The following is a 57671-nucleotide window of genomic DNA, read 5'->3' on the forward strand; positions in this document are numbered from 1 at the left end:
GTATACTGGCCGTGGGGGGGGTGGGGGGGCGACTATGGCCCAACCGGGGCGGGGGTTTTTACCAAAAAAGGGTTGGGGGGGGGGCCCGGCGTGGGGGCGGCCCACCCCTTCAGTACTTGGACTCAGCTGCGGGCTAGTGCATCGGCCCCACAGGCTGTTTCTTCACACGCTTCAGCGTGCGAATGAACAGATCGGCGATCGTCATGAGTGCGCGATTACCGGTTGCGCGAACGAACAACCGTTGCCCCAGGGTAGGTACGAGTCCACTTGGATCCTCGCGGCCGAGTTCCGGATTTACCTTGGACACGATCGGGATGTTGGTCATAAGGGCACGCATCACGCCGTTGTCACGCTCCGCCCAGACGATGTCTGCGGTGCGGCCCTGGATGACTTTATTTGGGTAGTCGGGATCAGCAAGTAACTGCCGGGCAAGCATCGTTGCGTCGACGTGGCCCGCGGAAATCGCGGCCGCTGCCTGGTCGGGATCTGGTGTACTTGACAGGAAGAGCCGAACGTCAGGACCAAGGGCCTCGCGGAAGGCCTGCGGCTCGCCGTGGGTGAGCATGTTCCCAGAGGTGCTCGGGACATTCACGCCCATTGACTCGTAGTTCGCGTCGGTGAGCGAGAAGAAATCGACTCCGGCAGAGGCAATATGGGCTGCGACCTCAGCGAATCCCTTCTCATCCTGACCTCCCGGCGCATGGTCGTTGACGCTCATGCGTATACCCACCGGGAATTCGGGGCCGACGGCTTCCCGTACGGCAACGACTGTATCGCGTAGCGCACGTGCTCGGTTTTCGGTCGAGCCCCCGTATTCGTCAGTTCGCTTATTCGCCAGCGGAGAGAGAAAGGACGAATAAAAATAGCACATATGTGCGGCAATTTCGACGCCATCCCAGCCAGCGGCCTGTACGCGTTTAGCAGCGTCGACGACAGCGCGTTCGAGCTCCTTAATCTCCGCTTCTGTTGCCTCTTTCGGTGGCGGTGTTACGCGACCACCCGGCACATAGACACCGTCGGGGAAGCCAGTTTTCCCCAGCGTGACGCCGACCGGACTGGCCGCGATCGGCCACTGACCGTTTCGTGGCACACCCATTCGTCCGAAACTCGGGAATAGCTGGCCGAATATGGCGGCGCCTTCCTGATGAATCGATTTGCCGAGTTCGACCAGGTCGGGGAGAAATTCATCCTTATCCAACCGTATGTTTGGGTGGAAAGGTGCTTCGTTCCAAGCTCTCTCGGTGGCAGATGAGCCACCAACGAAAACGAGACTTACGCCACCCATCGCACGGCGCTTGAGAAAGGCAAATGATTGTGGGCTTGGGCGTCCGTCTTTCGTTGGTTGCAGAATTGCCATTGGCCCCAGAATGAAGCGATTCTTTAGCTCAAGCGTATTGATCCGGAGCGGTTCGCCGACGATCTCTGCCGAGGATTTCACTGTTGTCTTTGATGAGGGAATCTGCTTGTTCATTTCACTGCGTTCCTTGCATCGCACGGTCCCCGGGCTATGCCTGAACTCGCCCGCGGACGAATTCCTTGTCGGGTGCATCCGTGACCGGTAGTCCCGAGGCTTCGAGCGCTGCCCGGAACTGCTTCATGAAGCGGTCGGGAAGTTTCGCCGACGGCGGACGAAGTGCACCACCGTTGAATCCTGCGAGCCATTCCTGATACTTCCACTGCGTGCGGTTAATCATGTTCGTTCCAGGGGTGGAAGTTCCCGAAACTGCGGTGTTTGCCGCTCGTGCGGGGTTCACCTGCCAGTACAGCTCCATCGCCTTCTCCCACTGTCCATTTCGCGCGAGATCGAACGCGCGGGGATAGTAGTCGCTCATCCAGTTCGTATTGCTAGTCCCAGAGAATTGGAAATCGAGCTGCGACATGAGCGGAATGGTTTCCGCCTCGATGGGGCATGAAATCACCACTTCTTCGCGGAAGTGGTGATACATCTCCATTACGCCGGGGATGCCCGGGTAACCCTGCTCGGCCTTGATCGCTACAATGCTCGGCATGGCATCGAGGACTCGTCGAACGAACTCGATGCTCATCCCCGCAGGGTGGATTCGCTCGAAGCCCCAGGCGGGAAGCGGGAAGAGCATCGTGGCGAGATCTGTGGCATCGGTGAAGCGTTTCGTGTAGTCGAAGACTTCGTCGTAGCTGGTTGGCCAAAAGGATGCGGGATATGCGAGGAGCGCACGGTCGGCGCCTGCCTGTTCGGCAAGCTTCACTGCCCGAATGTTCTCTTCGAGCGTGCCGAAGATGGCGTGGAAGAACAGCGCGAAGTCTGGGCCCGCTGCTTCGCGCGCGATCGCCGTGATGCGTGCGTTTTCTTCCGGGGTGATATTCACTTCCGCGACGAGCAGCGTGCCGGCGAAGCCAAGTTCCTTGAGCTTTACGATGTCGTGTCGGATTGCATTCTCATTGATGGCGCTGAAGTCCGGGGTAAATGACGGATGCGTGACGGCAATCGTGCCGACGAATTTTTCTTTTGCCCAAGCACGCGCCTCGGCTTTGGTGTAATCGACCACGTTGTCTCCTTCTATTTTCTCGATGTAATGATGTTGACGGGAAGCTCGGTGCCGAGTCCCTTTGCATTGGCACTGTCGACGAGCATTTCTGCGACGACAATGTCCTGCAGACCGGACCCAGTGGACTTGTAGATCCGGATTCCGCTATTGGTATCGATGGGATGATCGCCGCAGAGGGCCTCGTGCAGCGTTGCGACACGATCAGTGAGGTCAAAGCCCGCTTCAGTAGCAGCGAGCATGTCGCCGCTACCGCCCACGACCTCGTCGTAGGTGTCGACGAGGATGACGGAGGCGCGGTCGAGTAACTCGACGGGGAGTTCTCGCTGCGCCGGCGTGGTTGAACCGATCGAGATGACGGTCGCGTTCGGCTCGATCCACTCCGCTTGCACGGTCGGCGACTCATCCCGGGAACGGGCGGCGCAGAGCACGAGGTCGGCACCGCGGACGGCGGCTTCAGCGCTGGCAACCGCGAGCACTGGTACACCAAGTCGCTCGGTGAACTCTTCTGCGAAGGACACCCGGTTTGCGGTAGTCGGGCTGAACACTCGAGCATCGTGAATGTTGAGCACGTGGGCGAATGCGTCCAGGTGTGAGCGGGCCTCGAAACCAGACCCGATCACCGCAACCGTAATCGGGTCAGCCGAACTCAATACTTCGGCGCCGACTGCGCTGGTGGCCGCGGTGCGAAGCGAGGTTACCGAGTTCCCATCCACGAGTGCTACGAGCTGCGCCGTTTGCTTGTCGAATAGAGAAATGAGATAACTCACCTGCAGGCCGTCGGCGAATGAGCCGACGATCGACTTCGCGCCGAATAGTCGACCTGATGGCGGAATCGACGGCATAATGCGCGTCCACTCCACTTCAGTTTCTGCGAATATTCGACCCGGTGTGCCCTTGTTGTCAAGAGTTGCCGAGTATGCGTTTCGCAGCGCGTCGACAGCTCGGGGCATGTCGCTCAACTTCCTCACGTCGTGATCGGTCAAGAACAGAGGGAAACGGGTCGGCGAGGGTGGATCCGCGGTCATGTCACTCCTTTGTGAGAACTTCGAGTCGAATCTATACGAAACGGGTCGTACTTAACATAGCGCGCGCATTCACCGCTGTCGACGGGGGTATCGTGCGAGAAGCGTTCGCATGTGAACTTCGCTCTTGAAATGCGTTGCATTCGATACCGTACGCACCGTATAGTTTTAGTTCAACGGTTGCCACAGTGACGTGGCGGCTCTCCACTCGCCGATTCCTTGCACTTACCGGAACAGTTGGAAGGTCTCGGGCTCGGCGGTGACGCAGTCGTCACTTGGAGTAAATCGAGTGGCGGTGTGCGCTCGTGAAAGGACAAGAATGAATACTGAGTACGACGCCGATGTGATTGTGATCGGTGGTGGGCCGGTTGGCACCACCGCCCTCGCGTTGCTGGGGAAGTATGGTCTCAGCGCGATCGGGCTCGAGCGAGAGCAGGAAGTCTGGCCTACAGCGCGAGCCGTTCACTTCGATGGGGAGACGTTCCGCACGCTCCAAGCGCTCGGCGTTGCTGATCAGTTTGTCGACGCGACGATTCCAATGGCCTCGATGCACATCGAAAACGAGGCGCGTGAGGTGCTCGTATACATCCCTACGGGGCAGTTCGGTTCGCAAGCGTGGCATGACGATATTAACTTCCACCAGCCTGATATCGAGCGTCTTCTTCGCAGGGTTGTTACCGACCAGGAGAACGTTGAACTGCGTTCTGGTGTCACGGTGACTGATGTCGTGAACGACGACGCCGGCGTACTGGTGCACGCTGTGCAAGACGATGGCACCGAAGTCGAGCTGCGCGCGCGGTGGGCAATTGCGGCTGACGGTGCCCGCTCGAGTACTCGCCAGACGCTCGGCATTGTTGGCGACAAATTCGGTGAGGATGCGCAGTGGGTCGTCGCCGATGGCCATCTGATCGACAGCCCGGGGTATGAGACTGACATGATCTTCCTTGGTCATCACACGAGGCCGGCGCTCTGGGTGCGACTCCCTGGTACCCGAGTGCGGATGGAATTCATGTTGATGCCGGGTGACGACCCCGAAGAGATCGTTACTCCAGAAGCGATTGAGCGGATTAGCCACGGCATTCTTCCGGTGGACAAATTCACGCCTGACCGACTCGCGATCTATAACTTTCGAGGAAGAATCGCCCAGCGTTGGCAGGCCGGCAATATTTTCCTTGCGGGCGATGCCGCTCACACGGCGCCGCCATTGTTCGGTCAAGGCCTCTGTGCGGGTATGCGTGACATCGCGAATATTGCGTGGAAAATGGATCTTGTCAAGCGCGGAGTCGCGGATGCGCGCCTGCTCGACACGTATGAGTCCGAGCGCAAGCCGCACGCGACATTCTGGGTTGAGCAAGCCGCAAATGCAGCGGTGTTCGTACAGACGACCGATGAAGCGACCGCAGCGAAACGCGACGCCTTTCTCCGCGAAAACCCCGCAGCATCCGCCCCGGTTTCGCCCTCGTTGGGAGCGGGCTTGCACGAAGGCGATCGCGACGACCGTGCCGGAAAGCTCAGCGTTCAACCGTTGCTCGAAAACGGCACCAGAACGGACGATCTTGTCGGACTGCGGTTCGTGATCGCGACGAGTCCCGAACTCTTCAACAGCTTGACCCCTACCTTGCGCGAAGCGATCGATGCTGATGGAGACATCGTGGTACTCCTCGAACCAGCGCAGACCGCACCAATCCTGGAGGGTGCCCACGCTGGCGCACTCGTCATTCGCCCAGATCGATACATTTTCGGTGCTGCGGACACGACCGCAGACCTCGAGCGACTCGTCCATCAAATCCCGCAACTAGCGAACGCCGCAGAGCAAATCGCGCACTAGCAAGATTGGCCCGAGTGGAGAATCAAATGAATAGAACTGACAGACAGCCGTCCGCGGCAATTGTTGGTGCGGGACCAGCCGGACTCGCGGCAGCCTTGGGCTTGCACAAGATCGGATGGAGAGTCCAACTGTACGAGCGATACCCGGAGATCAAGCCGGCCGGAAATATCCTCAATCTTTGGCCCACACCGCAAAAGGCGCTGCGAGCCCTGGGCGTCGACACGGACCGGATTGGCGCGCCCTCATTTACGCAGTTGCGGCGATTCGACGGTCGCGTCCGGGCCGAGTTCCGCATCCCTGAAGATGTCGCAAGGGAATACAGTGGTGGTTTCATCGGACTCATCCGCTGGGGGCTATATAAGCGGATGCTCGACGCGCTCCCGGACGGTGTACTTCGCCTCTCGCATCGGTTTACCGGGTTTCGAGACCTGGGTGACACAGTCCAGGTGAACTTTGCCGACCAACAATCGGAGGAAGTCGACCTACTCATTGGAGCTGACGGGATCGACTCGACAGTGCGAAAGCAGCTGTGGGGCGATTCACCGAAGCGGTACCACGGACTTCACCTGCTCGGCGGCTGGTTCCTCACCGACGAGCCCATTGGGACGAGAGGTGTTTTCGCGCATGACAGGCGAATTCAGGGTTCGTATACGCCAATACGTCACGAGGGACGGGACGGGTACGAGTGGTGGATCGTGGAAAAGTGGACGCCTAGAGCAAAATTCACCGAGCACGATATCCGTGCCTACGCGATGGCTAAACTCGAGAAGTTCGCAGAGCCGTTACCCTCGTTCGTGGCACGGACACCGAAACAGAATACGCATCGGTGGGAGCTCATTGATCGTCCGCCGATGAAGCAGTGGGGAAAAGGGCGGGTCACGCTTGTTGGCGATGCCTCGCATCCGACGTCACCGTATGCGGCGTATGGCGCGGGAATGTCCATTGAGGATGGATATTTCATCGCAGAAACGCTGGCTGCGGTCGACGCCACGGATACCGAGGCAGTGGCGGCTGCGCTGCAGCAGTTCGAAGACAAGCGCAAGCCTCACACGGGACCGGTGAGCCAGCAGGCCTATTTCACTGGAAAGATTTTCCACCACGTTCCGGCACTGCTGCAGCCACTTCGCGACTTCGTGTTCGACCACACGTCATTCTTACAACGGAATCAAGGAGACGCTGCACCGGCGCATATCCTCAAGCAGATGGAACTGATCACGGAGTTGCCGGTGCCGAGTGGCGGCAGCGTCGGCACCAGTTAGTTCAACCGGTAAGCGACCAGCGATAGCCGCCTAGTGTCATCGATATGACCTTCGCCACCCTCGATTACAACCTGCTTCGACCGCTGCGCGCACTCCTCGAAGAGCGAAGCGTGACGCGCGCGGCCGAGCGCTTGCATGTATCGCAACCGACGATGTCGACGGCGCTGTCACGGCTGCGGGCTCACTTTGAGGACCAGCTGCTGGTTCGGAATGGCAACCAATATGAACTGACGCCGCTTGGGGCACAGCTGGTGACAGCTGTGCCCCAAGCTATCGCGGAAGTGGATCGTGTATTGCAGTTGAAAGCGCAGTTCGATCCGAAAACGAGTGACCGCACGTTCGTGATTGCGGCAGTCGACCATGTGGTCTCCGATCTGGCACCCGCGCTGGCTCGGGCTTTAGCATCCGAAGCGCCGGAGGTGCGGATGGAATTCCCCACAGTAGATTTCCGACTGGTGAACGATGCGCCGGATTCTCTGAGGCACATCGATGGCGCAGTGCTCCCGCATGGCTATCTCGCGGACCAGCCGCATCTCGACCTTTTCGAGGACGAGTGGGTCTGCATTGTCGACGCTCACTCGAGTCTCGAGGAGGCGCCGACCTCGGATGAGTTGCTGGCACGGAAATGGGTGCACACACTTCCCGTCCGCGACGGGATGACTCCTGCACGACGTCAGTTGCAGACCCGCGGTATCGATGTCCAAGTGGTTGCCACGACGCCCTACTTTCACGTGGTGCCGGATTTGGTGGCTGGCACAGACCGCGTGGCTGTTCTCCCCGAACGAGTGGCTCGGAGGGCCCTGGTGCACGGGGAAATTCGGATAGTGCAGTCACCATTCGAACTCGACCCGATTCGCGACGCCTTTTGGTGGCACCCGTCTAGGGGTTTGGATGCGGGGCACCGCTGGCTGCGTGGGGTCCTGGAAGCGGCTCGGGTGAGTATTTGAAAATCCAATACTGGTAATAGCGTTATCGGTATTCCCGATTGTTCTCTGCGCGGCCAAAGTAGAAGCACGGACAAAGTAGTCCAACCAAAGAATGGAGAACACGACGATGTCAAATCTGCTTTCGCAATTCACCCACATCGAAATCTATGCGCTCGATCTCGAAGAATCGGTTCGCTACTACGAGGAACAGGTCGGCTTGCGCGTCATCGATCGCGATGACGACAAGGTGTATCTGCGAGCTTGGGGCGACCACTACCGCTACAGCCTCGTGCTCACGAAGGGCGACCACCCGGGACTCGTGTCGATGGCTTGGCGCACGACGAGCGACGCGGCTCTTGATGAGGCCGTCGAACGCATCGAAGCCACAGGCATCAAGGGCGAATGGCTCGAACCCGCGGCTCACCTCGGCCGCTCGTACCGATTCACGGGTCCCTACGGGCACACGATGCAGCTGTTCTGGGAAACGAAGCGATTCAAGGCCACCGACGAATACGCATCCGAGTACCCGGACCGCCCGGAAAAGCGAGTTGGCCACGGCCTCGCGCCACGTCACCTCGACCACGTCACCATCGCGGCTTCGGATGTCGAGGGATTCGCGAACTGGTACAGCGAAACGCTCGGATTCCGTCGGATGGGCTTCGCCGGCTTCGAGGTGAAGGGCGAGCCGGTGACCTTCTTCGGCGTTCTGACCACGAACGAGAAGTCACACGACCTCGGCATCCTGCTCGACGGCTCCGACACCCCCGGGCGCATCCACCACTACGCATGGTGGGTCGAGAGCCGAGACGAACTCACCCGAGCCGCCGACCTCCTCATCGAAAACGGCACCCCGATTGAATACGGTCCCGGCATGCACGGTGTCGGCGAGCAGGTCTTCCTCTACTTCCGCGAACCGAGTGGCCTGCGCATCGAAGTCAACACCGGCGGCTACCGTAACTACGTTCCCGACTGGGAGCCCGAGCGCTGGGCGGTTATGCAGGGTTGCGACGACTTCTACCGCAACGTCACGCTACCGCCTTCGATGCTGGATGCATTCCCGCTGGCGGACGGGCCGACTGCAACTGAACAGGGACTTGTCCCCGGCAGTGAAGACGAGTTGCTTGAGGCAGCCCTGCACAGCCACGATCCGCTCGCAGAATAGTTCGGCTCCGGGGCTCGGCGCGTTTCGCGTCGAGCCCCGTTCTCATCTCGTCAGCAATAGAGAAAGCAAATGACATGACACATATTGACGATTCCCCTGCACACTACGGGCTGGGGACATTTCAGGTTCCCGGTGCAGAGAAATTCGCGGGCGTGGTGCGCAACGAACGGGTCTATGCCCTTGACGTGCTCCTCGGTCGCAGCACGATGATTCGCGAGCTGCTCGAGAATTGGGATGCATCCCTGGACCTGATCGAGGCCGTCGTCGAAGATCGCGATCGGCTCGAGGACTTGGCGAGCTGGTCGCTCGAAGAACTCTCCGTATTGCCGCCCATACAGCCTCCGGGCCCCATCCTTGCCGCTGGCGCAAATTACCGGGAGCACATCCTGCAGATGAGTGTCGCGCACAAGCTTGGTCGGTCCGATGCCACGAGCGAAGAGCTCTGGGAAGAAACCGCAATTGAAACCGACGAGCGGAAGCGTACCGGAGACCCATATATCTGGACGGGTATCCCCTCGGCGGTGAGCGGTGCGTATGACGATGTGCAACTGCCTGATTTCGGTGAGGACATCGACTGGGAACTCGAACTCGGCGTGGTCATCGGGAAGCCGGGCCACCGCATTCCCCTTGGCGAAGCGATGGAATATGTCGCGGGCTATGTCATCGTGAATGACATTTCCTCGCGATCCCTCGTGCCCCGGCCCGACATGGCGATGATCGGTACCGACTGGTTCCGAGCCAAGAACCAGCCGACTTTCTTCCCGACCGGGCCGTTTCTCGTGCCCGCCCGAAACGTGCCCGACCCGACCGACCTGCGCATCCGCCTGAGTTTGAATGGCGAAGTGATGCAGGATGCCCGGACCGATGACCTGCTCTTCGGCATCCCAGAGCTCATTTCTTATGCGTCCTCGGTCGCGAAGCTTGAGCCGGGCGACCTGCTCATTACGGGTTCGCCGGAGGGTAACGGCTCGCACTGGAATCGTTTCCTCCGGGATGGCGATGTGATGGAAGCGTCCATCACCGGCCTCGGAAGCCAACGGAACGAAGTGCGTGGACCGTCCGGGGTACTGCCACCGTGGCAGCGTGATCGCGCATGACCCTGCGGCAAAGCCACTTTGTTGCCCCGGTGCCGCTGGTACTGGGGCAACATCGCGGTCTGATCGATGACCGTCACGTGATCACGACGAGAACGCGGGGGAGTGAGGAACAGTTTGCCGGCCTCATGTCCGGCGAGATCGACGTGGTGATTACGGCCATGGACAATCTCTTCGAATGGACCCGCCGCGGCGTAAACGTGCGCCTGGTCGGGCAAGCGGAACGAACGACCCCGCTCGGGCTGCATGTGCGGGCAGGCATCGATAGTGTCGCCGATCTCGAAGGCAAACGTTTCGGGGTGGATGCGCTCGCGAACGGCTTCTCGCTCGTCGCGCGACAGATGCTCGGCTCGGTCGACGAGACCGTGTCGTATGTCGAGGTCGGTGGAGTGCGCGAGCGGATGGAAGCGCTCCTGGCCGGACAGATCGATGCGACGTTGCTGGGCCCACCTTTCGACCGCTTGGGAGCGGACACCGGCACCCGCAAGCTGCTTTCGGTCGAATCGATGCTCCCGGAATTTCCCGGCCAGGGGATCGTTGTGCGGACCGAGCTGGTCGGGACCGAGGAATTGGACTCATACCTCGCTGCACTCGCACGGGGCGTGAGCATCGGTCGCGCATTACCGGATGCGGAAGGTATCGCGATCCTGCGCGACTACGGGTTCGGTGCGGCTTCGGAGGACATGTGGCGAGTGCGGCCGATGACGTTGCATGTTGCGCCACAAGGGCTTGCTCTGCTCACTCGCATTCGCGCGGACCTGGGATACAGCGTCGACGGCGTTGATCTGTCAGCGTTGTGTGCTGAGCCAACGGTGCTCTAGACGGCGCCCAAAGAGGTCGCGTAAGAAGGCGGGTCGCATTCGAATGAATGCGACCCGCCTTGCGGTGTACCTAGGGAAGCGCGCTCAGTCTCAGAAGCGATCTCGGAGCCGCCGGTCGCGACCGTAGATCGCGAGCACGACGATAATGATCACACCGTAGAGGATGCGGCTCTGGCCTTCGGTGAACCCTTGACCGATCATGATTGTCGAGAGCAGGGTCAGCAGCAGTGCGCCGATAAACGTGCGCGTGTAGTTCCCTCGGATGCTCCCGAACGTGGTGCCACCGATCAATACCGCAGCCAAGCCGGTGAAGAGGTACGGGTCACCGATCGTGGCCGAAGATCCCGCGGAGAATCCGGCGATGAGCGCCCCCGCAAGGGCACTGAGTGCGCCATTGACCGCAAAGGCTGCGGTCCATACCCGACCGGTCTTGACACGAGCAAGGGTTGCGGCTTGCGGGTTGCCAGCTGTGGCATAGAGGCGCCTGCCCGCAGTCGTGCGTGCCAGGAACACAGCGACGAGAATCGCGAGCACGATCCAGAGCACCACAACTGGCGGAATCGGCAGCCCGAGTGTGGTTGCATTGACCCGCGTGAAGTCTCCGAGCGTGGCCGGGGGAGCAGCAGTGAAGTTCCCGCCGGTGAGGAAAATTACCCCGCCGGTGAGAACAGCGCTCGAACCGAGCGTGATTACGAGCGGTTGGATGCGGTATCGGTGGCAAATTGCTCCCGTCAGGGCGCCAGCGACGGCCGCAATCAGCATCCCGGTGAAAATGGCGAGAATCAGCGGCCATTCTCGGGTGCCCGCAAGGACCGTCGCGCTGAAAGCTCCCACCGCAATGTAGCCCGGTACCGCGAGATCGAGACCGCCCAACAGCACGACAAAGGTCTGCCCCATCGCAGCGATACCGAGCAGCGAGGCGAGGACGAAGATCGAAGCAATGCCCACCGGCGACGCGAGGGCTGGCATGGTCACGAACGCCCAGAGGATGACGGCCAGTAGTGTCAGAAGCTGCAGAAGCGGAAACTTTTGCGAGAAACTGACGACTCGCTGCCAGGCCGAGGGCGCAGCGGGCTCGGTTGAAATCGGTGCGGTTGCGTAGTCGCTCATGCTGTTCTCCGTCGTTGAGTCAGGACCATGGCGCTCGTTACGACACCGATGACAAGCACGGCGCCATAGGCGAGTCGGATGAAGTTGGACTGCACACCCCATGATGTGAGGAGTTGCTGCAGGAGGAAGATCACGGTGGCGCCGAGGAAGCTCCCGAAGAGTCCGCCGCGGCCACCGCCGAGCTGAGTGCCACCGAGTACCACAGCCGCGATGCCGATAAGTGCATAGACGGTTGCTAGCGCGGGTTCGGCCGATCGGGTGAGGGCCGTGAGCGCGAATCCACCAGCGGCCGCGATGATGCCACCGAGCGTATAGGCCACGATGCGGACCTTGGTGACGCCGATCCCAGCGCCGAAGGCCGACACGTCATCGTCACCCACTGCGAGGAGGTTTCTTTGGAACGCGGTCTTGGTCAGCCCCCACCAGAGGAGTGCCACCGGCACGATCAGCAGGAGCGCACCGGGGATACCGGCCATGGAACCGCCAAGGGTGCCAATCCAATCACCAGAGACGCTGGCTGGTCTCGGCGCGACGACGAGCGATCCGCCGACCAAGACGAACAATGTACCCATTGTGGCGACGACCGGCTGGAGCCGAACGATCGTGATGAGCACTCCGTTTATGGCACCCACAGCCGCGCCGACCAGTAGACCGATCGGAAGCGCCGTCCACACCGAACCGAGTCCCGCTGGCACAAGTACAGCTACGAAGAAACAATTCACAAAGGTCATGAGCGGGCCGAGCGAGACATCGATGCCGCCCGAGAGTATCGACGGGGTGGAGGCAAAGGCAACGAGCGCGATCGGGGCAAAGATTGCCAGCGTTGCTGGCAAATGCTGCCATGAAAGAAACTGCGGCGCCGCGAGCAGGTTGAGGGCGAGCAATAACAGCGCGAGTGCTAACGCGGGTGTGTACGGGCGCCGTCGAATAAAGCTCAGGATCCGGTTCACGCCATAACCTCCTCGTGCTGACCGTAGTACGCACTCACGAGCTTCTGTCGATTCAGATCTTTACGTTCGATTACTCGTTCGAGATTCCGGTCGCGGAACACGAGGACGCGGTCCATGAGTTCAACGAGTTCGTCGACTTCAGAAGAGAGCATGACGATTGCCATGCCGCGTTCGCAGAGCTGCTCAAGAATTGCGTAAAGTTCGCGCTTTGTGCCGAGATCAACCCCCCGAGTTGGGTCGTTGAGCAGCAGCACGGTTGGTTCAGTGGCAATCCAGCGGGCCATCAATACTTTCTGCTGGTTGCCGCCAGATAGCGTGGATATCGGCGAGTCCTCGTTTGCCATCCGAATATTGAGTTCTTTCGCAAATGGTGTGAAGCGTTGTGTAGTGCGAGCGGGCGACCACAAACCTAAGCGCTGGTCGCGGCCGATGGTGGGAAGCGCGAAATTTTCCTTGATGGTCATCGCTGGGAAGAGAGACTCGCGCCGCCGTTCGCGAGGGAGGTACGCCACCCCAAGTTTGGCGGAATTCCGTGTCGTGAGTAAATCGAAGGTGCCGTCGGTTGCAACTTCGACTGTTCCTGCACCGCCAATAATTCCTGCCAAGCGCGAGATGAACTCATCCTGACCGTGTCCCTCGAGTCCAGCCAATCCGACGAGTTCGCCAGCGCGCAACTCGAAATCGAAGGGCACTTTTTGGTCGCCGAGTGAGAATTCGCGGGTGCGGAGTAGGACTTCCCCAAGCTGTTTGTCTGCGTCCTTGGAGTGCGCTGCTGAGGACTTACCGGCCATCAATTCCACAAGTCTTTGTGGCAGTGCTTCGTGCCGCGAGAGTGTATCGATTGTGCTTCCTGACCGCAGCACCGTTATCTCATCTGAAAGGATCATGATCTCATCCATGCGGTGCGAGATGAAGAGCGTGCTGGTGCCGTTTTTACTTAGTTCACGCACCATCTCGAAGAGGCGATCACGAGTTGCGATGTCGAGGGAGGCCGTGGATTCGTCAAGGATGAGCAACTTAGGATCGGTGACAAGCGCTCGCGCTATACAGATCGCTTGACGGTCTGAGAGCGACAGCGACGACACCGGAATGTCGAGCCGCACGTCGTGCCCCAACAACCGCTCGAGCACGTCTTTCGCGCGCTTGCGGCGATTCGAATGGCGTCCCTTGGTGGCGAATACGCCGTCGGTGCCAAGCCAAACATTTTCGTACACTGACTGGGCGTCCACGGTCAGCACCTCTTGAAACACAGCCGCGATGCCGGCTCGGCGAGCATCTCGAGGGTTGCGAAACTCGGCGTTGTCATTGTCGAGAGTCATTTCGCCCGAGTCTGGCCGATGCACGCCGCCAAGCATTTTGACGAGCGTGCTCTTTCCGGAGCCGTTTTCGCCGAGCAGGGTGTGTACGGTACCGGGACGAATCGTGAGATCCGCATGGACAACGGCGCGAGTAGCGCCGAATGATTTAGTTGCACCGCGTATTCGAAGGCGGTGTGAGGGAACTGCGGTCATGACTCTCCTCGTTGAGATTCGCACTTGCATTTGGGTAGCATCGTCCCGCATGATCGATACTAGCCGTATCGTATTGCATGCGGCTCATTGCAGCAACAGCTCGTCAATAGGGCGAGCAATAACTCAAGGAGGAGTTATGCATGTATTTCAGAAGTTGGCTCGAGGGCGAGTGCGACAGGGAATGGCGCTGGGTGTTAGTTTTGGCCTGGCTGTAGCACTTGCGGGTTGTTCGACCGCGGATAGTCCCGCCTCGACCGAAGGTGAAGCTAGTGCCGACCTCGGAACCTGCGGTCAGATTCCAGATCTGGGATTTGATGATCAGAGCGGCGTGCTCGCGGAACTCGGTGACCTGGCAGATTACTACAACGGGTTCCCGGTACCGGTCCTCGAGTCGGCATGGGCTGATTGGGTGCCCGATCACGATGGGCCGTTTACGGCTGGTGTGATCACGAATCCGCTCTCGAATCCATTCCAGACGAACCTGCATGACGGTCTCATCGAAGGGCTCGAGTCGGCAGGTATTGAGGTCATCGCCGACCTCGCGGCGCCCGATCAGGTGGACGTTGGTGCACAGTCCCAGCAGTTCCAGCAGGTGTTGAGTCAGTCGCCCGACATAATTTTCTTTGGGCCGCTGGCGGCGGAACCGGCAATTGAGCTTGTCAATCAGGCCGGTGAGGCTGGTATTCCAGTTGTCAGTCTGCACCAGTCGACCAATAGTCCCTATGCGGTGAGTGTGGTTTTTAATAACGTGCTTGAAGCAATGACGGCTGGTGCGGGTGTCGCGACCTCTATGGGCGGGGAGGGCACAGTGCTCCGCGTGCACGGTGTCCAGGGAATTGCGCAGGACAATGAAGCGGGTGTGGGCTATTCAGCAGTACTCGACAACTGCCCGGGTATTGAACAGGTTTCAGAAGTGAATGGCATGTATCAAACCGCACCGACTCAGCAGGCGGTCGTGCAGTTCCTTTCGACAAACCCGGCCGGTGTTGATGGCGTTCTTTCTTCGGGTGCGATGGGGCTTGGGATCATTCAAGGCTTTGAGCAGGGCGGGCACACCCTGAGTGCCATGGCAGATCCCGGTAGCTCGGTAGGCAGCCTTACCTTCGCGAAGGAAAATCCCGACCTGGCGTTCTTCGGGACTGCTCAGCCTGGATTTGCCATGGGCGAAACAATGGCGGACGTCGGGGAGCGGATTCTTGCCGGAGAAGGGCCGAAGATCAATCAATTTGCAATTACTTTGCCTTCGATCAACCAGGACACGATTGATTCCTTTTACGTCGATGGCTCAGAGGTGACGGATCCTTCCGGGGTTGAAGGGGATCCCAACGCGTACTTCCCGGACGAGCATCTCGACCAGCTCTTTAATAATCCTGGCGGCGAATAGCGAGCCGCGCCTATTGTGCAAGAAGCGATACTGGACGTATCGTATAGAATGAAAGTACGCAGACGACCCAAAGGAGGGAAACGTGGCAAAGATTGGCCGCATCGCAGTTCCGTCACCGGACGGCGAGCAAATTCGAATCGTTGTGGTGGAGCCGGAGGCAGGGCGAGTTATCGACCTTGCCCGCGCCTACGCGCTGCACTTGGAAGCGCGAGGAGGTTCCGCATCCCAGTCGAGAAACATCGCGAAAGCGATCTTCCCAGAGAGCCTTTCAAAAGCACTCGGTGCCGGGGACGCCTTCCTCGAGCACGCAGACTTTGCTCTCGATCGCGCTGACGACGCGTCGTTACCCATCGACAGCGTGCAGTGGCGTGCAGCAGTAGACCCACCGGTGATTCGGGATGGGTTGACGTTTGGAACGCATATCGAGAACTACTTCCGCAATGTCGTGCATTCCAAGCCAGTGCGTGCGGTGTATGAGCGACCTGGATTCTTCAAGGGATCCACGGCGACGATTCACGGGCACGAAGAGGTTATCCCCTTCCCGAACATATCCGAAAAGCTAGACTACGAGCTCGAGATCGGTTACATCATTGGAAAAAGTGGCCGCAACCTTAACCCGGATTCCGCGCTGGATCACCTCTTTGGAATCACGATCTTCAATGATTGGAGCCTCCGCGACGTGCAGGCACTCGAAGGTCCGATCGGCATGGGTGCGCAGCACAGCAAGGATTTCGCATACGGGATCGGTCCTTGGATCACAACGATGGACGAGATCGAATCGATCGAAGGGCTCACGGGGCAGGTACGTGTCAATGGGGAAGTGCGGTCTGACACCAAGGTCGAGAACTTCGTGTACACACCCGGAGAGCTGCTTGCATACGTATCGATCTTCGACGGTCTGCAGCCTGGCGACTTGATCGGCTCCGGCACGATGGGCTTCGGTGCAGGAGTCGAAATCAACCGCTTCCTCGAACCCGGTGACACCGTCGAGCTCGAACTCGAGGGCGTCGGAACCCTGCGGAACACCATTAGCAAGGAAAAGGAAGTGCCGCAGTGGTGGCCCGAACCTCGTCCGTATCCGTTCGAGGGTGAGGAATAGGTGATGGCGAGGAACCCAGTGCGTCGGGTGGTCACGGGCCACGACGATCAAGGCAGAGCAATCATCCTCTCTGATGGCGATGCGCCGAACCATTTCGAATCTCCTGCGATTTCGGGATTCGGGGCGACGGTGCCGTGGTTTACCAGGAAGGACGCGATCGACCACGTCAGTGACGAAGACCAAGCGACCGCCGACACCGACATTCCGCCGTTTCCCGGTCACGGAGAAACGATTCTGCGCGTCGTGGACTTTCCGCCTGATGCCAATTATCCGGTGGATGGCGGCGAAGCGCTCTTTGAGGAGATCGGCGGTCACGAAGAAGCTAAAGCTGGCAATAAACACAGCGATGGAAAACACTTCTGGTTCCATCGAACTGATTCGCTCGATTATGCGGTCGTGCTCGAGGGGGAGATCACTCTACTCGTCGATGATGGCGAAGCCACGCTGTCTCCCGGCGATGTCGTGATTCAGCGTGCGACGAGCCATGCGTGGTCGAACCGGACGGGCAAAAATGCGCGAATGCTGTTTGTGCTGATCGGTACGCCGCCGCAATCGGCGTCGGAGATCGCTGAGTTGCGGCGTGCGAATTCGGCAATGGAGTCGGCGTGATCATCAATCCGAAGGCAGCAGAAGGAGAGGTGATCTGGCGCCCTGCTGACTCGGTGGTGAGTGGGGCACAGATCACCCGCTTCGGCGAGTACCTCCACGAGCAGGGCATCCACGTCGACGAGTCATACGAGTCGATCTGGAATTGGTCAACGAATGAACCCAAGGAATTTTGGTCGCACTTCGCCGACTTTGCGGGCATTCAGTTTGGTGGATCGCCCGGTCCTGCGCACAACGATGTTCCTATGCCGGAGACCACCTGGTTCCCGGGGCGAACGGTGAATTTCGCCCAGCACTTGCTGGTTGAGAGGGACGGAACCGCGCTCGAGTTTGTCGCCGAGGACAACACCGTTACACCTTGGAGCTGGAAACGGCTCCGTGGGGAAGTAGCCTCGCTGGCGTCGCATCTGCGCGCGCTTGGCGTCGGGAAGGGCGATTGTGTCGTTGCGGTGCTACCGAATGTACCCGAGGCTGCTGTTGGCCTGCTAGCGGCGGCATCCATCGGTGCCATCTGGTCGGTATGTGCCCCCGAGTTTGGCCCGGGTGCAATCATCTCCAGGTTCGCGCAGATGACTCCAAAGGTGCTTCTCGCGACACCGGGCTACCTGCTTGGTGGCAAGGATCGCAACCGGACGAATGAGCTGGCAGAAGTCATCCAGTCGCTCCCTTCCGTGGAGCAGATCGTGTGGGTAACCAATCACACCACCGTCGCCGAACCGTCCACCGAACGTGCCTCGATCCGGTGGGACGAAGTGGTGGCGGAAGAGGGGGAGCTCGAGTTCGCTGAGACGGGATTCAGTGAACCACTCTGGGTGCTCTTTTCTTCAGGAACTACCGGCACACCAAAGGGAATCGTGCACAGTCACGGGGGAGCGTTGCTCGAAACCCAGAAGATGCTGCTCATCCACTCGGATCTGCGGCCTGGTGATCGCTACTTCAACGTTGCCTCGACAAGCTGGGTCCTATGGAACTCGCTCATTGCGGCCCTCGGTCTCGGTGCTGTGCCGGTAATCGTAGATGGCAACCCCACGTACCCAACCGTTGATCGAGTGTGGGAGGTCGCCGCGTTGACCGGTGCGGCGGCTGTCGGCGTGAGCGCAGGGTTCGTTCACGCGTGTGCGAAGACTGATCTCGTCCCAAAACGCGACCACGACCTCAGCAGTTTGCGATGCGTGCAGGTGACGGGTTCGCCGTTGTCGACCGACGGGTTCCGTTGGGTCTACGAGCATGTCGGTGACGTGTGGCTGACATCAATGAGTGGCGGTACAGACATTGCCTCCGTGTTCGTTGGTGGATCCCCGACGCTGCCGGTACGCGTCGGCTACATTCAGGCGCCGGCACTCGGAGTAAGCGTCGAAGCCTGGAGTGACGACGGGCAACCAACCGGAGGGCGAGGTGAGCTTGTGGTCACCGAGCCGATGCCCTCGATGCCGCTGTATTTCTGGGGTGATGAGGATCGCTCGCGATATCGGTCGAGCTACTTCGAACACTTCCCAGGTGTGTGGCGGCACGGTGACTTCATCGAATTTAATGAGGCAGGGATTCTGATTCACGGACGATCGGATTCGACTCTGAACCGGAATGGGCTTCGGCTCGGCTCGGCCGACATCTATGCGGTAGTCGAAGCAATTCCATCAGTTGCCGAAGCACTCGTGGTCGGCGCCGAGATTGGCACGGAAGGCTACTTCATGCCGCTGTTCGTGAAACTCTCGCGAGGTGCCGAACCCGAAGCCACGGCTGCCGAAGTTCGGGCGCAGATTCGCGCCCATCTCTCGCCGAGGTATCTCCCTGACGCGATCGTTGCCATGCGCGGAATCCCGCATACCCGCACGGGTAAGAAACTCGAGGTGCCGATCAAACGGCTCCTGCAGGGCGCAGCACTCGAGGAAGTCGCCGACCTCGACGCCGTGGACGATGCCTCGCTGCTCGCGGAATATGCGGAGTACGCCGCGGGTGCAGTCGCTGTCTAATTGAATCGCTGAATTAAGGGGGCTCCGGCAAATGCTGCACTTGCCGGAGCCCCCTTCGATGCGGGCAGTTGGGAGCCGTTAGGGTTCGAGCCCGAGTAAGGCGTTCTCGAAGTGTTCCTTGGCCCACTTTGGCGACAGTGGTCCAGACTCCAGCAGGAGCCGGAAGTACACGGGGCCGTAGAGCATTTCCGCGATAACTTCAGGGCTTGCGTCTTTGCGGATGCCACCTTCGCTGATTGCCCGTTCAATGAGCGTTCGTGTTGCCTCGACGCGCGGATACCAGAATCGCTCTTTGAATTCGGTCATGACCTGGGCGTCATACTGGCACTCTCCGATGAGTTGTGCAACGAGGCTGCCTTCGTGGGTGGCATATATCTCAGTCAGCGAAATGAGGTGCTCACGGAGCGCATCGATGGCGGGAATGTCTTTCCGCACGGGAGTTCGCGCGATGTGGTTGTCGAGAAAACTCTCGATAATGACCGCGGCCTTATTGGGCCACCAGCGGTAGATCGTCGTCTTGCTCACGCCCGCCTCACGCGCGATGCGCTCGATCGAAAGCCGTTGCACGCTCACGTGATCGGGCGATTGCACATCGAGGAGCTTCATTGTGGATTCTAGAATCGCTTTGCGACTCTCTTCGCTTCGTACAGCCATATCCACGATGCTACAAGCGATACGAAACGTTCACAATCGCGAGCTAATAGCTCGCCCGCGCCGGCCCCCCGGAAGCGTCCCCGCTGCGCTCCTCAATAAACTTCGTCGCAAGCGCCTCGGACCCGCGTGCGAGCATCGCCACGTCCGCGCCGACGAGGATGAAGTCGATGCCGTCGTCGAGGTATTGCGCGGCGAGCTTCGGGTCGAAAGCGTTCACACCGACCGGCTTGCCTGCCGCGCGACCGGCTGCCAGCGCCTTCGCGACGCCGGCCATCACATCCGGGTGTCCCTGCTGGCCCAGGAGCCCCATGGATGCCGCGAGGTCGGACGGCCCGACGAATAGCGCATCCACGCCTTCGACTGCGGCGATTTCGGCGACATTCTCGACGGCCTCGGCGGTCTCGATCTGCACCGTGACCGACACGTATTGCGAGGCGTCAGCGAGGTAGTTCTCCACGCGGTTCCAGCGCGCACCGCGAGCAAGCGCAGATCCGACACCGCGCACGCCACGCGGCGGGTAGTGCGCGGCAGCAACAGCCGCGCGAGCCTGCTCGGCGTTGTTTACCATCGGGATGAGCAGGTTCTGGACACCGAGGTCGAGGTACTGCTTGATGATCACTGTGTCGTTGTACGGCGCACGCACAACCGGGGTGATCGGGTAGGCGGCGATGACCTGCAGCTGCTGCTGAATCGACTCGAGCGACAGCGGCGCGTGCTCACCGTCGATGAGAAGCCAGTCCAGGCCCGAACCGGCGCCGATCTCGGCGTTCACGGTTGATCCGGTGCACAGCCACATCCCGACTTGGCCGCGGTCGGCGGCGGCAAGGCGCTGGGCGAAAGTGTCGGCGAGGTTTAGACGAATCGGCATGAAATGGTTCCCATCTTTCCGTAGTCGCACAGGACGGTGTCGCCCTTTTCCACCCACATCGGGCGGGTGAAGGAGCCGGCGAGGATGATCTCGCCAGCCTCGAGGCGCGAGCCGTGGTGGTGGAACTTATTCGCGAGCCAAGCCACGCCGGTGCCGGGGTGGTTGAGGACGGCGGCAGCAACGCCGGACTCTTCAATGGTCTCGTTCTTATAGAGCAGTGCCGAGACCCAGCGCAGGTCGATCTCGTCGGGACGCATCGGGATGCCACCGAGCACCATGCCGCCGTAGGCGGCGTTGTCCGAGATGGTGTCGACGATCGTGCGCCCCTCCATCTCGATGTGGGAATTGAGGATCTCAAGCGCAGGGGTGACGTATTCGGTGGCGCGCAGCACATCGAAGAGGGTGCAGTTCGGGCCTTCGAGCGGCGACTTCAACACGAAAGCGAGCTCCACTTCGATGCGAACATTCGTGAACTTCTCGTGCTCGATGATCGAGCCGTTCTCGTAGACGGTGTCGTCGAACATCACGCCGTAGTCGGGTTCCGAGATACCGGTGGCCTGCTGCATCGCCTTCGAAGTCAGACCAATCTTGCGACCGACCAGGCGCCGTCCCGCGGCGATCTCGCGGTCGCGCCACTTGCCCTGAATCGCGTAAGAGTCTTCGATTTCGGCATTCGGATAGCGAGCGGTGATGCGCGGGATGAGTTCGCGCGTCTTTTCAGCCTCGGCCAGTTCGGCAGCAATTGAGTCGATCTCATGTTGTTCAAGCATGGGTCCCATTATTGCCCACGGGTCTGCGCCATTCCTCGGTTGGCTTGCTTGTTAGCGCAGTATCGAAGACTGGCTCGGTGGTTTTGTGCAAACCGAGAAAGTGGAGATTAATCGGTCGCTGGCGCACACACCACTCAAATTGTGAGATTGTGGGAATTAGGCATTGAAATCCCACAAAAACCACAGCAGAATTGAGTGCAGACGAAGGAGTCCACATGAGCGCAGAGACGCGACGTCGCCACATCCTTGAAGAACTCACCACAGCCGGTCGAGTTCGCGTGGCAAAACTGGCGATCGACCTCGACGTGGCCGATGAAACGGTACGTCGCGACCTCGTCGCGCTCGAGCAAGACGGTGAACTCGTTCGAGTGCACGGGGGAGCGGTGACCGCGCTCGGACCGCGAACCTACGAAACCAGGCTCGAGGAGCGCATCCAACTCGAGCAAGACTCAAAACAGCGCATCGCCGAACGGGCCTACGATTTGCTGCCCGAAGACGGCGGTGCCGTGCTGCTCGACAGCGGTTCCACCGCCCTCGCGCTCGCAAACATCATTGCCGAGAAAGCAGCCACCGCGAAGTACAGCATCGTCACCAACTCGGTGGCGGCAGTGTCGACATTCGGCGAACGCCCCGACCTCTCGGTGTTCATGATCGGGGGTCCAGTGCGGTCAATCACGCAGTCCGTGGTGCCCGCAGATGCCTTCGCGCAGCTCGACCAGATCCGCGTTGACGTCGCCTTCCTGGGCACGAACGGATGCTCCACCGGGCACGGCTGCTCGACTCCCGGCCCTGACGAAGCGGCAGTAAAACGCGCCTTCATCGCGAGCGCACGGCAGCGCTATGTGCTCGTCGACTCGACCAAATTCGGCGCCGAATTCACCCACCGCTTCGCGGCACTGGAAGAACTTGACGGCATCATCACCGACGCCGCTCCGGATGAGCGGCTCTCGCACGCCCTGCACGACGCGGGCACGGAGGTGTTTTTCTCATGATCGTCACGGTTACCCCAAACCCGAGCATCGATCGCACGGTCATACTCGACCGACCACTCGAACGCGGCGGTGTACATCGGCTCTCCAAACCCGTGGATGTGGCGGGCGGCAAAGGCGTGAATGTCTCGCGGGTGCTCCACCGGGCCGGGCTCGAGACGCTCGTGATCATCGCGGCACCCGAACACGATCACGTGGTGCACTCGATCGCCGAGGAGGGCATGACAGTGGCCGCCACGCCGGCACCGTTCGTGCGCACGAACCTCACGCTGGTCGAAGCGGATGGCACCACGACCAAGCTCAACGAACCCGGACCAGAGCTCGCCCCCGACCAAATTGCCACACTCGAGCGACTGCTGCTGGAACGATCGCAGGTGCCCCATGGAAATCCAAGCAATCTCTGGGTCGTGCTCGCCGGTTCGCTCCCGGGCGGCATGACGATTGACTGGTATGTGCGGATGACCGCGAAGCTTCGACTGCGCGGGGTTCACGTCGCTGTCGATACCTCTGACGCCCCCATTCGCGCCTTCGCGGATGCCGAGATTCTGCCCGATCTCATGAAGCCCAATGGTGCCGAGCTGGCAATGTTGACCGGCAGCTCTACGGGGTCCGGAGCGCAGTTGGAGGCCGCTGCTGCCGCGGGCAACTACCAGCCGGTCTTGGGCGCGGCCATGTCGCTCCATCGACGCGGATGCGCCGCAGTCCTGGTGACCTTGGGCGCGGCCGGGGCGCTGCTCGCCACCGAGGACGCCGCCTGGGTGGCGACGCCGCCACCGATCACGCCACGCAGCACCGTCGGCGCGGGTGATTCCAGTCTCGCGGGCTATCTCCGCGGCGCGCTCGCGGGTGAAAGCCCGGCTGAGCGGCTGCGACTTGCCGTGGCCTCCGGCTCAGCCGCCGCATCCCTCCCGGGAACCGGCGTGCCACGGCCCGACCAACTCGACCTCGAACGCACGGAGGTTCAATCCCTCCGCTCACGCGTCGCCTAACCGACACCCTCGAAAGGAAACCCGATGTCGGAAAACCAGCCACCAATCATTGCTCCCGAACTCGTCGTCCTCGACACACCGCTCGGCGACACGAAGCACGAGGTCATCACCGCACTCGCTACCCGCCTCGGCGACGCCGGTCGAGCCGACTCCGAAGGGCTCGCGCGGGATGCGTGGGCTCGCGAAGAGCAAGGAGTCACCGGGATGGGTAATGGCATCGCGATCCCGCACTGCCGCTCTGCTGCGGTTCACGCCGCCACGCTCGGATTCGCGCGCTTGCCCCAAGGCGTGGATTTTGGTGCGCCGGATGGTCCAGCCGATCTCATCTTCATGATTGCGGCTCCCGAGGGCGGCGACGATGAGCATCTGCAGATCCTTTCGCGGCTCGCGGGGAGCCTCATGCGGGCGGAGTTCCTCGAGGCACTCCGCGGTGCGGACTCACCGGAGGACGTTGTTGCGATTGTGGATGGTGTTGTGTCCGCGAACGAATCGGATAAGGATGCGAAGTCAGCGGATGCCGAGGGCGGTGAAGCGGCCGGTTCTGGCGCAGTTGACTTGGACAGTACCTCCGCAGATTCTGACGCGGTCGACACGTCCGCCAAGACCGAAGCAGCCACCGCAACCAAGAAGACCCGCATCGTCGCCTTCACCGCGTGCCCCACCGGAATCGCGCACACCTTCATGGCAGCGGACGGCCTCGTGCAGGCGGCAGAACGGCGCGAGGACGTCGAGTTGCTGGTCGAACCGCAGGGGTCGGCAGGCTACGAACCGCTCGCGGATGCCGATGTGAAGGCTGCCGATGCGGTCATCATCGCGGCCGACATCGACATTCGTGGTCGCGAGCGGCTCGTTGGAAAACCAGGCATCGAAGCTCCCGTGAAGCGTGGGGTTTCGCAAGCGGATGCGCTCATCGACGAAGCGCTCGCTGCCCTCAACTCGCCGAACGGCCGACGCATCAAAGCCGGATCGGGCAGTTCGGAAGCCGCCGAAGGCAGCGGCGAGGGCAAGGTTGGCTGGGGCAAACGCATCCAGCAAGCACTCATGACCGGTGTCTCCTACATGATTCCCTTCGTAGCGGCCGGTGGGTTGCTCCTCGCACTCGCATTCCTCCTCGGCGGTTACGAGATCACGAATGCCGCGCCGGACATCCTGACCGACAACTCGCTCACCAACCTGCCCGAGGGCGGGCTCATGGTCTATCTTGCGGCAATCTTCGCGACGGTCGGTGGGATGGCGCTCGGATTTCTCGTGCCCGCGCTCTCGGCATATATCGCCTACGCGCTCGCGGGACGCCCGGGCATCGCACCCGGATTCGTGGGCGGGGCCATCGCGATCGCGCTCGAAGCAGGGTTCATCGGCGGCCTGGTCACGGGCCTCTTCGCGGGCGTGCTGGCGCTATGGATCTCAAGCTGGAAGACCCCGCGCTGGCTCGCCGGACTCATGCCGGTGGTGATCATCCCACTACTCACCACCGCAGTGACGGCACTGGTCATGTACCTCTTACTCGGCCGTCCGCTCGCGATGCTGATGGAAGGTCTCACCGAATGGCTCAATAGCCTGAGCGGCGGTTCGAGCATCCTGCTCGGCGTGATTCTCGGACTCATGATGTGCTTCGACCTCGGCGGTCCCGTAAACAAGGCGGCGTACCTCTTTGCGACCGCTGGCCTTTCGGCCGGTACGGATGCGGCGATGATGGTCATGAGCGCGGTGATGGTCGCGGGAATGGTGCCGCCGCTCGCACTCGCGCTGGCCAGTGCCGTGCGCCCCAAGCTGTTCACGCAGGAGGAGCGAAAGAACGGTCAGGCCGCCTGGCTGCTCGGTGCAGCGTTCATCTCCGAGGGTGCGATTCCGTTCGCGGCAGCCGATCCGCTGCGCGTGATTCCTTCGATGATGGCGGGTGGCGCGGTGGCCGGAGGCCTGTCGATGGCCTTCGAAACGACACTGCGCGCACCGCACGGTGGCATCTTCGTCTTCTTCGCCATCGACCCGATCTGGGGATTTGTGATCGCGCTGGTCGCCGGAATGGTGGTGTCCGCAATTGTCGTGCTGCTGCTCAAGCAATTCGGGCGGCGGCAAACGGCCCCCGCTCCCAGCACCCCCGTAGCAGTCCCCGCCACCGCGTAGTCGCCGCTGCGCACCAGCCGCCCTCGCCGCAGTCGCTACGTCGCTCCAGGAACGGCGGTACCAAGCAACGCGAATACGCCGAATACCACCCAAGAATCGGTTTGCCACTTTCCTGACAGTGGCAAACCGCTCTTTCGGTGGTATTCGGGAGTGGGCCGGCGGTATTCGGATGTTGGCTGGCTGGCTGGCTGGCTGGTGCTCGGGTACTGCGGTGCCGCGGAGGTTGCCGGACTAAACTCGGAGCAATGTGGATTCGTGAGGCACTCTTTGATGCGCCGCGTGGAGCCTGGATCGGAACCGCACTCAGTTGGGTGCGCACAGTGCTGCTCGCGTTGGCCGCTATTGGCCTTGGCAAGACGCTGGATGCGGTCATTTTCGGTGATTCCTGGGTCACCATTGCCATCCTGACGGTACTTTCGGCCGGAGTCGGTGCGATCTGTGGTGGACTCAGCGAATCGATTCCCGGAAAAATTCAGGGTGAGGAGGAACTCGCCTGGCGCCAGCGGGTGCTTCGCCGCGCGATCCTGGGGTCCGGTGAAACGGAGCCAGCAGCGCGAGGTGCAAGTGGCGCATTGCAGGGGGCTTCCGGCGCATCCCAGGGTGCTGCAGGCGGATCGCCCGGTGCTGCCAGCGCATCCCACGGTGCGGGAGGCGCATCGCCTGGCGCTTCCGGCGAAGGCGCGCTCGTCGACGCGGCCATGACCGGCGTCGAAAAAACCGCGAACTACCGGGCGGGCTTCCTCGGCCCAACCCTCGCATCCTTCACCGCACCGCTCATCGTGCTCGTGATCTGGGCAATATTTGTGGATGCGCTGAGCGCCCTGATTTTGCTCGTGTTCGTTGCGCTGGTGCCGGTGGTGATTGTGTTCGTGGGGAAATGGCTGCGCAAACCGAACCACGCGTATCGGCGCCGAGAGACCGAGGCCGCGAACCAGTACCTCGAGATGCTCGAAGGTATCGGCACCATGAAAGTGCTCGGTGCAGCCCCTGCGGCACGCGATCGATTCGCCGAATCGGCGCGCTCCGCAATGCGTGAACTTGGGTCGCTACTTGGTCGCAATCAGCTCATGATCATCGTCAATGACGGCGTATTCGGACTGCTCATGAGCGGCGTCGCGATCGTCCTGGTGCTCGCGGGGCTTGCATCAGGAAATCTCACCGCCGGCACCGCGCTCGCGGGAGTTCTGCTCACCGTATTGCTGAACGAACCCATCGACCGAGTTGGGCGGACGTTCTATGTGGGAATCGCCGGACGCACTCGCCGTGATCAACTCGAAGCGCTGCTCGCGGATGCGACGCACTCGGATGCGACGGACTTGGATGCGACGGACTCGGATGCGACGGACTCGGATGCGACGGACTCGGATGCGACGGACTTGAATGCGACGGTGCCAGCTTCGACCGAGCAGGGCACAGGCGGGACGCGCGCACAGTCCGCCGAAGGCTCGGAACGCACCGAGCACGAGCGCGGAGACCTCACCGCCACAGCTCCCGCCGGAACCGCCACCGATAGCATCCACCTCGACCTGCGCAATATCTCTGTCACGCTCGGCGAGAAGCAAATCCTCGACAACGTGACCCTGAGCATCCCCGCCGCGAGTCACGTGGCAATCGTTGGCCCGAGCGGAGCAGGCAAGACCACCCTGATGCGGGTGATCGCTGGAGTTATCAACAGCGATCGTGGCGCCGTCCTCGGCAACGGAACCCCCGTATCCGCGGAGGTGCTTCGAAGCGTGGTGAGCAGCGTCGCCCAAAATCCGGGCATCCTTTCCACGACGGTGGCCGACAATCTGCGGCTCGTCGCCCCCGGCGCATCCGATGCCGAACTGCTCGCAGCCCTCGACCGCGCACAACTGCGCGAGGAAGTGGAGGCGATGCCGGCAGGGCTGGAGTCGGAGGTTGGCGATCGGGGCGCGTTTCTCTCGGGCGGGCAGCGTCGTCGCCTCGCGATTGCGCGGGCCTTTTTGCGCGAACGGCCGGTGCTCCTCCTCGACGAACCGACGGCGGATCTCGATCGTCGCACCGAAGCACTCGTGCGCGCGAGCCTTGACGAGGCGATGGCGGGACGAACGGTCATCCAGATCGCGCATCGCCTGGACACCACGCTCGCTGCGGACCAGGTGGTGGTGCTGACCGACGGCCGAATTACCGCGGTCGGAACACCAGAGGAGCTCCGCGCGCAGCCTGGTTACTATGCCCGAGCCTTCCAGGAGGCGAGCGATGAATAGCAATATCCGATGGCTGCTTCGCTTCGCGCGTCCCGCAACGAAGCGACTCGGCGCCTCCGTTGGCGCTCGACTGGCCGGACACGCGCTCGGGATTGTGCAACTCGCGTTGCCCGCGTGGGCCATCGGGATGCTCGCAACGGAAGCTGCCGCCGGAGCGGGCTTCGTGACGCTGGTCGCCGTGCTATTTGTTATCGCCACGGCGGCGAAGGCGGGACTGCGATATGTCGAGCAGCTTTATGGTCACCTCGCGGCCTTCAGCCTGATGGGCGAGATGCGCGTGTGGCTGATTGACCGCTTGATTCCGCAGGCACCCGCGGTGACCGACGGCGCCGGAGCCGCAAGAATTCAAGCCACCGCGGTGCGTGATGTGGACCGGGTGGAAGTGTTTTTCGCGCACACGATCGCCCCGGCAATCTCAGCAGTCGTAATACCGGTTGCTGCCGTGATTACTGCGTGGGTCGCCGCCGGCTGGCTCCCCGCTCTCGTGCTCGCGCTCGTGCTGCTGGTTGGCATTGCGGTGGCCGTGAGCGGGGCACGAAGCGGCGTTGCTTCAGCGCGAGAAGTGGCTGCGGCGCGTTCTGATATGTCGCAGTTTGTCGCCGATTCGGTGCGGCTGCGGGAGGAGATAATTGCTGCCGAGTCGGTGGATGCACGGCTCGATCGGGCGCGCGAGGCCGACTTGAAGCTCAGCCGGGCCCTGCTGCAGATGGGGCGCCGGGCCGGTGCACGGAGTGCGATTACTTCGGCCCGGTTATGGATCGGGAGCTTACTTGTCTTGCTCGCCGGAATCCCCGCGCTCGCGGCCAACCTCGAGTCCCTACCGGGAGTCTTGCTCGCGACAACGCTCGTAGCTGGCACCGCCGCATCCTTGGATACGGTGGAACGGCTCGCCGGATCGCTGCCGGCGGGACTCGAAGCAACTCGCCGAATTCGTGCGCTTGGCGCGGGGGAGCCGGTTGTGACGGAGCCGGGCGCCGCATCCAGCCCGGCCAGCGAATCCAACTCGACTGGCGCATCCAGCCCGGCCGCAACCAGCCCAGCTGGCGCCGCCAACCCGACCGCCGCATCCAGAACCCGACCCGTACTTACCGCCAGCAACATCTCCTTCACCTACCCGGGCCGCAACGAACCCGCGATCGATCGCCTCACGCTCGAGGTGCCGCGCGGGGCAATGATTGGTGTGGCCGGTGCGAGCGGATCGGGGAAGTCCACGCTTTCGCGGCTACTCCAGCGACACTTTGATGTGGATGCGGGGGAGATTCGGCTTGCGGGTTCCACGCTGCCGGAACTCGGCTCCGAGACGGTGGCGAAGCGGGTGATCGTGGCGGATCAGACCCCGTTTCTCCTAGACAGCACGGTCGCCGAGAATCTTCGGCTCGGCGCTCCCGATGCCGATGACGAGGAACTCCAGATGATGCTCGATCTCGTGGCACTCGACATCGGTTTGAACGTACCGTTCGGGCGACGGGGCGGGAATCTCAGTGGCGGCCAGCGGCAGCGACTCGCACTCGGTCGCACGCTCCTTCGCGCACGCCGAGCCCCGGGTGGGCTTGCTGGTGCGGTGCTGGTGCTTGACGAATCGACCAGCCACCAGGATCCGTTCACACAGGATCGCTTGATGACGTCGCTGCGCACACTTGGCCTCACGATGGTTGTCATCGCGCATCGACTCGAAATCCTCCGTGCCGCGGACCGCATCCATGTCATGGAGCGCGGTCGAATCGTCGAATCGGGAACCTGGCACGAACTTTCCACGCGCGATGGGGCGTTTCGCGCGCTGCTGGAGGCCAGCGGCTAGCTCGCGGCTCATGACAGGATTGCCTCGCTCGCGTATCCTCAGCGCATGAACGACGAGGTAGTACGCTCTGGCCAGGTGTTATTTGAACGACGGGGGCCGCGCGGGCAGCTTGGCGTGATTACCCTCAATCGACCCCGGCAACTGAATGCCCTGAGCTACGCGATGATCCGCGAGATTACGAGCCAGCTTGCGGCTTGGCGGCAGGACGATACCGTCGCGCAGATTCTGCTCGTGGGTGCCGGCGATCGCGGCCTGTGTGCGGGTGGCGACATCCTCGAGATTCGAGAAGATGTGCTTGCCACCGGGGGCAAAGTTGCTGCGGAATTCTTCGCCAGCGAGTATCGCCTCGATGCGGCCACCGGCGACCTGGACAAGCCCTATATCGCCATCATGGACGGGTATACCTTTGGCGGTGGCGTCGGGATTTCTGCGCACAGCCGCGGTCGCCGCGTTGTGACGGAGCGAAGCCGTATCGCGATGCCCGAGACCGCCATCGGATTCAGCCCGGATGTTGGCGGCACCTACCTCCTCGCGAGAATGCCCGGTGAAACCGGCATTCACGCGGGGCTTACCGGCGCGCATCTCGATGCCGCAGACGCGATCGCGGCTGGTTTTGCCGACCACTACGTGCCCGCTGATTCGCTGGGTGAACTCGTCTCGCGCCTCGAGGTTGAAGAGGCGGATGCGGTGCTTGCCGACTTGGCACGGCCAGCTCCCGAGTCGGAGCTTCTCGCGCAGCGGGCCTGGATTGACCAGGCGTACGCGGCTTCAACTCCGCTCGAAATTCTTGCTCGACTGGATGAATTTGCCGAGGAATTCTCGGCCGCAGCGGATGCTGCAAAGGCGATTCGAGCATCCTCACCGACCGCGATCACCGCCGCACTCGAGGTGATTCGACGAAACCGAAACGCCGCGCATCTTCGCGAGGCAATTGACCTGGAATACCTGGTGGGGATGCGATTGGGCACCGGTCATGACTTCCTCGAGGGCGTACGCGCGCAGGTGGTGGACAAGGATCGAATGCCGAAGTGGCAGCCGGCAGCGCTTGCCGATGTTCTGCCGAGTGAGATTGAGCAACTCTTTGCGCTGGAAGGCGGGCACGTCATTGATTGGGGGCGGGGGCCGCTGGGGGTGTAGAAACTGCCTGAGGCGTGGGGAACTCCTCTGTCGAGCACCCTGTGACGTGGATGTCGGTGGCTGCGGATAGCGTGTTTCACAACCAAATGGATTTAAGGGCGACGTACCGTGGGCTGAGTCGTAGACTCGTAAAGTCCCGTAGCCCTAATGCAACAATAGGGTTATTGGACTCTGTTCAACGCGACCAAACGCTTGAAACAGTATGTGATTTGTGAGGGTGCTCGAAACTCCATGCGTGATTTTGTAGTTCGAAGTGAGCCGCTGCTTACTCCTGTCCAGGTGGCCGAACGTGTATTGATCGAGACCCTTTCGAAGACAGACGCTGAGGACGGCAACCTGCTCACATTTCGCGGTATGCCCGGTTCTGGCGTCGACCGGGTGCTGCAAACCGCGCTGGAATACGCGCGGGAAAATGGTTGGCTGGATTTCTTTGTCACCTTGGTGCCGTGGGAGCGTGAAGTTCCCTACTCCGCGCTGGAACGGGTGTGCCTGAAGATGTCCGGACTGCGATATCTCTTGGAAGAATTGAGTCCCGAACGAGACCCCGTGGATCTTGGGCGGCAGGTGCTGAAGTCGCTCGACGAGCACTTCGACCAAGACGAACGCAAGATCTTGATGATTTTCGACCACTTGGAGTACTGCGATCCACTGAGCTCGGTGGTGTTCCGCTATATCGTGATGCGTGCGACCGCACGCGGCGCGAATTTCGTGCTCGGCGACTCACTCGCATTCCCAGTCGATCTCGGTGACGAGCTGCGGCAGGCCGTCTACACCGAACCCAATGCGCACCTCTTTGTTCTCCCCGAGCTTTCGGCTTCGGACATTGTGGCCGTCATCGGCCAGCGCGCGGGAACGGGCATAGCCATTGGTGAAGGCGAGCGCGTGCGCAGGCTGACGGGTGGGCGATTTGAGGCGGTGAATGCGTACCTCAATAGCGTGAGTGAAGAGCATCTCGCTGATCTCGCGGCGATTCGCACTCTTCCTTCGCTTACTTCGGCGCGGATGCCGGGGGCACCACCGCTGCGACTGGCGGAACTGTCGGAGACCATGCGACTCGCGGCGGAAGTGTGCGCCTTGCAACCAGACGGGGTCTCGATGCAGACGCTCAAGTTGGTGTCGAATCGGCTTGGCGTGCCGTTTTCCGTGGACACTGCGGTGGACGGGAACATCGTCGTCATGAATTCCCTGACCGGAATGCTGCACCTTTATGACCCATTGAGCGCCCCGGATTTGCTTGAGCGTACGGACGAGGGACGCCTTCGGGTGATTCATTCCGCACTGGCCGACCTCACCTTCGGTAATGAATCACGCATCCAATCGGTTTTAGCAACTCCGACAATTGATCAACAGATCGTGACTCGGATTCTCGACACGAGCGCTGACCTCGAGGCGAATGGGAACGCGCAAGAGGCCTTGGAACTGCTCGATGTTGCGGTTGAACGAGCCCGGACCTGTCCTGAAAACGTCAACGGATATAAGCAGTTGTTGCGGAAGTTCGGTCACGTATTTTTGCGGCAGTTTTCGCCGGTGCAGTATCAGGAACGTATCGGCGACTTTGCGAAATTCGCCGAGAGCGATGCTGACTTCGGATTCATGTACCTCTGCTTGCGGACGGTGAAAGCGCACGGCCGACTGGAGGCGCGAGACCTTCGTCTGGAATACATGGCGCAACCGGCGGAGAGTGTCGATCACGAGTTCATGCAGGCAGAAATCTCGAGGCTCGAGCTGTTGTCGGCCGCGCAAACCGGACCAGAGACTATTCCTGCAGCGCTGCAAGATGTCCAGGCACGATTCGGTGCGCTCGTGGACCGCGAACCCGATGATCCGGAGCTGAAATGGATTAACGCTCGAGGCCGACTACTGTCGATCGGTTCGCTCGTCCTCGCATTCAGTGTGGTGTACGGGGTGGCCACCAATGCAGATGAAGAGGCGCGCAAGCTCGTGGGACACGCGCTTGAATTCCCTGATGAGTCATCCGATGCATTGGATGCGCTCACCGCGGCGGGGCTGGTGCTTGGCAGTATGGGACGAATCGACGAAGCCTCCGAGATCGTGAGTATGGCGAGAGCGCGGCACGTGCGCGCCGCCAGCGCGGCCTTGATTGGCGGCCAGTTGGATGTGCTGGATCTTGATCTGGCGCAGCGTCGCGGTGACTGGGATGCCATGCGTTCGATGATTGACGATGCCTATGTCAGGGCCTTCGACGGCATGGATATGCCGACGCGCATCGTGGTGCCTGCCTTCAAGTCCTGGTTGTTGGCCGTCGACAGCACGCGAGATGAAGCGGAACGCTACCTGACTGTGGCTAAGGATGCAGACAAGTACATTTATCCAGGCCATGCGATGGACATGATGGTTCTCGCGGATGCTGAAATCACGCGACTTCGTGATGGGGCGGAGGCAGCGTTGAACGTCCTTGAAGACGCGGATGCGCTGTCAAGGAATCAGCTTTCGAGGCGGCTGCTCGGTATGCGAATCGAGCTCCTGGCGCAAACTGGCGACCACGAGACGATGGCCGAACTCTGGAACCGGATTCAAGCCATCCATGAATCGAAAGGTGCGCAGGATACCGCCGAATTTGCCTGGCTTGAAGGTCTCGTTTTGATTGGCCGAGGCGAGACGGATGCGGCGCGAGAGGTGTTCGCTGGGGGCATCCGGGAGGCGCGATCGAAGTTTGTTCACGCCAAGTGCCATCTGCAACTCGCGAATCTGTATGCGGGAGAGCGCGGGGGGCGCGAATCGGCGATGGAGCATTTCAAACAAGCCCGCATCGCTTTTCGGGCGATCGGTGCCAAAGTCTATGAGGATGAGGCAGTCGACCAGCTGCAAAAACTTACGTCTTCGGGTCAGGAGCGACTCGCTGCGCTGACGCCACGAGAACGCCAGGTCGCCACGCTTGCGGCGCGCGGCTGGCGGAATAAGGAGATCGCACGCGAGCTCAGCATTGGTGTGGCGACAGTCGCATTCCATATGTCGAACGCATTGCAAAAACTCGGCGTCGCGAAACGCTCCGAGTTGTCTTCGGTGATCGGCTAGCGGTTTCGAGTGTTGGGACATGCGTGATTGCATGTTCGAATGGTGGTCGATAAAGTTATCCACAGGTCTAGATCATTTGTTCGAGACTGGTTAAACTTTACGTATTAGCCGCTCCGGGAGGTGATCCACCATGACCGTGTCCGACTTCAATACCGCTCCAGCTATCGACAGCGACGATGTCGTCGGTGATCGTGCCCGACTTGTCGCGTCGTTTGATGCGTTGAATGCCGTCTGGTTGGGTCTCGGGGTGCTGCCTGGGGAGGCCTTCGAAAACGCGACGCGTGCAGTCCCGACGGGTGACGATTCAGGGTTCGATTCGGTGGAATCTGTTACTTCGTCGCCCGCGAGTGCCTCGTTTGCCAGCCAGTCGCCAGCAGGCACGTCCACTGCCAGCACATTGCCTGAGGGCCCGACGTCTGCCGCGCGACCGCCCAGTGCGCCTGTTCTTGATGGACAGTTGCTTGAGAACCAGCTTGAGGCTCTGTCTGAATCTTTGTTGCTTGAGTTTGTTGACTCGCTCGCGCGCCACTACCGCCAGTTGGGTGCGGTGCTCGCGATCACGACCCGTGAGCTGCGCGACCGGTCGCGCGCTTCGTTGGGTGAGGAACGGCTCGCGTTCCGGCACGGTTACCGGTCTGCGGAGCAGTTTGTGGCGGAACGCCTCGGCACCGATACCCGTGTGAGTAATACCCTCGCCCGTGTGGGTACCGCGATCGTTGGCGAGCGCGGCCTCACCGGGGACCGCGTCCCCGCCCGTACCGAGCACGTGGCCAGTGCGTTGCGCTCCGGGGAACTCGGGCTCGCGTACGCGAACGAGATCGTCACGTCCACGAACCGTCTGGCAACCAGGCCGCATCTTGATCCGGTCGAGCTCCGGCACGGGGAGCGGGAACTGGTCAACACGGCCGTGATGGGCATGCCGCTGCGTGATTTCGAACAAGTCGTCGCGCGGTTGGAAGCACATCTCGATCCGGACGGAGTTGCGCCGTCGATCGAGGCTCAACGCCGCAAACGCGGGCTGTCGTTCCGCACCGATACGAGCAGTGGCATGGTGTACGTGCGTGGCCAGTTCGATGGTGAATCCGGGGCGTACATCACCCACGCGCTGCAGTCCTACGCCACCGGTGTGCTGCGCAGCTCCCGCGGGCTGAACCTTCCCGAGGACCCCGACAGGCCAGCGACTCAGCCAACCACAGACGTATTGGCAGCCGCAGCTGAGGCTGGATCGGAAACCGTCACCGCTGCTACAGCGGGAGCCACAGGAACGGCCATGGGCGCGTCACCATCCGCGACCGAACTGGCACAAGTGGCGTCGCCAGAGTCGGTAACCAGTCCCACGTCGAGTGTCTCGTTCCGGCCGGTGGAGCCCGCACTGCGTGATGCGGTCGATGCGGAACGCCGCACGATCAGCCAGATCCACGCCGACGCACTCGTTGACTTCGCCAAGCATGTCATCGGCTGCGACCACGAGAAACTCCCCGGCCCGTCCACCACCCTGGTCGTGCGCATCGACCAACACGACCTTGTGCCACCGGCATCGAGTGCACACGACACCGAGTCCGATACCGACGCTCGTGGCACGACAGATCCCACACCCTCAAACAACGTCGGGCCGGCAGCGGAGCCCAAGCCGAGGACTGAGCCCAAGCTGAAGTCCAAGCCCGGGCCCGAGCTGAAGTCCAAGCCCGGGCCCGAGCTGAAATCCGTGACCGATCCCGATCCCGAGCCGAAGCTGGAGTCCGCGTCCGAGCCGGGCTCGACACCCAGCCTGGCCGGGCCTGCGCGCACCGGGCTCGCGTCAATCGATGGGAACACGCTCATCGATATTGCTACCGCCCGGAAACTCGCCGCCGCCGCGAACATCATCCCCGCCGTACTCGGCACCGACGGTGCCGTGCTCGACCTCGGCCGCGACGCCCGCCACTTCTCCCGCGCACAACGACTCGCGCTGGTCGAACGTGACGGTGGCTGCGCGTTCTGCGGCCTGCCACCGAGCATGACCGAGGCCCACCACATCCGCTGGTGGAAAGCCCACGACGGCACCACGAACCTCGACAACGGGATCCTGCTGTGCACCACCTGCCACCACCGGGTCCACGCCGGCTGGGACATCCGAATCGTTCACCAGTCACCGGAATCGCCGATCTCGATAGACCGTCGACGTCAACCCCTCCCACACGCCCTCCCACACGAAAGTGGAATCAGCGGCAGTGAGAGGGCGGGAACCAACCAGAGGGCGGGAGCCAGTGGGAGGGCGGGAACCGGTACGAGACACCCCAACCGCGGCGGGACGGTGTGGTTCATTCCGCCTGCAACGGTCGACCCGCGCCAAGAACCACGACTCGGCGGCCGAAAACGCTTCGACATCGCCTACCGAAAAGCAAACCCACCAATCCCGATACCCGAACACACCAACACGAGCTGGACCTCACCCACCGACAAGCTCGCCGGATAATCGCTATGCCCAAACCTGCTGGATAGTTGGCTGGCCTAGGTTCGAAGGTTAGCTACCGTGCCAAAACCTGCTGCTTAGTCGGCCCGCCTAGGTCCGCCGGATAGCTGCTGTGCTCAGACCTGCTGGTTAGCTGGCATGCCCATGGCGGCGAATGCATCCGCCCAACGAATTGACTGAGCCAGGTTATGCCGACAGCAGGAAACTCGCGTGGGAGACAAACTATTTGCGTTTACGGCGCGCAGCGATGGACGTACTAGCGTCGCTACGACGGCGTTGTTTCGTGGGTCCTTCAAATCCCACAGGCGTGGGCAGGTGGGAGGAAAAGTCGTCTAGGGACGAGTCTGTCGAAGTAGTTCCACTGTCCTGACCAACATCCCGGCCCGAGAGAACAACCGAATTCACCAAGAGGGGATCCGGCTCAACAGATTTTGCTGGGAGGGCGGCTGGGTCGGAAAGCACCAAGTCGCGAGTGTCCGTCGAGTGTGTCTCTGTCGCAGAAGTCACCACGGCAATATCCTCAGATCCGGCAGATACCGGAACGAGGTTCACTATCGAACCACTGATACGGCTCGCGTTCGAACCAGGAGCGGCTGCGTGGTCGATGTCCACGGGCTCCGCGCATCCAACGTTTGCGTCTCCGAGGAAGTAGTTGATCAGGGCGAGTACTCGCTCGGTCGATGGCAGACTCGCCTCGAGAAGTCCCGCAAATACGAAATCATCGGTCAACACCCAAATTGCCGCTTGGGTGGCGGAAACAGCTTCGGCTCGGGTCAATCCCTGAGCACCGGACAATTCGGCAAGTTCCTCGAGTGAAACGGCGGGGAAACCGTTGCGAGCGATCCAAGTCACACCGTTTTGGACCTTTGTCCGGGCGGCGCTATCCGACTGTGTAAAACGGTTTGTACCCGCAAATGCGTCTCGACTAACGCGCTCACCGACATAGTCACGCTCGGTGTTGAACCGCCCGGACAAGTCGAGGCAATAAGCGAGTCGGCGCGAGCCATCCTCGCACGTCAAGACATACGCACCGGAATAGGGGGTCTTGGGCCCCGCACCCACATTGCTCAACCAGTGGGCGAACTCGAAATCACCGGCGCGGAACATCACCGGTGTTGACGACGCGGCGAGAGGTGAACGCACGCTTTGCTGTTCAGGAACATCCATAAGGGAACACACTTTCAACCGGTTTTTGGTGCACGGTACGCATAATGGTCCAGCGTAAATAGCAGTCAGCCAGGAAATTGAATGAAAAGTGATGGGGTAGTCCGCTAGAAGTTAAGGGGTTTCGAGGAATGGACCGGCCCCAACCCTCGTTGGCTCAGTGGACACACCCTCATCGAGACAAAGGCGGGGTGAACGCGCACCTGAGTACGCATCCACCCCGCCCAAGATCGACCAGAATTACCGCCGGCCAGGCAAAGAAGCAGGCTTAGAGTTGGTTCCCCAGCTTGAAGCCCTTCTCATCGTCACCCTCGCGGGTGTACGAGAAGCCGTCGGCGCCGATGGTCTGCGCCATCTCCGAGGCGTCCGTGCGCGCGATTACTTCCTGAGGGTTGCCGTCAAGGTCGAGAACGAGCGACGCATCCGTGTACCACGACGGTACAACGGGGTTACCCCACCAGTCACGACGCTGGTTGTCGTGGACGTCCCAGGTGACAACGGGGTTGTCGGGGTCGCCGGTGTAGTAGTCCTGCGTGTAGATCTCAACGCGGTGACCGTCCGGGTCGCGCAGGTAGAGGTAGAACGCGTTCGACACGCCGTGGCGGCCGGGGCCGCGCTCGATGGCGTCCGACATGCGCAGCGCACCGAGCTTGTCGCAGATCGCGAGGATGTTGTGCTTCTCGTGAGTCGCGAAGGCGATGTGGTGCATGCGGGGGCCGTCGCCACCGGTTGCGGCGGTGTCGTGCACGGTTGGCTTGCGGCGAACCCAAGCGGCGTAGACGGTGCCTTCCTTGTCCTGGATGTCTTCGGTCACGCGGAAGCCCAGGTCCTGGAGGTGGCGAACCGCGCGGGGAACATCCGGGGTGACCTGGTTGAAGTGGTCGAGTCGAACCAGCGCACCGGGGGTGTAGAGGTCGTAGCGCCATGCGAGACGCTCGACGTGCTCAACCTCGTAGAAGTACTCGACAGGGAAACCGAGCGGGTCGACCACGCGCACCGAGTCGCCGATGCCCTTGACAAAGCCTTCAGCGCGACGCTCGACGCGGCATCCGAGTTCCTCGTAGAAGGCAACTGCCTTGTCGAGGTCTTCGGGGGTGCGCACACGGTACGAGAACGCGGCGACCGCGGCAACCGGTCCCTTGGTGAGCACGAGGTTGTGGTGGATGAACTCTTCGATCGAACGAAGGTAGATGCGCTCATCGTCTTCCGCGGTGACCGTGAGGCCGAGCACGTCGACGTAGAAGTGGCGCGATGCGGCGAGGTCAGTGACCACGATCTCCATGTAGGCGCAGCGGAGGATGTCCGGTGCCTCAGCCTTCGGCGTCGGGATCGGGTTCGAAGGCTCGATTGGAGCTTCCTTCGTGACGTAGAAGCCAGTGGAGGTGCGGTCTTCTTCCTTGAATGCAGACATTGTTACTTCTTCCTTGAAATTACCGGGTAGGGGGACTGGGGACTACTTGCCAGCGCCAAAACGGGGGCTGTGTGCCTCGTTGAGCGTGACCTGGATGTTCTGCTGGGTCGTGTAGAAGTCAACCGAGCGGTAGCCGCCCTCACGGCCGAGACCGGATGCCTTCACGCCACCGAACGGGGTGCGCAGGTCACGAACGTTGTTCGAGTTGAGCCACACCATGCCCGACTCGATTGCGTGGGCGAAGTTGTGCGCGCGCTTGAGGTTCGAGGTCCACACGTAGGCGGCGAGACCGTACTTCGTGTTGTTCGCGAGCTCGAGTGCTTCTTCATCACTGTCGAATGGCGTGATCGCGACGACTGGGCCGAAGATCTCTTCCTGGAAGATCCGTGCCTCGGGCTTGACGTCAACAAAGACCGTCGGCGCAACGTAGGTGCCCTCGGGGAAGTTCTCGGGGCGACCGCCACCGGCGAGGAGACGACCCTCACCCTTACCGATCTCGATGTACTCCATGACCTTGTCGAAGTGGGTCGGGTGCACGAGTGCGCCGACTTCGGTGTTGGGGTCTTCGGGAACGCCCACGACGATGTTCCGTGCGCGCTCGGCGAACCGCTCGATGAAGTCGTCGTAGATTGAACGCTCCACGAGTACACGCGAACCGGCGGTGCAGCGCTCACCGTTCAGGCTGAACACGCTGAATACGGTGGCGTCGAGTGCCTCTTCGAGGTCGGCGTCGGCGAACACTACCGAGGGGCTCTTCCCGCCGAGTTCGAGCGAGAGACCCTTGAGCATCGGCGCGGCGTTGGTCGACAGGGTCGCACCGGTCGAGCTGTCACCAGTGAAGGAGATGAGCGGCACATCCGGGTGCTTCACGAGCGCGTCACCAGCGGTGCCGCCCGAACCGAGGATGAGGTTGAAGACACCCTGGGGGAGGCCAGCCTCTTCGAAGATCTCGGGCCACAGCGATGCCGAAAGCGGCGTGTAGCTCGCGGGCTTCAGGACCACGCTGTTACCGGTCGCGATTGCGGGCGCAAGCTTCCAAGACTCCTGCATGAACGGTACGTTCCATGGCGTGATGAGCCCGGCAACACCGATCGGCTTGCGGTTGACGTAGTTCACCTGGCGGCCCGGAACGCGGAAGGCGTTGTCGTGCTGCGCGACGATGAGGTCAGCAAAGAAACGGAAGTTTTCGGCGGCGCGACGCGCCTGACCCTTGGCCTGCGTGATGGGCAGACCCGAATCCCAGCTCTCGATGAGCGCGAGGCGCTCGTCGCGCGACTCAACGATGTCGGCGATCTTGTGCAGCACGCGCGAACGCTCGCGGTTGAGCATCTTCGACCAGGGGCCCTCGTCGAAGGCGCGCTTGGCGGCGGCGACCGCGAGGTCAACGTCTTCCTTGTCGCCGGATGCGGCGGTCATGTAGGTCTCGTTGGTGGCCGGGTTGATGACGTCGAAGGTCTTGCCGGACTTGGCATCGACGAACTCACCATCGATGTAGAGCTTGATGTGCTCGGGGAGATCAGCTGGACGGTTAGTCATGTGATGTTCCTTACTTGATTGGTTGTGGAAATAGAGCGTGTTGATGGATGGGACCGGTCAGAACCGGGGTCATGGGAAGGTGGTGTCAAGGAAAAGACGTGTCTTTCGCCTCGATAGAGTGCAGCACCGCGTTCATCGTGTTGAGTCGGTGCTGTCGCGCGACGGTCTCGACCTCCGCGGGTTCCGCGCCGGATTCAATGAGCGCCACGAGTGCCTCGTGCTCGTTGACCGATTCAACCGATCGGCCCGGGACGAACCCGAAGGAGGACTCGCGCAGCGTCTCGAGTCGGTGCCAGCCGCGACGCACGAGATCCGAAATGTGTGAATTCTCGCAGTGCTGAAAGAGCACGCCGTGGAAGGCCTGGTTGAGCTTCGTGAACTTCGCTGCGTCGAGGGTGTCCGATTCCGTAAGCGCCCGCATTTGGGCGTTGATTTCGCGGGCCTCGGCAATATCGGATGCGGTGAGGCTCGGCGCGGATTGCGCGGTTGCGAATCCCTCCACGAGGCTCAGGTTTTCCATCGTCTCGTGGTAGATCCCGCTATCGAGCATCGTGACCTGGGCGCCCACGTTGTGGACGAAGGTCACCGCACCTTCGGCTTCGAGCATCCGAATCGCTTCTCGCACCGGAACCGTGGAGAACCCCAGTTCCGTTGCGATTTGTCCCAGCACCAGTCGGTAGCCGGGGCCAAATGCACCCGAGGTAATGCGGTCGCGCAAGTAGGTATAGGCCTGCTGCGACTTAGACATCTCGGTAGCCTGCGTTTTCGGCGTGCTTGAACTCACAAGGCTCATCGAGTCTGCTTCCAGGCCTCATACTTTGCCTTCCACTCAGCGTTTGGTGGGAAGAGGCCATCGACCTTATTGCCGGCCTTGACCTGCTCGTAGACCCACGCATCCTGCTGTTCTTGCTCGAAGGCATCGTTGACGACCTCTTCGAAGAGCGCCGGGGGGATCACGATGACGCCGTCATCGTCACCGACGATGATGTCGCCGGGCTGCACCGTGGTGCCGCCGCACGCGATCGTGCCGTCGAATTCCCAAGGTACGTGGCGGCGGCCGAGCACCGCGGGGTGCGAACCGTTCGAGTAGACCGGAATGTCGACCTCTGCCACAGCCGCCGAGTCGCGAACGCCACCGTCGGTAATGATGCCGGTCGCGCCGAGGAACTTGGCGCGCATTGCGAGCACGTCACCGAGGGTGCCGGTGCCCTTTTCGCCGCGCGCTTCCATGACGACCACGTCACCGGGCTTGACCGAGTCCATGGCCTGCTTCTGGGCGTTGTAACCGCCACCGTGCGACTTGAAGAGGTCTTCGCGGTTGGGTACGTAGCGGAGGGTTTTCGCGTATCCGAGGATGCGACGGCCAGGGTGATTGAGCGTGGGTCCGTCAATCGAGACGTTGTTGAGGCCGCGCTTGCGCAGCTGCGCCGAAAGCGTCGCGACGGCAACTTCCTCGACCTTGGCGCGGAGCTCGTCCGTGATGGTGCTGCGTTCCGGCGCCAAACCGGCTGCCTCGCGCGAGCCCCAGGCTTCAGCACGCTGGTTGTCGTCGACCTTGGGCGGCGCACCGAAAGCGGCCATTTCGAATTCGGATTCAACCACGTTCGTCACGAGACGACCGGTGGAGGGCGCACCCGGAGCGGTCGGCGCATCCACCTCAACCTCAACGGTGTCGCCGGGCTGGGCCACCGACGAACCTGCCGGGGTGCCGGTGAGGATCATGTCGCCGGGCTCGAGGGTCATGAGTTGCGAAAGGTCGGCCACGAGCTGACCGAATGGGAAAACGAGTCCGGAGGTGTCGTCATCCTGCACGAGGTTGCCGTTAACCCAGGTGCGCACGCGCAATGCCTTGGGGTCGAGGCCTTCGGCGGGAATCACCTCGGGGCCGAGCGGGGTGTAGCCGTCGCCCGACTTGTTCTTGACGTTCGAGCCCTTGTCGGCGTGACGCAGATCGTAGAGGCCCCAGTCATTGGCGGCGGTGATCCCGGAGACCTTTGACCAGCCCTCTTCGGGGCTCACGCGACGGGCGGTCTCGCCGATGATCAGGGCAATCTCACCCTCGTACGCGAGGAGCTCGGTGCCCTTGGGGCGTTCGATCGTGTCGCCGGTCTTGGCGATCGAAGTGCCCGCCTTGATGAAGTAGCCGGGGAACTTGGGGGAGCGGCCTCGCTGCTCAATCCGAGAGGGGTAGTTGAGGTGGAGGGCGATGATTTTGCCTGGGCGATTGGCCCGGTCAGTGAAGTCGATCGACATGGCTTCCCTTCGCGTCGTTGCTTGGATGGTACCGATCCAGATCGGCTGGATATACGAAATAATATACGATCCACAGCCGAGTGCAAGGGGTGAGTTGAAACTCGTTCGGCGGACACTCAGCTTCATTGCGAGTTTGGCTCGTTTTCTATGCGTCATTGTGCCGCGTCTAGTTGAGTGTCGCTGGAGAGGCGGCGGAATGGTGACTATGTGTCCTTTCTGCTCGTCTGAAGTGGATGGCGAAGCGATAAGGTTGCCTTATGTCCTTGCTGGATGCTTATCGTGAGACTCGACGGGACGAAGACATGCTTCGCCTGCGTCGTGTGATTGTGCTGCGCGCCATGAATGCGACGGGCATGAGCCAGCGTCAAATTGCAGGCTCATTGGGAATCTCCCAACCTGCGGTGAGCCAGCAGCTGGCCTTGTCTTCGGTGCTTGACGAAGCGCATCCTCAGGATTTGCTTGATGCTGCAGCGCCAATCCTGAAGGTGTTAGCTGAAGAGAACGGATACTCAGGCTTGGCAGTGTTTGGGTCTGTCGCTCACGGACGGGCTCGGCAGGATTCCGATATCGATCTTCTGGTTGAGGCTCCGCGAGGAACGTCGTCGTTCGGGTTTGTTCGATTCAAGCAATTGATCGAGCAAGTCATTGGTCGCAAAATTGACCTCGTTCCATACGGGGGATTGACCTCGAGAGATGCTGACATCGTCAGCGAGTCGGTGCCACTGTGATGAATCGGAAATTGGTCAGGCTGTAGCCGTTATCGATTCGACGCCGTGACTCCCGGAGTATTTCGTGATTGCGGCGCGTGGCTGAATGCGTGTCGAGTCACGACACAGTCGAGAGGCGGCGGAATAAGCACAGCGTCCGCGTGGTTTTTATGGATGTATGCAAATGCACGTAGTTTTGGCGTGAGCATCCGCCCATCAATATCGAACCCGAGAGGAACGCCATGAGCGAGCCGAGTATCCCCGACTTCCCAGTGCCCGAACCCGCCGACATGGTCTTTGGAGTCGACAGCTTCGGTGACGTCACCGTGACTCCGGACGGCAGGCGCACGCTGAGTCACGCCGAAACGATCCGGAATCTTGTCGCCGAAGCACAGCTCGCGGACAGCGTCGGCATTGACGCGATCACAATCGGTGAGCATCACCGCGAAGACTACGCCGTCTCGAGTCCCGAAACGGTGCTGGCTGCGATCGCCTCCACCACCGAACGCATCCGCCTGGCATCGGGGGTGACGGTGCTGAGTTCCGACGACCCGGTCCGGGTATTCGAGCGTTTTTCGACGGTGGATGCGATCTCGAACGGCCGCGCGGAGATCATCGTTGGGCGTGGCTCCTTTACCGAGTCCTTCCCACTTTTCGGATTGCCGCTGAGCGACTATGAGGTCCTGTTCGAGGAGAAGCTGCAGCTTTGGGCTGAGCTCGCGAAGGGTGGCCCGGTCACTTGGCAGGGGAGTGTGCGGACTTCGCTGACGGATCAGCAGGTGTACCCGCCTCTGCAACCCGCCGAAGATGGCACCCCGGCGCCGTTCCCCACGTGGGTCGCGGTGGGTGGTTCGCCGCAATCGGTGGTGCGCGCTGCGAGCTACGACTTCCCACTCATGCTCGCGATCATCGGCGGTTCGGCCGATCGCTTCGAGCCGTTCGCGCGAATTTACCGACAGGCACAGGCTCACTTCGGTCACGAGCTGGCACGTATTGGTTTTCACTCGCCCGGTCACATCGCAGAAACTGACGAGCTCGCCCGAGAACAAATGTGGCCGCACTACAAAGTGGGGCATGCGCGCGTTGGCCGCGAACGGGGCTGGCCAGAGATGACTCGCGACCAGTTCGAGCACGAAGTCGATCACGGCGCCCTGCTCGTTGGGTCGCCGGAGACGGTTGCTCGTCGCATCGCGGACGGCATGTCGGTACTCGGCGCGGAACGCTTCGATCTGAAATACAGCAATGGTCCGCTGCCGCACGAGTGGATCATGTCCTCGATCGAACTCTATGGCACGGAGGTCATTCCACGGGTGCGCGAGCTGCTGAGTTAGCCCGCATCCTGGCGCACGCCGCGCTGACGGCCGATTTCTCTGGATAGGTGGGTACGATTTCAAGCACTGCTCACCGTCGAGACAAGAGGTTGGTCGATGTCGAACACTCAGTCACCTCCAGCACACGCGGAGGCCGAGTCGCTTCGCGCACTGGCACCTGCCGCTGTCGAACTCGTCCGGCGCTGGCTGCGCGAGTCGCGCGCTACGCCTCCCGATGCCGCGAGCGGACAACTTGCCGCAGCCCTGCGTGATCCGGGCGGGCTCGAATTCATCGTTGGCTTTGTCGACGGCGTAATTCGTCCTGAAGATCCGAAAGTCGCCGCGCGAAACCTCCGTCGCATCAGCCGCGACCTCCCGTCGTTCTTGCCGCAACACCTGCGCCAAGCGGTGCGACTTGGCGGCCGGACGGCGCAATCACTCCCCTCGGTGGTGGTGCCGATCGCGCGGCGTGCGCTGCGGCAACTGGTCGGGCACCTGCTCATCGACGCCAGGGATGCGCAGCTCGGCCCCGCGATTTCAAGGCTTCGGTCCCAGGGGATGGACCTCAATATCAACTTGCTTGGCGAAGCGGTGCTCGGTACCCGCGAGGCAGACCGACGGCTCGAAAGCACCGCGAGGCTGTTGCACCGCACCGATGTCGACTATGTCTCGATCAAGGTTTCCGCCACCACCGCACCGCACCAGCCCTGGGCGCTCGATGCCGCCGTGGAAGAAGCGGTCGAGCGGCTCATCCCGCTGTTCCGGATTGCGGCAGAATCCTCGCCGCAGAAGTTCATCAATCTCGATATGGAGGAGTATCGCGACCTGGCGCTGACCGTGGAAGTCTTCACGCGCATCCTCGATCGGCCGGAATTTGCGAACCTCTCGGCCGGGATTGTGCTGCAGGCCTACCTGCCGGATGCGATGCGCGAGATGCAAGGCCTGCAGGACTGGGCCGCGGCCAGGGTCGCGCAGGGTGGGGCGCCGGTCAAGGTGCGGGTAGTGAAAGGTGCGAACCTGCCAATGGAGCGGGTCAATGCCGAGCTGCATGGCTGGCCGCTCGCCACCTGGCCCTCGAAGCAAGCGACCGATACACACTACCTCGAGGTGCTCAACTGGTCGCTCACCGCAGAGCGCACCAAGAACGTCCGCATTGGCATCGCCGGGCACAACCTCTTCGACCTCGCACTCGCGTGGACCCTCGCCGAGGAACGCGGGGTGACAGGGCAGGTCGACGTCGAAATGCTGCTCGGAATGGCTGGAAACCAGGCTGAGGTAATCCGCAAGCACACCGGCAGCCTTCGCCTGTACACGCCGATCGTGCATCCCGAAGAGTTCGATGTCGCGATCGCCTACCTGGTGCGCCGACTCGAAGAGGGTGCCTCGAGCGAGAACTTTATGTCCGCGATTTTTGACCTGGCAACGAGTGACACCCTCTTCGAGCGCGAGCGCGAGCGATTCTGCGCCTCACTGGATGCGGTTACCGGCGAGGTGCCCGCGCCCAATCGGCAGCAGGATCGCCGGTTGAGCGAACAGGCGAGCGCTGACAACATCCGGACCGGACACACCGCCTTCCGAAACACCCCCGATTCCGACCCCTCACTTCGACAAAACCAGGTGTGGGCGCAGCAGATTCGCGATCACGCCCAAGACACCGTGCTCGGGCTCGCCACTCGCGAAGCCAACACGGTGGTGACGCGCAGCGAACTGGACTCGCGCATCCAGACCGCAGTCGATTCGAGGTGGAGCGAGCTGACCGGCGACCAGCGCGCCGAGGTTCTGCACCGAGCAGGGGAAGCGCTGGCCCGGCGACGCGGTGAACTCATGGAGATCGCCGCCGCCGAGTGCGGCAAGACCCTCGAGCAGTCCGATCCCGAAGTGAGCGAAGCGTGTGATTTCGCGCACTACTACGCCGAGCGGGCGCGCGAACTCGACCACGTCGACGGCGCCACACACGAGACCGCCGGGCCGATTGCCGTCGTGCCACCCTGGAACTTCCCGATCGCAATTCCGGCGGGCGGGATGCTCGCGGCACTCGCGGCGGGCTCACCCGTAATCGTGAAACCCGCATCCGTTGCCTCGCGGTGCGGGGCGGTGATCGCCGAGGCGCTATGGGAAGCGGGCGTGCCCAAGGATGCGCTGCAGTATGTGCAATTCACCGACCGGGAGATTGCCTCACAGCTCGTGAGCCACCCTCAGATTGCGCGGGTGATTCTTACCGGCGGCTACGAGACTGCCGAGGCCTTCCGCGAGCTACGTGCGGACCTGGACATCCGCGCCGAGACCAGCGGCAAGAATGCGATCATCATCACTCCGAGTGCCGACTACAACCTCGCGGTCGCCGATGTGGTCGCTTCGGCATTCGGGCACGCGGGTCAAAAGTGTTCCGCGGCATCGCTACTCGTGCTCGTGGGGCAAGCGGGGCGCTCGCGGCGGCTGCGCAATCAGCTCGTGGATGCGACGAAGTCGCTGCGCGTGGGCCTGCCGACGGCTGCCGAAACGACAATGGGTCCGCTCACCAACCTCGCAAGCGGAAAACTTGTGCGCGGGCTCACCACACTCGAGCCCGGCCAAACCTGGGTGCTTCGCCCCAAACAGCTGGATGAAGCGGGCCACCTTTGGACTCCCGGCATTCGCGCCGGGGTGCATCCCGGCAGCGAATTTCACTGCGTGGAATACTTCGGCCCCGTGCTCGGGGTCATGCGGGTGGAGACGCTCGCCGAAGCCATCGCCATCGTGAACGGCGTGGATTACGGGCTCACTTCCGGGCTGCACTCGCTCGACCATGACGAGATCGCGCAGTGGCTCGAGCAGGTCGAAGCGGGCAACCTCTACGTGAATCGCGGCATCACGGGGGCCATAGTGGAACGGCAGCCCTTCGGCGGCTGGAAGAAATCGAATGTTGGACCAACGATGAAGGCGGGCGGTCCAAACTACGTCGCCTCCCTCGCCAACTGGCGACTCGGCCAAGCCGAATCCGGCACCACACCGCTCGAACCACGGGTGCGACTCCTGCTCGAAGCAGCCGAAGAGCTGCAAATGGACCGCCGAGAACGGCTCGTGCGCGCCGTGCGCAGCGACGAACTTGCCTGGCAAGAGGAATTTGGCGTCACCCGGGATGTCCAGGCGCTCGCCGCAGAGCGAAATGTGTTCCGCTATTTTTCGGTTCCCGTCCAGCTGCGTATTGCGGAGGGTGAAATTCCGACGCGACTCTTGCGCGTGGTCGCCGCAGGCCTGCGCGCCAACGCCAGGATGACCATTTCCAGTGGCGTCGAGCTACCCGAACGCGTGGCCACGCTCCTGAAGGACCTCGGGATTGCGGTCACGATCGAAACCGACGGCCACTTCCTTCGCAGCGTGCGGCGACTCCGCGGCCGACTGCGGTTTATCGGTCCGGATGCGGAGTATCGCGAGATTGCGCAGGCCACGGAAGGCAGCTGCGAACTCGCGATCTGGCGCGGCCGGGTCACCGAGTCGGGACAGATCGAATTGCTCCCGTTCCTTCGCGAACAAGCGGTTTCGATCACTGCACACCGCTTTGGCACACCGGATCACCTCACCGAGGGGCTATTGGTCGACTAGCCTCGAACCCATGACGAAAACCGCGGTCCTTGCCGGTGCATCCGGATTCATCGGCGGCGTGTTGGCCGCCGAACTCGAAACCGAGGGATACCGCATCCTTCGCATCGGCCGCACCGGCCCGGATGCGCGCTGGGGCGACACCGACGCGATCACACGCGCGGTGGATGGCGCGGAGCTTGTTATCAACCTGGCCGGGAAATCGGTGAACTGTCGCTACACCGATGCCAATCGTCAAGAACTCCTCCGTTCCAGAATCGACACGACACGGGAACTTCGCCAGGCCATCGCGAACGCGAAGACACCGCCGCCGGTGTGGTTCAACGCGAGTACGGCAACGATTTACCGATACGCAATGGACCTGCCGCAGACGGAATCCACCGGCCAGATCGGCGAGGGATTCTCGGTAGACATCGCCACCAACTGGGAAGCCGAGTTCTTCGCGGGCGAGCTTCCCGGGGTGCGTCGCGTCGCGCTGCGGATGACGATTGTGCTCGGCGATGGTCCGGCGACCGGGATGCTCGTGAACCTCGCGCGCGTGGGACTCGGTGGCCCACAGCTTGATCACCCCTGGTTTTCACACCGGCGCTATCGGGGCACGGGCAGCGCCCCGTCAGGGAGCGGTACCGCGCCGTGGCACGATTCGCGCGGCCGGCAGATGTTTAGTTGGATCCACATTGACGATGTGGTTGGCGCGATTCGCTTCATCCGCGATCGGGCAGAACTCTCGGGACCGATCAATCTGGCCGCGCCGCAACCGAGTAACAACCGCATCCTGATGCGCGAATTGCGCGAGGCGGTCGGGATGCCGTTCGGGATGCCCGCACCGCGCGCGGTGCTCGAACCGGCGATGTGGGTATTGCGCACCGAACCCGAACTCGTGCTCAAGAGCCGCTGGGTGTTGCCGGAGCGACTCATCGAGGCAGGCTACGAATTCCAGCACCCGAATCTGCGAGGTGCGGTGCGGGATGTGGTTGGCGCGCCCGCTCGCGCCCGTTAGCTCACTAAGCCTTCCTTGCGATCGCGACTCGAAGATTCCCGAGGATGTGCACGAGCAAAGAGATCGCGAGGAACGCGGCGAGCACCATCCCGGTGGTCTGCAGCACCTCGCCCCAACCGCCGTCCTGGGTCGGGTCTAGGAATCCGTACGGGTACCACTGCACAATGGCGCCGCGAATCCACGTGTAGACGAGGTACGCCACGGGATAGATGAGCCACGCGAGCGGCCGGCCCCAGCTGCCGCGCGTGGTCATGGTCACCAGCATCCATTCGATGAGCCCCGCGACCGGCGCGAGTCGGTGCAGCGCCAGGTTGGTCCACTCGAGATCCCAGCGCGCCATCTCACCGGGTTCCGCGACGAGCAGCGCGTAGATGAGTCCGGTCATGACCATGTAGAACGCGAGGCCGCCGCGCAGGTGATCCCACCATCCGGGTAATCGATCGCGCGAGATCACCGCGCCAATCACCAGGCACAGCCCGAACACCAGGCACGCCTGATTCGTGAACTGCGACAGCGACTGCACGAGGGTGTTATCGGTGAGCCCATTTGCCGAGCGATAAAAATTGCGGATCACGGCGACCACCGTGATTGCACCCAAAAGAAATCGCAGGATGCGCAGCCATGCTCGGTCAGGATGCAGTCGCCGGTTCGTGGCTTGATTCCGGTTGATTGCAGGCATGCGGCTTGGCATACCTCGAGTCTCGCATGTGAGTTGGATGCTGGACCGCGGCGTGCCGATGGTGCCGGAGACTTGCGCCGGCGCGTGCCTGGCCGGAGCGCGGCCGGTGCCCGGGTGCGTGCCCGGATGAGTGCCCGGATTGTGCCGATGAGAGCGCGGTTATTGCGTCGCTACTGGTCGGCAAGTTCCTTGAGATAGTCCCGCAGCACGATGCCGTGATTGTGTTTCTCGTCTTTGGCCGCGATGAGCAGCGAAATTGGTTTGCTGCCGGCGGCGTCGAGGAGTTCCTGCGGGGCATCGCTGCCATCGAGCTCCTCGCGATACCGGCTGGCGAACTCTTCGAAGCGCTCTGGCTTGTGGCCAAACCACTTTCGCAACTCGCTCGAGGGCGCGACCTCTTTATTCCAGTCCTCGTATTCGAGGTCTTCTTTCTTGATACCTCGTGGCCAGAGCCGATCCACGAGCACCCGGTAACGGCTCTTGGGCTCCGCGTCATCGTAGACCCGGACTACTCGAATACCCGCCATGAGCGTCTCCTCACTCGTTACCTACCCGTGCTCCGACCCCGGGCGTCGCATCCTGTGCGTGAAATTCACCGTAGCGGTGACGGCTTAGTGTCGCCGGAATGGCTGGCGCAGCGGGCACCCCAGCAAAAGGTGAGGCGGCCCCGGTATTCCGGGACCGCCTCACGGCTCTGCACCTACTCGATGCGCCTACGCGCCCACTCGCTTACGGGCAGGTGACCGTGAAGGAAAACTCTACGGTTTCGACGGCGGTTGGGTCAGCGAGGTCGACGCCCATTGCCTCTCCGGTGATGACGTACGTGTTGCCATCGACGGTTACCTCGGCCGAGCCGTCGGTGCCTTCGATGTACGCCACGCTCACGCCCTCGCTGCGCGAAAGTGCGACCGAGCTGACGGTCGGGTCGTCGCCCGAGGTCAGCAGCGCACCGAAGGATTCGCCATTTGCTTCGTCGATGTCCTCGGATGCGAGCGAGATTGCGAAGGTGTCACCTGTATCAGCGCACTGCACTGTGGGGTTTGCGATGTCGATGGTCTCGCCAGCGATGATGATCTCCACATCGCTCGAACCACCTTCGGCGGCGTCCGCGCCCTCTTCCGCAGGCTCCTCTGCTGGCTCTTCAGCACCGTCCGCGGCTTCTTCGGCACCGGCCTCGGCGGCGGTGTCTTCGCTGGTGTTTTCTTCCGCGCCGGGTGCTGCCTGGTCTTCTTCAGGAGCATCCGAGTCGCTGCTGCACGCGGTGAGCGCAGCAACCAGTGAGACTGCCGTTGCGAGGGCGGTGAGGTGCTTCCGATTCATCTTCGTTCCTTTCGAAGTTCGGCTCCCATCGTGGAACCGTCTCTCGGATGCTAGTGCGGAACTCCTGCCTAACTGCGCGTTCCAAGCAAACTCTCACGCATATCGTTCAGAAGGGTGACTGCAGCTACTGCCGCTGAGCGAAGCGGGACGATACCCCGTGCGCATCCCGCCGGCTCAGTGCCCACCCGCTAGTGCCCGCCACCCTGGTACGGCCCGCGATCCCGCAGCACCTGCATGTGCGTGGCGAGCGCGAACTCCTCCGGCACCGATTCGGTATTTCCATCCACTGCGAGGTCGGCGGCATACTTGCCGAGCGTCGGTGTGAACTTGAAGCCGTGTCCCGAAAGTCCGGTGACCACGGTAGTGCGGCCCGAGGCATTCAGGTCGACAACCGGCAACCGATTCGGCGTATACGCGCAGTGGTGCACACTCGAACGCACCGGTTCCGGGTTGAGGTCCGGCATGAGTTCTTGGGCCTGCTGCCCGATCTTCACGAGCTCATCGCGGGTATACGCAGTGGGCACCTCAGCGACATCGCGATACACCGGCCAGGTCGGATTCGCGCAGGCCTTGATGCTGTAGCCATCAAAACTCGGTGCGCCGAAGAAGTGGATCGGGCCGAGGTCACGCAGGAACGCGGGGAAGTTCTCCGGCAGAAACGGCGTAATGCTCGTGCGCGGCATGAACCACGTCAACCCGAGCACCTGCAGCCGGAGCAAGTCATCCAGCTCCGGGTGGATGCGGTTCGACCACGACCCCGAGGCAACCACAACACGATCCACCTTGATAGCCTCTTGCGGCGTGCGGATCGTGACTCCGTCGCCGTATTCCTCGATGGCGAGCACGGGAGTATTGAAGCGCAGGTCCGCGCCAGCATCCTCGGCGAGCGCGAGCGCCGACATGATGCTCACCTCGGGACGGAGCCCGCCACCCTGCAGGTCCAGGATGCCCATATCTTCATCATGGATGCGGTGCTGCGGGAATCGCTCACGCAGCGCCTCGGCATCCAGGATTTCGTGCGGCAGGTCGTATTCGCGCACTGTGCCGAGGGTGGTCTGGTATTCGATGCGATCTTCCGATGCAATCGAAAGCGTCCCGACCTCGTGGAAGATATCGCGGCCCGACTCCTGCTCGAGCTGCTTCCAAAGCCCGTGCGACTCGAGGAGCATCGGTACGTAGAGACCGCCCTCGTGATACGCGGTACGAAACACTCGGGATTCACCCGCGTAGGAGCCGTGCGAGTGGATCCGCCCATACTGTTCGATACCGATTACGCGGACATTCTCTCGCTTCGACAGCTGCCACGCCGCCATCGATCCGACCGAACCGAGGCCAATAACGGCGACGGTGAGTTGTGGTGTTGCCATTGCTAAATCCTTTTCTTCACTGCGTAGGTATTACGCGAGTTCCGGGGTTTCCCAGAGGTTGAGTTTGGTGCCGATGCCGCGCTCGAGCGCGTTGCGGTAGACGACGGTGCCCCACGCGACGTCCTCGACCGGCATGCCGCCGACAGAGAACAGGATGATCTCGTCTTCGGATTGTCGGCCGGGAGCCTCACCCGACATGATTTTGGGAAGGTCTTCGAGGGCTTCGGCCGGGACCGAACCCTCCTGGATGCGATCCATCATGTACATGCCGTGGAGGCCAATGAGTTCGTGGCCCGGGTAGGGGAGTTCCGCGTGCCAGGCTTCGTAGAGTCCGCGACTGTCGGCAACGTGGCGAGCGTCACGCATGAGGCCGGAATCGACCATGATGTCGGCGGGTAGGCTGATGAACGCACCGGGCTTCACCCAGTCCCGTTCAATCCGGAGGTAGTTCTCGGACCCCGCGGGCGTGGTCGGCGCGATCGTGACAATATCGGCGTCGCGTACCGCCGCCTCCACCGTGTCGACGACTTCGGTGGTGAGCTGCGGATACTGCTCGGTCGCCCAAACAGCGAACTCCTCGGCCCGCGCGCGAGTTCGTCCCATGACCTTGACGTGCTCAAGCTTTGGATTGACCGCCATGAACGCCTCGAGCGAGGTCTTATTCATGACCCCCGGCGCCACGATCCCGACCGTTCGCGCATCCTTACGGGCAAGGTGTCGCGCACCCACGCCGGGAATGGCCCCGGTGCGGTAGGCGCTGAGCAGATTCGCGGACATGTAGGCGAGTGGCGCGCCCGTGTCCTTGTCATTGAGCGTGAACATCAGGACGGAGCGGGGGAGGCCGTGTTCCCGGTTCGCGAGATTCGAGCCGTACCACTTGCAGCCGGCAGTCTGAAAGGACCCACCGAGGTAGGCCGGCATCGCCATGAATCGACGGTGCGCGCCGTCCTCGGGCATCCCTTCATGTTCGGGTGCGGCGGGGAAGGTCATCATCGAACCGTGGGAATTCCCTTCAGGGCCACCCATGCGATAGTCGCCAGAACCGACGAGTTGCAGGGTTTCTTCCATAGCGTCCACGCAGGAGGCCATGTCCTTCACCCCGGCTGCGATCATGTCCTGTTCATTCAGGTAGATGAAGTCGATACGAGTGGTCTGCTCAGTCAAAGTGCTTCCTTTCGATGCCGCGGCGCTGCGGTCCTGGAACTGGATGTGCCAGTTGCCGGGAATGTTCTACAAGTGTAGAGACATGTTGCAGACGTGGAAACGGGCCCGACCGTCCGTGCACGGAACGTCAAGTGACGGCGGTCAAAAGTCAATTGCTGGCTCCCAAGAGCCAAGAGCCAAGAGCCAAGAGCCAAGAGTCAAGAGTCAAGAGCCAAGAAGCAAGAGGCAAGAGGCAAGAGCCAAGTGGCTAGATATTCCCCAGCGCTTGCCGCCGCACCGAACTCGGGTTCTCGCCATAGGCGCCCTTGAATGCGCGACTGAAATGCGCCGCATCCTTGAACCCCCACCGCGCGCCAATCGCCGCGACCGGCACCTCGGCATTGTCGGGATTCGTGAGGTCGAGATAGCAGCGCTCGAGTCGCCTCGTGCGCACATAGGATGCGACGGTCTGCCCCTGATCCTGAAAAAGATTGTGGAGGTGGCGAACCGAGATGAACGCCGCCGCGGCGATGGTGTTGGGGGAGAGGTCGGGGTCGGAGAGTTGCTCGTCGATATTGTCGCGGATGCGCTGCAGGAGCGCCCGGCGCGGGTCCGCGGCATAGCGCTGCAGATCAAATTCGGTGGCGAAGAGTGTTTCGAGGAGGTCCACCGCGTTCTGTGCGAGTTTCGCGCCGGCGGGCCCCTGTAACTCGGCGAGGTTCGTGCCGATAGTGGCGAGGAAGGGTGACACCACCCGCCCCAATCCTTCAGAGCCATCGAGACGGACCGCCGTCATCTGGTCGGCAAAATCGTGCGGAATGTGGAGCCGATCGTGGGGCAGCTGGATTACCAGGGTGCGGAATCGCTGCGGGAAGGACAGTAGATATGGCTGGGACGTGTCATAAATCGCGAGGTCGCCCTGCTGTAATTTCACTTCGCGCCCACCCTGGCGCAGCGTGCCCTCACCCTCGAGCTGCAGGCTGATCTTATAGAAACTCCGCGGTGCTTCCCGGATCAAGTCTTCCGTGCGGTGGACGTCGTGCGGCATCGCGCGGACGTCCGTGAACGTTACCCCGTGCACATTCGCCTGCGTGAGTCGCGCTTGGAACGCCTCCGTCACATCCGTGGTCAAATCAAGCGGCACAAAGGATGCCGATACCGCCGTCTGAAACTCGGCGAAACTGAGCACGGGCGCGGCGGCCGCTTCAAGCGTTGAGGCAGGCAGTGAGGAGTTCGGCGTATCTGTCATGGGATTGTCTGGTTCCATTATGTCCGCTTTATGACGAATTGGCCTGTTTATTGACGGTGCAAGGGCCGCAATAGCTTTGCTTCCAGGCTTGCTGGTGGATGCTCGGCAGTTGACTGGGCGTGCATGGCTACCGCCGCAATCACATCCAAAACGGAATGGGTCTACGCTTGTAGACATCAACAGGGGGTGGCCTGGACCGCCTCCAACGGCTCTTCACAATGAGGTGGACCATGTCATCTGTACCCACGCGCCAAAAATATCAGCGCACGGAACATCAGCCCGAACGCAGGCTCGGAGTGCTTTCGATTGCCTTCATGATCGTGGCGGCCTCGGCGCCGCTGACCGCGATCGCCGGCGGCGCCCCCACGAGCTTCGCGGTTACCGGACTTGCGACGGTGCCGGCCGGTTATATCGTGCTCTCCGCGATCCTGGCGCTATTTGCCTTCGGATATGCCGCGATGGCTCGCTTCATTGAGCGACCCGGTGCCTTCTACCCCTATGTTGCGCAGGGGCTCGGGCGATCAATTGGTGTCGGCACCGCCTATGCCGCGGTCGTGGCGTACAACATGATGCAAATCGGTATCTTCGCGATGTTCGGCTTCACGGTATCGAGCTGGCTTGGCGGTCGCTTCGGGCTGGAGACGCCGTGGTGGCTATGGGTGTTGGTCGGCGTGGTGATCGTCGGAATACTCGGCATCCTGCGGATCGATTTCTCGGCAAAAATCATTGCGGTGCTCGTCGCGCTCGAGTTCCTCGTCGTGATTGTCTTCGACATCATTGCCCTCGTCGTCGCTCCCGAAGGGCACTCGGCCGCACCGTTGAATCCCGCCGAACTTTTCGTGCCCGGTATTGGCGCGGTCCTCTCCTTCGGTGTCGCGGCATTCATGGGATTCGAATCGGCCGCAATTTACGCGCGCGAAGCAAAAGACCCCAAGCGCACCGTGGGGCGCGCCACTTTCCTCGCGGTGATCGTGGTCGGACTCTTCTACGCCTTCAGCGCCTGGTCAATGGTCGTCGGGGTGGGTCACTCGCAGGTCGTCGATCAGAGCCGCGAGTTCGGGCCCGACCTATTGTTCGTATTCTTGTCGACGCACGCCGGCACCCTCGTGACCGATATCGCGAACCTGTTGTTCATTACGAGCCTGTTCGCAGCACTCCAGGCCTTCCACAACACGGTGGCTCGTTACTTTGCCGAACTCGGCAATGAGGGGATGTTGCCGCACTGGTTTGGCCGCCGTTCGCAATCAGGCGCGCCAGTTTCGGGCTCGCTCGCACAGTCCGCGCTCGCGGTCCTCGTCACAATTGGCTTCGTGATTGCTGACTCGGGTGACCCGCTGTTCCCGGTGCTGACTATGTTCACCTGGCTCACGAACACCGGTGCCTTCGGTCTCGTCATGTTGATGGCCATGGTTGCCGCCGCGGTCATTGCCTACTTTGCGAAGGATGCGCGAGGGGTCGGTCTGTTCTCGCGGCTGATCGCACCGGTGATTGCCGGACTCGCGCTGACCACCGTGTTCATTCTGGTGCTCGTGAACTTCCCCGTGCTCATGGATATGCCAGCAGACGACTTCATGACCTATCTTCTGCCCATCCTGGTGATTCTTGCCGGTGTGATCGGGGTGGTAGTCGGTCAGATCTTCAAGCGGACCGACCCGAAGAAGTTCCAGGGCATCGGCCACGCACTTGAGGAAGAGACAGACCCCGGCGCGCTCACCTCGGCCACCACGACGCACACCTCGTAACGGCGGACGCGCGCTGGCGCAATCCACCGCTGGCGCGATCTACCCCTGGCGCGATCTACCGCTGGCGCAATCTACCGCTGGCGCAATCTACCGCTGGCGCAATCGGGACGAGCACATCCGGTCTCATCACCCCGGCGGTGATGATGTACGAAATCATATACATTTCAATGATTTTTCTGTACACTGACCGGATGCGCTCGTTGACGAGCGCTTTCTCGATGCCGAGCAAGTCTTGAGGGGTAATGAACACTGCAACCAAACCGCAGTTGACCGCAACGCAGCGACGTCGCGTCGCCGGAGCCACAATCGTAGGGACCACCGTCGAGTGGTACGACTTCTTCATATATGCGAATGCCGCGGGGCTCGTGTTCCGCGAGCTGTTCTTTGAGCCGGTCGGTGGCACGCTCGGACAGATCATTGCGTTCTTGACCGTGGGTATTTCCTTCCTGTTCCGCCCACTCGGCGCAGCGCTGGTCGGCCACTACGGCGACAAACTCGGTCGTAAGCTCATGCTCGTGATCACGCTGATCCTGATGGGGGTCGCGACGACCCTGATCGGTGTGCTCCCGACCTATGCAGACATCGGTGTCTGGGCGCCGATTCTGCTGATCTTCCTGCGCATCCTGCAGGGAATTTCGGCCGGTGGTGAATGGGGCGGCGCCATCCTCATGGCAGTGGAGTCCGCGCCAGTGAACCAGCGCGGCCGGTACGGCATGTTCCCACAGCTCGGTGTGCCACTTGGGATGCTCCTTGCGACCGCCGTGCTGTCACTGATGTCGGGCGTGATCTCGCCCGGTGAAGCGTTCAACGAGTGGGGCTGGCGCGTGCCGTTCCTGCTCTCGATCGTGCTCGTCGGTGTCGGCTACATCGTTCGCCGTTCGGTGGATGAATCCCCGGTC

At 61.7% G+C, this 57671-nt stretch carries 44 protein-coding genes (1 of these 44 only partly in view); 24 read left to right on the forward strand and 20 right to left on the reverse strand.

Annotation, left to right across the window (positions count from 1 at the left end; genetic code table 11):
- Nucleotides 1-133 precede the first annotated feature (133 nt).
- Genes ACTHXA_RS03885 through ACTHXA_RS03895 form a run of 3 tightly spaced genes read right to left on the reverse strand, consistent with a single transcriptional unit; the run spans nucleotide 134 to nucleotide 3550 of the window.
- Nucleotides 134-1471 carry an NADH:flavin oxidoreductase gene (locus tag ACTHXA_RS03885; RefSeq protein WP_441669534.1) on the reverse strand — a complete coding sequence of 446 codons (1338 nt, stop codon included), beginning with the start codon at nucleotides 1469-1471 and terminating at the stop codon, nucleotides 134-136.
- 34 nt (nucleotides 1472-1505) lie between these two features.
- Nucleotides 1506-2525, reverse strand: a complete 1020-nt coding sequence (locus ACTHXA_RS03890) for a dihydrodipicolinate synthase family protein (RefSeq protein WP_441669536.1) — start codon at nucleotides 2523-2525, stop codon at nucleotides 1506-1508.
- An 11-nt stretch (nucleotides 2526-2536) separates the two neighbouring features.
- Nucleotides 2537-3550: an ornithine cyclodeaminase family protein gene (locus ACTHXA_RS03895; protein WP_441669538.1), complete on the reverse strand. Its 1014-nt coding sequence runs from the start codon at nucleotides 3548-3550 to the stop codon at nucleotides 2537-2539.
- A 316-nt stretch (nucleotides 3551-3866) separates the two neighbouring features.
- Between ACTHXA_RS03895 and ACTHXA_RS03900 the strand changes: the two genes are divergently transcribed.
- The 6 genes from ACTHXA_RS03900 to ACTHXA_RS03925 all read left to right on the forward strand — a co-directional run bounded on the left by ACTHXA_RS03900 (nucleotide 3867) and on the right by ACTHXA_RS03925 (nucleotide 10637).
- Nucleotides 3867-5375: a bifunctional 3-(3-hydroxy-phenyl)propionate/3-hydroxycinnamic acid hydroxylase gene (locus ACTHXA_RS03900; protein WP_441669540.1), complete on the forward strand. Its 1509-nt coding sequence runs from the start codon at nucleotides 3867-3869 to the stop codon at nucleotides 5373-5375.
- A gap of 26 nt (nucleotides 5376-5401) precedes the next feature.
- Nucleotides 5402-6634, forward strand: a complete 1233-nt coding sequence (locus ACTHXA_RS03905) for an FAD-dependent oxidoreductase (RefSeq protein ID WP_441669542.1) — start codon at nucleotides 5402-5404, stop codon at nucleotides 6632-6634.
- 44 nt (nucleotides 6635-6678) lie between these two features.
- The gene (locus ACTHXA_RS03910; protein ID WP_441669544.1) at nucleotides 6679-7581 is read left to right on the forward strand and encodes a LysR family transcriptional regulator; all 903 of its coding nucleotides are present in this window, start codon (nucleotides 6679-6681) and stop codon (nucleotides 7579-7581) included.
- Between the two features lie 106 nt (nucleotides 7582-7687).
- A complete protein-coding gene (locus tag ACTHXA_RS03915) occupies nucleotides 7688-8722 on the forward strand; it encodes a VOC family protein (RefSeq protein WP_441669546.1) in 1035 nt (344 codons plus the stop codon).
- Between the two features lie 74 nt (nucleotides 8723-8796).
- Nucleotides 8797-9819, forward strand: coding sequence for a fumarylacetoacetate hydrolase family protein (locus ACTHXA_RS03920; protein ID WP_441669548.1), 1023 nt, complete (start codon nucleotides 8797-8799; stop codon nucleotides 9817-9819).
- A complete protein-coding gene (locus tag ACTHXA_RS03925) occupies nucleotides 9816-10637 on the forward strand; it encodes an ABC transporter substrate-binding protein (RefSeq protein ID WP_441669550.1) in 822 nt (273 codons plus the stop codon). Before ACTHXA_RS03920 ends, ACTHXA_RS03925 begins: the two co-directional genes overlap by 4 nt.
- A gap of 90 nt (nucleotides 10638-10727) precedes the next feature.
- On the opposite strand, the gene ACTHXA_RS03930 is transcribed toward ACTHXA_RS03925, so the two are convergent.
- From ACTHXA_RS03930 to ACTHXA_RS03940, 3 genes are read right to left on the reverse strand one after another with little or no spacing between them, the layout of a single operon-like run.
- Complete coding sequence (locus tag ACTHXA_RS03930; protein WP_441669552.1) at nucleotides 10728-11747, reverse strand: ABC transporter permease; 1020 nt, start codon at nucleotides 11745-11747, stop codon at nucleotides 10728-10730.
- Nucleotides 11744-12697 (reverse strand): ABC transporter permease, encoded by a 954-nt coding sequence (locus ACTHXA_RS03935; protein ID WP_441669554.1) that lies wholly within the window; start codon nucleotides 12695-12697, stop codon nucleotides 11744-11746. Before ACTHXA_RS03935 ends, ACTHXA_RS03930 begins: the two co-directional genes overlap by 4 nt.
- Complete coding sequence (locus ACTHXA_RS03940) at nucleotides 12694-14208, reverse strand: sugar ABC transporter ATP-binding protein (protein WP_441669556.1); 1515 nt, start codon at nucleotides 14206-14208, stop codon at nucleotides 12694-12696. The genes ACTHXA_RS03935 and ACTHXA_RS03940 overlap by 4 nt, the downstream gene beginning before the upstream one ends.
- 136 nt (nucleotides 14209-14344) lie before the next feature.
- Between ACTHXA_RS03940 and ACTHXA_RS03945 the strand changes: the two genes are divergently transcribed.
- From ACTHXA_RS03945 to ACTHXA_RS03960, 4 genes are all read left to right on the forward strand, one after another.
- Nucleotides 14345-15592 (forward strand): ABC transporter substrate-binding protein, encoded by a 1248-nt coding sequence (locus tag ACTHXA_RS03945; RefSeq protein ID WP_441669558.1) that lies wholly within the window; start codon nucleotides 14345-14347, stop codon nucleotides 15590-15592.
- An 82-nt stretch (nucleotides 15593-15674) separates the two neighbouring features.
- Complete coding sequence (locus ACTHXA_RS03950) at nucleotides 15675-16691, forward strand: fumarylacetoacetate hydrolase family protein (protein ID WP_441669560.1); 1017 nt, start codon at nucleotides 15675-15677, stop codon at nucleotides 16689-16691.
- A gap of 3 nt (nucleotides 16692-16694) precedes the next feature.
- Entirely contained in the window at nucleotides 16695-17300 is a 606-nt protein-coding gene (locus ACTHXA_RS03955) for a cupin domain-containing protein (protein ID WP_441669562.1), read from the forward strand.
- Nucleotides 17297-19267 carry an acetoacetate--CoA ligase gene (locus tag ACTHXA_RS03960; protein ID WP_441669564.1) on the forward strand — a complete coding sequence of 657 codons (1971 nt, stop codon included), beginning with the start codon at nucleotides 17297-17299 and terminating at the stop codon, nucleotides 19265-19267. The genes ACTHXA_RS03955 and ACTHXA_RS03960 overlap by 4 nt, the downstream gene beginning before the upstream one ends.
- 78 nt (nucleotides 19268-19345) lie before the next feature.
- Here the strand turns inward: ACTHXA_RS03960 and ACTHXA_RS03965 are convergent, their stop codons facing one another.
- From ACTHXA_RS03965 to hpaH, 3 genes are read right to left on the reverse strand one after another with little or no spacing between them, the layout of a single operon-like run.
- Nucleotides 19346-19921 carry a TetR/AcrR family transcriptional regulator gene (locus ACTHXA_RS03965; protein WP_441669566.1) on the reverse strand — a complete coding sequence of 192 codons (576 nt, stop codon included), beginning with the start codon at nucleotides 19919-19921 and terminating at the stop codon, nucleotides 19346-19348.
- A 43-nt stretch (nucleotides 19922-19964) separates the two neighbouring features.
- A complete protein-coding gene (locus ACTHXA_RS03970) occupies nucleotides 19965-20789 on the reverse strand; it encodes an aldolase/citrate lyase family protein (protein WP_441669568.1) in 825 nt (274 codons plus the stop codon).
- Nucleotides 20774-21559: a 2-oxo-hept-4-ene-1,7-dioate hydratase gene (hpaH, locus tag ACTHXA_RS03975; RefSeq protein ID WP_441669570.1), complete on the reverse strand. Its 786-nt coding sequence runs from the start codon at nucleotides 21557-21559 to the stop codon at nucleotides 20774-20776. The genes ACTHXA_RS03970 and hpaH overlap by 16 nt, the downstream gene beginning before the upstream one ends.
- Before the next feature lie 215 nt (nucleotides 21560-21774).
- Between hpaH and ACTHXA_RS03980 the strand changes: the two genes are divergently transcribed.
- From ACTHXA_RS03980 to ACTHXA_RS04015, 8 genes are all read left to right on the forward strand, one after another.
- A complete protein-coding gene (locus ACTHXA_RS03980) occupies nucleotides 21775-22551 on the forward strand; it encodes a DeoR/GlpR family DNA-binding transcription regulator (protein WP_441669572.1) in 777 nt (258 codons plus the stop codon).
- Nucleotides 22548-23537, forward strand: a complete 990-nt coding sequence (locus ACTHXA_RS03985) for a 1-phosphofructokinase family hexose kinase (RefSeq protein ID WP_441669574.1) — start codon at nucleotides 22548-22550, stop codon at nucleotides 23535-23537. Before ACTHXA_RS03980 ends, ACTHXA_RS03985 begins: the two co-directional genes overlap by 4 nt.
- A 24-nt stretch (nucleotides 23538-23561) precedes the next feature.
- Nucleotides 23562-25661, forward strand: a complete 2100-nt coding sequence (locus ACTHXA_RS03990; protein ID WP_441669576.1) for a PTS fructose transporter subunit IIABC — start codon at nucleotides 23562-23564, stop codon at nucleotides 25659-25661.
- Nucleotides 25662-25906: 245 nt separating this feature from the next.
- Complete coding sequence (locus tag ACTHXA_RS03995) at nucleotides 25907-27889, forward strand: ATP-binding cassette domain-containing protein (protein WP_441669578.1); 1983 nt, start codon at nucleotides 25907-25909, stop codon at nucleotides 27887-27889.
- Nucleotides 27882-29687 carry an amino acid ABC transporter ATP-binding/permease protein gene (locus tag ACTHXA_RS04000; RefSeq protein ID WP_441669580.1) on the forward strand — a complete coding sequence of 602 codons (1806 nt, stop codon included), beginning with the start codon at nucleotides 27882-27884 and terminating at the stop codon, nucleotides 29685-29687. The genes ACTHXA_RS03995 and ACTHXA_RS04000 overlap by 8 nt, the downstream gene beginning before the upstream one ends.
- Before the next feature lie 45 nt (nucleotides 29688-29732).
- On the forward strand, nucleotides 29733-30824 hold the full coding sequence (locus ACTHXA_RS04005; protein ID WP_441669582.1) for an enoyl-CoA hydratase/isomerase family protein: 1092 nt from the start codon (nucleotides 29733-29735) through the stop codon (nucleotides 30822-30824).
- 231 nt (nucleotides 30825-31055) lie between these two features.
- Nucleotides 31056-33860: a helix-turn-helix transcriptional regulator gene (locus ACTHXA_RS04010; protein ID WP_441669584.1), complete on the forward strand. Its 2805-nt coding sequence runs from the start codon at nucleotides 31056-31058 to the stop codon at nucleotides 33858-33860.
- Between the two features lie 130 nt (nucleotides 33861-33990).
- On the forward strand, nucleotides 33991-36315 hold the full coding sequence (locus ACTHXA_RS04015; protein ID WP_441669586.1) for a DUF222 domain-containing protein: 2325 nt from the start codon (nucleotides 33991-33993) through the stop codon (nucleotides 36313-36315).
- 219 nt (nucleotides 36316-36534) lie between these two features.
- Here ACTHXA_RS04015 and ACTHXA_RS04020 read toward each other — a convergent pair whose 3' ends face one another.
- The 5 genes from ACTHXA_RS04020 to ACTHXA_RS04040 all read right to left on the reverse strand — a co-directional run bounded on the left by ACTHXA_RS04020 (nucleotide 36535) and on the right by ACTHXA_RS04040 (nucleotide 42676).
- Entirely contained in the window at nucleotides 36535-37479 is a 945-nt protein-coding gene (locus ACTHXA_RS04020; protein WP_441669588.1) for a thioester domain-containing protein, read from the reverse strand.
- Between the two features lie 265 nt (nucleotides 37480-37744).
- Nucleotides 37745-38887 carry a 3,4-dihydroxyphenylacetate 2,3-dioxygenase gene (gene hpaD / locus ACTHXA_RS04025; protein WP_441669590.1) on the reverse strand — a complete coding sequence of 381 codons (1143 nt, stop codon included), beginning with the start codon at nucleotides 38885-38887 and terminating at the stop codon, nucleotides 37745-37747.
- Between the two features lie 42 nt (nucleotides 38888-38929).
- On the reverse strand, nucleotides 38930-40423 hold the full coding sequence (gene hpaE / locus ACTHXA_RS04030; protein WP_441669592.1) for a 5-carboxymethyl-2-hydroxymuconate semialdehyde dehydrogenase: 1494 nt from the start codon (nucleotides 40421-40423) through the stop codon (nucleotides 38930-38932).
- Nucleotides 40424-40508: 85 nt separating this feature from the next.
- Nucleotides 40509-41171 carry a GntR family transcriptional regulator gene (locus ACTHXA_RS04035; RefSeq protein ID WP_441669594.1) on the reverse strand — a complete coding sequence of 221 codons (663 nt, stop codon included), beginning with the start codon at nucleotides 41169-41171 and terminating at the stop codon, nucleotides 40509-40511.
- 41 nt (nucleotides 41172-41212) lie between these two features.
- Nucleotides 41213-42676 carry a fumarylacetoacetate hydrolase family protein gene (locus ACTHXA_RS04040; RefSeq protein ID WP_441669596.1) on the reverse strand — a complete coding sequence of 488 codons (1464 nt, stop codon included), beginning with the start codon at nucleotides 42674-42676 and terminating at the stop codon, nucleotides 41213-41215.
- Between the two features lie 320 nt (nucleotides 42677-42996).
- Between ACTHXA_RS04040 and ACTHXA_RS04045 the strand changes: the two genes are divergently transcribed.
- The 4 genes from ACTHXA_RS04045 (at nucleotide 42997) to ACTHXA_RS04060 (ending at nucleotide 49272) form a co-directional block, all read left to right on the forward strand.
- The gene (locus tag ACTHXA_RS04045) at nucleotides 42997-43404 is read left to right on the forward strand and encodes a nucleotidyltransferase domain-containing protein (protein ID WP_441669598.1); all 408 of its coding nucleotides are present in this window, start codon (nucleotides 42997-42999) and stop codon (nucleotides 43402-43404) included.
- Nucleotides 43405-43625: 221 nt separating this feature from the next.
- Entirely contained in the window at nucleotides 43626-44714 is a 1089-nt protein-coding gene (locus ACTHXA_RS04050) for an LLM class flavin-dependent oxidoreductase (RefSeq protein ID WP_441669600.1), read from the forward strand.
- 96 nt (nucleotides 44715-44810) lie between these two features.
- The gene (locus ACTHXA_RS04055) at nucleotides 44811-48275 is read left to right on the forward strand and encodes a bifunctional proline dehydrogenase/L-glutamate gamma-semialdehyde dehydrogenase (RefSeq protein WP_441669602.1); all 3465 of its coding nucleotides are present in this window, start codon (nucleotides 44811-44813) and stop codon (nucleotides 48273-48275) included.
- A gap of 10 nt (nucleotides 48276-48285) precedes the next feature.
- A complete protein-coding gene (locus ACTHXA_RS04060; protein WP_441669604.1) occupies nucleotides 48286-49272 on the forward strand; it encodes an epimerase in 987 nt (328 codons plus the stop codon).
- A 4-nt stretch (nucleotides 49273-49276) separates the two neighbouring features.
- Here the strand turns inward: ACTHXA_RS04060 and ACTHXA_RS04065 are convergent, their stop codons facing one another.
- The 6 genes from ACTHXA_RS04065 to ACTHXA_RS04090 form a co-directional block, all read right to left on the reverse strand.
- Nucleotides 49277-49951, reverse strand: a complete 675-nt coding sequence (locus tag ACTHXA_RS04065; protein WP_441669605.1) for a Pr6Pr family membrane protein — start codon at nucleotides 49949-49951, stop codon at nucleotides 49277-49279.
- Between the two features lie 170 nt (nucleotides 49952-50121).
- Nucleotides 50122-50478 carry a DUF488 domain-containing protein gene (locus ACTHXA_RS04070; RefSeq protein WP_441669607.1) on the reverse strand — a complete coding sequence of 119 codons (357 nt, stop codon included), beginning with the start codon at nucleotides 50476-50478 and terminating at the stop codon, nucleotides 50122-50124.
- Between the two features lie 202 nt (nucleotides 50479-50680).
- A complete protein-coding gene (locus tag ACTHXA_RS04075; RefSeq protein ID WP_441669609.1) occupies nucleotides 50681-51271 on the reverse strand; it encodes a lipoprotein LpqH in 591 nt (196 codons plus the stop codon).
- Between the two features lie 188 nt (nucleotides 51272-51459).
- Nucleotides 51460-52638 (reverse strand): N-methyl-L-tryptophan oxidase, encoded by a 1179-nt coding sequence (solA, locus tag ACTHXA_RS04080; RefSeq protein WP_441669611.1) that lies wholly within the window; start codon nucleotides 52636-52638, stop codon nucleotides 51460-51462.
- 30 nt (nucleotides 52639-52668) lie between these two features.
- Nucleotides 52669-53802 (reverse strand): tyramine oxidase subunit B, encoded by a 1134-nt coding sequence (locus ACTHXA_RS04085; protein ID WP_441669613.1) that lies wholly within the window; start codon nucleotides 53800-53802, stop codon nucleotides 52669-52671.
- A gap of 247 nt (nucleotides 53803-54049) precedes the next feature.
- Complete coding sequence (locus tag ACTHXA_RS04090; RefSeq protein ID WP_441669615.1) at nucleotides 54050-55030, reverse strand: helix-turn-helix domain-containing protein; 981 nt, start codon at nucleotides 55028-55030, stop codon at nucleotides 54050-54052.
- Nucleotides 55031-55260: 230 nt separating this feature from the next.
- On the opposite strand from ACTHXA_RS04090, the gene ACTHXA_RS04095 reads away from it, so the two are divergent.
- On the forward strand, nucleotides 55261-56772 hold the full coding sequence (locus ACTHXA_RS04095; RefSeq protein WP_441669617.1) for an APC family permease: 1512 nt from the start codon (nucleotides 55261-55263) through the stop codon (nucleotides 56770-56772).
- Nucleotides 56773-57014: 242 nt separating this feature from the next.
- Nucleotides 57015-57671: the start of an MFS transporter gene (locus ACTHXA_RS04100; RefSeq protein WP_441669619.1), read on the forward strand. It continues 774 nt past the right edge of the window; 657 of the gene's 1431 nt are visible here — the first part of the coding sequence; its start codon is at nucleotides 57015-57017; its stop codon lies off the right edge, out of view.

It is taken from the genome of Gulosibacter sp. (assembly GCF_052090685.1).
In the GTDB taxonomy this organism is placed as follows: Bacteria; Actinomycetota; Actinomycetes; order Actinomycetales; family Microbacteriaceae; genus Gulosibacter.

What these genes read in the sequence shown, in the direction of transcription:
- ACTHXA_RS03885 (WP_441669534.1), bottom strand. Translation starts at nt 1,471, where the DNA reads ATGAACAAGCAGATTCCCTCATCAAAGACAACAGTGAAATCCTCGGCA.
- ACTHXA_RS03895 (WP_441669538.1), bottom strand. Translation starts at nt 3,550, where the DNA reads ATGACCGCGGATCCACCCTCGCCGACCCGTTTCCCTCTGTTCTTGACC.
- ACTHXA_RS03900 (WP_441669540.1), top strand. Translation starts at nt 3,867, where the DNA reads ATGAATACTGAGTACGACGCCGATGTGATTGTGATCGGTGGTGGGCCG.
- ACTHXA_RS03905 (WP_441669542.1), top strand. Translation starts at nt 5,402, where the DNA reads ATGAATAGAACTGACAGACAGCCGTCCGCGGCAATTGTTGGTGCGGGA.
- ACTHXA_RS03910 (WP_441669544.1), top strand. Translation starts at nt 6,679, where the DNA reads ATGACCTTCGCCACCCTCGATTACAACCTGCTTCGACCGCTGCGCGCA.
- ACTHXA_RS03915 (WP_441669546.1), top strand. Translation starts at nt 7,688, where the DNA reads ATGTCAAATCTGCTTTCGCAATTCACCCACATCGAAATCTATGCGCTC.
- ACTHXA_RS03920 (WP_441669548.1), top strand. Translation starts at nt 8,797, where the DNA reads ATGACACATATTGACGATTCCCCTGCACACTACGGGCTGGGGACATTT.
- ACTHXA_RS03925 (WP_441669550.1), top strand. Translation starts at nt 9,816, where the DNA reads ATGACCCTGCGGCAAAGCCACTTTGTTGCCCCGGTGCCGCTGGTACTG.
- ACTHXA_RS03930 (WP_441669552.1), bottom strand. Translation starts at nt 11,747, where the DNA reads ATGAGCGACTACGCAACCGCACCGATTTCAACCGAGCCCGCTGCGCCC.
- ACTHXA_RS03940 (WP_441669556.1), bottom strand. Translation starts at nt 14,208, where the DNA reads ATGACCGCAGTTCCCTCACACCGCCTTCGAATACGCGGTGCAACTAAA.
- ACTHXA_RS03945 (WP_441669558.1), top strand. Translation starts at nt 14,345, where the DNA reads ATGCATGTATTTCAGAAGTTGGCTCGAGGGCGAGTGCGACAGGGAATG.
- ACTHXA_RS03955 (WP_441669562.1), top strand. Translation starts at nt 16,695, where the DNA reads ATGGCGAGGAACCCAGTGCGTCGGGTGGTCACGGGCCACGACGATCAA.
- ACTHXA_RS03965 (WP_441669566.1), bottom strand. Translation starts at nt 19,921, where the DNA reads ATGGCTGTACGAAGCGAAGAGAGTCGCAAAGCGATTCTAGAATCCACA.
- ACTHXA_RS03970 (WP_441669568.1), bottom strand. Translation starts at nt 20,789, where the DNA reads ATGCCGATTCGTCTAAACCTCGCCGACACTTTCGCCCAGCGCCTTGCC.
- hpaH (WP_441669570.1), bottom strand. Translation starts at nt 21,559, where the DNA reads ATGCTTGAACAACATGAGATCGACTCAATTGCTGCCGAACTGGCCGAG.
- ACTHXA_RS03980 (WP_441669572.1), top strand. Translation starts at nt 21,775, where the DNA reads ATGAGCGCAGAGACGCGACGTCGCCACATCCTTGAAGAACTCACCACA.
- ACTHXA_RS03985 (WP_441669574.1), top strand. Translation starts at nt 22,548, where the DNA reads ATGATCGTCACGGTTACCCCAAACCCGAGCATCGATCGCACGGTCATA.
- ACTHXA_RS03990 (WP_441669576.1), top strand. Translation starts at nt 23,562, where the DNA reads ATGTCGGAAAACCAGCCACCAATCATTGCTCCCGAACTCGTCGTCCTC.
- ACTHXA_RS03995 (WP_441669578.1), top strand. Translation starts at nt 25,907, where the DNA reads ATGTGGATTCGTGAGGCACTCTTTGATGCGCCGCGTGGAGCCTGGATC.
- ACTHXA_RS04000 (WP_441669580.1), top strand. Translation starts at nt 27,882, where the DNA reads ATGAATAGCAATATCCGATGGCTGCTTCGCTTCGCGCGTCCCGCAACG.
- ACTHXA_RS04005 (WP_441669582.1), top strand. Translation starts at nt 29,733, where the DNA reads ATGAACGACGAGGTAGTACGCTCTGGCCAGGTGTTATTTGAACGACGG.
- ACTHXA_RS04010 (WP_441669584.1), top strand. Translation starts at nt 31,056, where the DNA reads ATGCGTGATTTTGTAGTTCGAAGTGAGCCGCTGCTTACTCCTGTCCAG.
- ACTHXA_RS04015 (WP_441669586.1), top strand. Translation starts at nt 33,991, where the DNA reads ATGACCGTGTCCGACTTCAATACCGCTCCAGCTATCGACAGCGACGAT.
- ACTHXA_RS04020 (WP_441669588.1), bottom strand. Translation starts at nt 37,479, where the DNA reads ATGGATGTTCCTGAACAGCAAAGCGTGCGTTCACCTCTCGCCGCGTCG.
- hpaD (WP_441669590.1), bottom strand. Translation starts at nt 38,887, where the DNA reads ATGTCTGCATTCAAGGAAGAAGACCGCACCTCCACTGGCTTCTACGTC.
- hpaE (WP_441669592.1), bottom strand. Translation starts at nt 40,423, where the DNA reads ATGACTAACCGTCCAGCTGATCTCCCCGAGCACATCAAGCTCTACATC.
- ACTHXA_RS04035 (WP_441669594.1), bottom strand. Translation starts at nt 41,171, where the DNA reads ATGTCTAAGTCGCAGCAGGCCTATACCTACTTGCGCGACCGCATTACC.
- ACTHXA_RS04040 (WP_441669596.1), bottom strand. Translation starts at nt 42,676, where the DNA reads ATGTCGATCGACTTCACTGACCGGGCCAATCGCCCAGGCAAAATCATC.
- ACTHXA_RS04050 (WP_441669600.1), top strand. Translation starts at nt 43,626, where the DNA reads ATGAGCGAGCCGAGTATCCCCGACTTCCCAGTGCCCGAACCCGCCGAC.
- ACTHXA_RS04055 (WP_441669602.1), top strand. Translation starts at nt 44,811, where the DNA reads ATGTCGAACACTCAGTCACCTCCAGCACACGCGGAGGCCGAGTCGCTT.
- ACTHXA_RS04060 (WP_441669604.1), top strand. Translation starts at nt 48,286, where the DNA reads ATGACGAAAACCGCGGTCCTTGCCGGTGCATCCGGATTCATCGGCGGC.
- ACTHXA_RS04065 (WP_441669605.1), bottom strand. Translation starts at nt 49,951, where the DNA reads ATGCCTGCAATCAACCGGAATCAAGCCACGAACCGGCGACTGCATCCT.
- ACTHXA_RS04070 (WP_441669607.1), bottom strand. Translation starts at nt 50,478, where the DNA reads ATGGCGGGTATTCGAGTAGTCCGGGTCTACGATGACGCGGAGCCCAAG.
- ACTHXA_RS04075 (WP_441669609.1), bottom strand. Translation starts at nt 51,271, where the DNA reads ATGAATCGGAAGCACCTCACCGCCCTCGCAACGGCAGTCTCACTGGTT.
- solA (WP_441669611.1), bottom strand. Translation starts at nt 52,638, where the DNA reads ATGGCAACACCACAACTCACCGTCGCCGTTATTGGCCTCGGTTCGGTC.
- ACTHXA_RS04090 (WP_441669615.1), bottom strand. Translation starts at nt 55,030, where the DNA reads ATGACAGATACGCCGAACTCCTCACTGCCTGCCTCAACGCTTGAAGCG.
- ACTHXA_RS04095 (WP_441669617.1), top strand. Translation starts at nt 55,261, where the DNA reads ATGTCATCTGTACCCACGCGCCAAAAATATCAGCGCACGGAACATCAG.